This is a genomic window from Varibaculum cambriense, assembly GCF_032557235.1.
Taxonomy (GTDB): Bacteria; Actinomycetota; Actinomycetes; order Actinomycetales; family Actinomycetaceae; genus Varibaculum; species Varibaculum cambriense_C.
Window position 1 is genome coordinate 57,672 of sequence record NZ_JAWGMB010000007.1, and the last position, 57,671, is coordinate 115,342.

The 57,671-nt window shown below is 51.9% G+C and carries 47 protein-coding genes, 2 tRNA genes, 1 other RNA gene, 1 pseudogene and 1 riboswitch (1 of these 52 only partly in view); of the genes and pseudogenes, 28 read left to right on the forward strand and 23 right to left on the reverse strand.

Annotated elements, in window-relative coordinates; all coding sequences use genetic code 11:
• A protein-coding gene (gene pheA, locus E6072_RS06580) for a prephenate dehydratase (protein WP_316694591.1) crosses the window boundary here: on the reverse strand, nt 1-445 show its beginning. Its footprint begins 488 nt before the window's first position; only the first 445 of its 933 coding nucleotides appear in the window; its start codon is at nt 443-445; its stop codon lies beyond the left edge, outside the window.
• A 78-nt stretch (nt 446-523) separates the two neighbouring features.
• On the opposite strand from pheA, the gene E6072_RS06585 reads away from it, so the two are divergent.
• Nucleotides 524-5,122: a hypothetical protein gene (locus tag E6072_RS06585; protein WP_316694592.1), complete on the forward strand. Its 4,599-nt coding sequence runs from the start codon at nt 524-526 to the stop codon at nt 5,120-5,122.
• Here E6072_RS06585 and E6072_RS06590 read toward each other — a convergent pair.
• Nucleotides 5,065-5,907, reverse strand: coding sequence for a glycosyltransferase family 2 protein (locus E6072_RS06590; RefSeq protein WP_316694593.1), 843 nt, complete (start codon nt 5,905-5,907; stop codon nt 5,065-5,067). The two genes, E6072_RS06585 and E6072_RS06590, sit on opposite strands and share 58 nt — an antisense overlap.
• A 292-nt stretch (nt 5,908-6,199) precedes the next feature.
• Here E6072_RS06590 and E6072_RS06595 point away from each other — a divergent pair, with 292 nt between their 5' ends.
• Complete coding sequence (locus E6072_RS06595; protein ID WP_316694595.1) at nt 6,200-7,891, forward strand: PQQ-binding-like beta-propeller repeat protein; 1,692 nt, start codon at nt 6,200-6,202, stop codon at nt 7,889-7,891.
• On the opposite strand, the gene E6072_RS06600 is transcribed toward E6072_RS06595, so the two are convergent.
• The 6 genes from E6072_RS06600 to dcd all read right to left on the reverse strand — a co-directional run bounded on the left by E6072_RS06600 (nt 7,880) and on the right by dcd (nt 12,638).
• Nucleotides 7,880-8,185 (reverse strand): hypothetical protein, encoded by a 306-nt coding sequence (locus tag E6072_RS06600; protein WP_316694597.1) that lies wholly within the window; start codon nt 8,183-8,185, stop codon nt 7,880-7,882. The two genes, E6072_RS06595 and E6072_RS06600, sit on opposite strands and share 12 nt — an antisense overlap.
• A 30-nt stretch (nt 8,186-8,215) precedes the next feature.
• Complete coding sequence (locus E6072_RS06605) at nt 8,216-8,377, reverse strand: hypothetical protein (protein ID WP_316694598.1); 162 nt, start codon at nt 8,375-8,377, stop codon at nt 8,216-8,218.
• Nucleotides 8,378-8,529: 152 nt separating this feature from the next.
• A riboswitch (TPP riboswitch) is annotated at nt 8,530-8,631 on the reverse strand.
• A 77-nt stretch (nt 8,632-8,708) separates the two neighbouring features.
• The gene (locus E6072_RS06610; RefSeq protein ID WP_316694600.1) at nt 8,709-8,993 is read right to left on the reverse strand and encodes a DUF4235 domain-containing protein; all 285 of its coding nucleotides are present in this window, start codon (nt 8,991-8,993) and stop codon (nt 8,709-8,711) included.
• 51 nt (nt 8,994-9,044) lie between these two features.
• Entirely contained in the window at nt 9,045-10,748 is a 1,704-nt protein-coding gene (locus E6072_RS06615; protein ID WP_316694601.1) for an MDR family MFS transporter, read from the reverse strand.
• Between the two features lie 145 nt (nt 10,749-10,893).
• Nucleotides 10,894-12,045, reverse strand: coding sequence for a hypothetical protein (locus E6072_RS06620; RefSeq protein WP_316694603.1), 1,152 nt, complete (start codon nt 12,043-12,045; stop codon nt 10,894-10,896).
• Nucleotides 12,042-12,638 carry a dCTP deaminase gene (gene dcd / locus E6072_RS06625; protein ID WP_316694604.1) on the reverse strand — a complete coding sequence of 199 codons (597 nt, stop codon included), beginning with the start codon at nt 12,636-12,638 and terminating at the stop codon, nt 12,042-12,044. The genes E6072_RS06620 and dcd overlap by 4 nt, the downstream gene beginning before the upstream one ends.
• A 341-nt stretch (nt 12,639-12,979) precedes the next feature.
• Here dcd and glpA point away from each other — a divergent pair, with 341 nt between their 5' ends.
• Genes glpA through E6072_RS06640 form a run of 3 tightly spaced genes read left to right on the forward strand, consistent with a single transcriptional unit; the run spans nt 12,980 to nt 17,110 of the window.
• On the forward strand, nt 12,980-14,626 hold the full coding sequence (glpA, locus tag E6072_RS06630; protein WP_316694605.1) for an anaerobic glycerol-3-phosphate dehydrogenase subunit GlpA: 1,647 nt from the start codon (nt 12,980-12,982) through the stop codon (nt 14,624-14,626).
• Nucleotides 14,623-15,870 carry a glycerol-3-phosphate dehydrogenase subunit GlpB gene (gene glpB, locus E6072_RS06635; protein ID WP_316694607.1) on the forward strand — a complete coding sequence of 416 codons (1,248 nt, stop codon included), beginning with the start codon at nt 14,623-14,625 and terminating at the stop codon, nt 15,868-15,870. The genes glpA and glpB overlap by 4 nt, the downstream gene beginning before the upstream one ends.
• On the forward strand, nt 15,863-17,110 hold the full coding sequence (locus tag E6072_RS06640) for an anaerobic glycerol-3-phosphate dehydrogenase subunit C (protein WP_316694608.1): 1,248 nt from the start codon (nt 15,863-15,865) through the stop codon (nt 17,108-17,110). Before glpB ends, E6072_RS06640 begins: the two co-directional genes overlap by 8 nt.
• Nucleotides 17,111-17,176: 66 nt before the next feature.
• Here E6072_RS06640 and E6072_RS06645 read toward each other — a convergent pair whose 3' ends face one another.
• Nucleotides 17,177-17,587, reverse strand: a complete 411-nt coding sequence (locus tag E6072_RS06645) for an NUDIX domain-containing protein (protein ID WP_316694609.1) — start codon at nt 17,585-17,587, stop codon at nt 17,177-17,179.
• A 134-nt stretch (nt 17,588-17,721) separates the two neighbouring features.
• On the opposite strand from E6072_RS06645, the gene E6072_RS06650 reads away from it, so the two are divergent.
• Nucleotides 17,722-17,792: transfer RNA gene (locus tag E6072_RS06650), tRNA-Gly, on the forward strand.
• A gap of 242 nt (nt 17,793-18,034) precedes the next feature.
• On the opposite strand, the gene E6072_RS06655 is transcribed toward E6072_RS06650, so the two are convergent.
• Complete coding sequence (locus E6072_RS06655) at nt 18,035-19,075, reverse strand: virulence RhuM family protein (protein ID WP_316694610.1); 1,041 nt, start codon at nt 19,073-19,075, stop codon at nt 18,035-18,037.
• A 426-nt stretch (nt 19,076-19,501) separates the two neighbouring features.
• On the opposite strand from E6072_RS06655, the gene E6072_RS06660 reads away from it, so the two are divergent.
• The 3 genes from E6072_RS06660 to E6072_RS06670 are packed head-to-tail and all read left to right on the forward strand — an operon-like array spanning nt 19,502 to nt 21,030.
• On the forward strand, nt 19,502-19,756 hold the full coding sequence (locus E6072_RS06660; protein ID WP_316694611.1) for a type II toxin-antitoxin system RelB/DinJ family antitoxin: 255 nt from the start codon (nt 19,502-19,504) through the stop codon (nt 19,754-19,756).
• A complete protein-coding gene (locus tag E6072_RS06665) occupies nt 19,743-20,027 on the forward strand; it encodes a type II toxin-antitoxin system YafQ family toxin (RefSeq protein WP_316694612.1) in 285 nt (94 codons plus the stop codon). The genes E6072_RS06660 and E6072_RS06665 overlap by 14 nt, the downstream gene beginning before the upstream one ends.
• Entirely contained in the window at nt 20,014-21,030 is a 1,017-nt protein-coding gene (locus E6072_RS06670; RefSeq protein WP_316694614.1) for a GIY-YIG nuclease family protein, read from the forward strand. The genes E6072_RS06665 and E6072_RS06670 overlap by 14 nt, the downstream gene beginning before the upstream one ends.
• Before the next feature lie 195 nt (nt 21,031-21,225).
• Here the strand turns inward: E6072_RS06670 and E6072_RS06675 are convergent, their stop codons facing one another.
• Entirely contained in the window at nt 21,226-21,426 is a 201-nt protein-coding gene (locus E6072_RS06675; RefSeq protein ID WP_316098878.1) for a hypothetical protein, read from the reverse strand.
• A 330-nt stretch (nt 21,427-21,756) separates the two neighbouring features.
• Here E6072_RS06675 and E6072_RS06680 point away from each other — a divergent pair, with 330 nt between their 5' ends.
• The 16 genes and pseudogenes from E6072_RS06680 to E6072_RS06750 all read left to right on the forward strand — a co-directional run bounded on the left by E6072_RS06680 (nt 21,757) and on the right by E6072_RS06750 (nt 39,196).
• Nucleotides 21,757-22,443 carry an ABC transporter ATP-binding protein gene (locus E6072_RS06680; RefSeq protein WP_316694617.1) on the forward strand — a complete coding sequence of 229 codons (687 nt, stop codon included), beginning with the start codon at nt 21,757-21,759 and terminating at the stop codon, nt 22,441-22,443.
• Nucleotides 22,444-23,901: an FtsX-like permease family protein gene (locus E6072_RS06685; RefSeq protein WP_316694619.1), complete on the forward strand. Its 1,458-nt coding sequence runs from the start codon at nt 22,444-22,446 to the stop codon at nt 23,899-23,901.
• Nucleotides 23,902-24,283: 382 nt separating this feature from the next.
• A complete protein-coding gene (locus E6072_RS06690; protein WP_316694621.1) occupies nt 24,284-25,222 on the forward strand; it encodes a metal ABC transporter substrate-binding protein in 939 nt (312 codons plus the stop codon).
• Between the two features lie 115 nt (nt 25,223-25,337).
• Nucleotides 25,338-26,126: a metal ABC transporter ATP-binding protein gene (locus E6072_RS06695; RefSeq protein WP_316694623.1), complete on the forward strand. Its 789-nt coding sequence runs from the start codon at nt 25,338-25,340 to the stop codon at nt 26,124-26,126.
• Nucleotides 26,123-27,268, forward strand: a complete 1,146-nt coding sequence (locus E6072_RS06700; protein ID WP_316694625.1) for a metal ABC transporter permease — start codon at nt 26,123-26,125, stop codon at nt 27,266-27,268. The genes E6072_RS06695 and E6072_RS06700 overlap by 4 nt, the downstream gene beginning before the upstream one ends.
• A complete protein-coding gene (locus tag E6072_RS06705; RefSeq protein WP_316694627.1) occupies nt 27,265-28,128 on the forward strand; it encodes a metal ABC transporter permease in 864 nt (287 codons plus the stop codon). The genes E6072_RS06700 and E6072_RS06705 overlap by 4 nt, the downstream gene beginning before the upstream one ends.
• 214 nt (nt 28,129-28,342) lie before the next feature.
• On the forward strand, nt 28,343-28,729 hold the full coding sequence (locus E6072_RS06710; RefSeq protein WP_316694629.1) for a hypothetical protein: 387 nt from the start codon (nt 28,343-28,345) through the stop codon (nt 28,727-28,729).
• An 82-nt stretch (nt 28,730-28,811) separates the two neighbouring features.
• Nucleotides 28,812-30,020 carry an SPFH domain-containing protein gene (locus E6072_RS06715; protein ID WP_316694631.1) on the forward strand — a complete coding sequence of 403 codons (1,209 nt, stop codon included), beginning with the start codon at nt 28,812-28,814 and terminating at the stop codon, nt 30,018-30,020.
• A 104-nt stretch (nt 30,021-30,124) separates the two neighbouring features.
• Nucleotides 30,125-31,366 carry an ATP-binding protein gene (locus E6072_RS06720; protein ID WP_316694633.1) on the forward strand — a complete coding sequence of 414 codons (1,242 nt, stop codon included), beginning with the start codon at nt 30,125-30,127 and terminating at the stop codon, nt 31,364-31,366.
• 12 nt (nt 31,367-31,378) lie between these two features.
• On the forward strand, nt 31,379-32,353 hold the full coding sequence (locus E6072_RS06725) for a TPM domain-containing protein (RefSeq protein WP_316694635.1): 975 nt from the start codon (nt 31,379-31,381) through the stop codon (nt 32,351-32,353).
• Nucleotides 32,354-32,506: 153 nt separating this feature from the next.
• Entirely contained in the window at nt 32,507-33,145 is a 639-nt protein-coding gene (locus E6072_RS06730) for a response regulator transcription factor (RefSeq protein WP_316694637.1), read from the forward strand.
• Nucleotides 33,146-33,158: 13 nt separating this feature from the next.
• Nucleotides 33,159-35,798: a histidine kinase N-terminal 7TM domain-containing protein gene (locus tag E6072_RS06735; RefSeq protein WP_316694639.1), complete on the forward strand. Its 2,640-nt coding sequence runs from the start codon at nt 33,159-33,161 to the stop codon at nt 35,796-35,798.
• Nucleotides 35,795-37,240: an ATP-binding protein gene (locus E6072_RS06740; RefSeq protein ID WP_316694641.1), complete on the forward strand. Its 1,446-nt coding sequence runs from the start codon at nt 35,795-35,797 to the stop codon at nt 37,238-37,240. Before E6072_RS06735 ends, E6072_RS06740 begins: the two co-directional genes overlap by 4 nt.
• A gap of 115 nt (nt 37,241-37,355) precedes the next feature.
• The gene (locus E6072_RS06745; RefSeq protein ID WP_316694642.1) at nt 37,356-37,964 is read left to right on the forward strand and encodes a hypothetical protein; all 609 of its coding nucleotides are present in this window, start codon (nt 37,356-37,358) and stop codon (nt 37,962-37,964) included.
• A gap of 141 nt (nt 37,965-38,105) precedes the next feature.
• A pseudogene (locus E6072_RS08860) lies at nt 38,106-38,225 on the forward strand (hypothetical protein); the annotation flags it as partial.
• A 5-nt stretch (nt 38,226-38,230) separates the two neighbouring features.
• Nucleotides 38,231-39,196, forward strand: a complete 966-nt coding sequence (locus tag E6072_RS06750) for a carbohydrate kinase (RefSeq protein WP_316694644.1) — start codon at nt 38,231-38,233, stop codon at nt 39,194-39,196.
• Nucleotides 39,197-39,280: 84 nt separating this feature from the next.
• Here E6072_RS06750 and E6072_RS06755 read toward each other — a convergent pair whose 3' ends face one another.
• The 7 genes from E6072_RS06755 to E6072_RS06785 all read right to left on the reverse strand — a co-directional run bounded on the left by E6072_RS06755 (nt 39,281) and on the right by E6072_RS06785 (nt 48,840).
• Nucleotides 39,281-41,908 carry an iron-containing alcohol dehydrogenase gene (locus E6072_RS06755; RefSeq protein WP_316694646.1) on the reverse strand — a complete coding sequence of 876 codons (2,628 nt, stop codon included), beginning with the start codon at nt 41,906-41,908 and terminating at the stop codon, nt 39,281-39,283.
• A gap of 288 nt (nt 41,909-42,196) precedes the next feature.
• A complete protein-coding gene (locus tag E6072_RS06760; RefSeq protein ID WP_316694647.1) occupies nt 42,197-43,390 on the reverse strand; it encodes an MFS transporter in 1,194 nt (397 codons plus the stop codon).
• A gap of 293 nt (nt 43,391-43,683) precedes the next feature.
• On the reverse strand, nt 43,684-45,048 hold the full coding sequence (gene efeB, locus E6072_RS06765) for an iron uptake transporter deferrochelatase/peroxidase subunit (RefSeq protein WP_316694648.1): 1,365 nt from the start codon (nt 45,046-45,048) through the stop codon (nt 43,684-43,686).
• Nucleotides 45,049-45,060: 12 nt separating this feature from the next.
• Entirely contained in the window at nt 45,061-46,299 is a 1,239-nt protein-coding gene (gene efeO, locus E6072_RS06770; protein WP_316694650.1) for an iron uptake system protein EfeO, read from the reverse strand.
• A gap of 63 nt (nt 46,300-46,362) precedes the next feature.
• A complete protein-coding gene (gene efeU, locus E6072_RS06775; protein WP_307737923.1) occupies nt 46,363-47,349 on the reverse strand; it encodes an iron uptake transporter permease EfeU in 987 nt (328 codons plus the stop codon).
• Between the two features lie 302 nt (nt 47,350-47,651).
• Nucleotides 47,652-48,560 carry an MFS transporter gene (locus E6072_RS06780; protein ID WP_316694652.1) on the reverse strand — a complete coding sequence of 303 codons (909 nt, stop codon included), beginning with the start codon at nt 48,558-48,560 and terminating at the stop codon, nt 47,652-47,654.
• Nucleotides 48,561-48,567: 7 nt separating this feature from the next.
• Nucleotides 48,568-48,840, reverse strand: coding sequence for a hypothetical protein (locus tag E6072_RS06785; RefSeq protein WP_307737921.1), 273 nt, complete (start codon nt 48,838-48,840; stop codon nt 48,568-48,570).
• Nucleotides 48,841-49,088: 248 nt separating this feature from the next.
• On the opposite strand from E6072_RS06785, the gene E6072_RS06790 reads away from it, so the two are divergent.
• Both E6072_RS06790 and E6072_RS06795 read left to right on the forward strand, forming a co-directional pair.
• Entirely contained in the window at nt 49,089-49,808 is a 720-nt protein-coding gene (locus E6072_RS06790; protein ID WP_316694655.1) for a TetR/AcrR family transcriptional regulator, read from the forward strand.
• A gap of 160 nt (nt 49,809-49,968) precedes the next feature.
• Nucleotides 49,969-51,243, forward strand: coding sequence for a hypothetical protein (locus tag E6072_RS06795; protein ID WP_316694657.1), 1,275 nt, complete (start codon nt 49,969-49,971; stop codon nt 51,241-51,243).
• Nucleotides 51,244-51,377: 134 nt separating this feature from the next.
• Here E6072_RS06795 and E6072_RS06800 read toward each other — a convergent pair whose 3' ends face one another.
• From E6072_RS06800 to ffs, 5 genes are all read right to left on the reverse strand, one after another.
• Nucleotides 51,378-52,427 carry an aspartate-semialdehyde dehydrogenase gene (locus E6072_RS06800; protein WP_307737918.1) on the reverse strand — a complete coding sequence of 350 codons (1,050 nt, stop codon included), beginning with the start codon at nt 52,425-52,427 and terminating at the stop codon, nt 51,378-51,380.
• Entirely contained in the window at nt 52,424-53,731 is a 1,308-nt protein-coding gene (locus E6072_RS06805; protein WP_316691427.1) for an aspartate kinase, read from the reverse strand. The genes E6072_RS06800 and E6072_RS06805 overlap by 4 nt, the downstream gene beginning before the upstream one ends.
• A 186-nt stretch (nt 53,732-53,917) precedes the next feature.
• Nucleotides 53,918-54,514: a recombination mediator RecR gene (recR, locus tag E6072_RS06810; RefSeq protein WP_316691429.1), complete on the reverse strand. Its 597-nt coding sequence runs from the start codon at nt 54,512-54,514 to the stop codon at nt 53,918-53,920.
• Nucleotides 54,515-54,519: 5 nt separating this feature from the next.
• The gene (locus E6072_RS06815; protein ID WP_316694658.1) at nt 54,520-57,165 is read right to left on the reverse strand and encodes a DNA polymerase III subunit gamma and tau; all 2,646 of its coding nucleotides are present in this window, start codon (nt 57,163-57,165) and stop codon (nt 54,520-54,522) included.
• Nucleotides 57,166-57,221: 56 nt separating this feature from the next.
• An RNA gene (ffs, locus tag E6072_RS06820) (signal recognition particle sRNA small type) lies at nt 57,222-57,317 on the reverse strand.
• Nucleotides 57,318-57,505: 188 nt separating this feature from the next.
• Here ffs and E6072_RS06825 point away from each other — a divergent pair.
• A tRNA-Ser gene (locus E6072_RS06825) sits at nt 57,506-57,593 on the forward strand.
• Nucleotides 57,594-57,671 lie beyond the last annotated feature (78 nt).

The following is a 57,671-nucleotide window of genomic DNA, read 5'->3' on the forward strand; positions in this document are numbered from 1 at the left end:
AACCCGCATCTGTCTCGGAAAGCATCCTTGCTGATTCCGCCGTGGATGTGGTGGCTACATGAACCACCCCCGGCAGATGGTCTGCTACCCAGTTGCGGCACTGAGCCCAGGCGTGAGAATGGGTACCGATGCGGGTAATCTCGGAAAGCTGCGTCCCTTCCCGCACCGCTAAAGTGAACCCTACCGGGACAATCATTTCCGCCACGATTTGCAGGCGTTTGTCCCACCCCAGGGAATCCAAGGTGGCGCTCACGCCTCCTTCAATAGAGTTTTCGATAGGCACCACTGCCCGCTCGGCTTTCCCTTCCCGCACCATATCCATAGCGAGACGTTCCCCGGCACAGGGAATCAGCTGAGCATTAGCTGGTGCCACTTGCAGCAATGCCTGGTGACAAAAAGTACCTACCGGCCCTAAGAACGCATAGTTAATAACTGCTGTATTCATCTCCGCTTCCTTTATCAACTATTTTCACGATACTAGGAAAAATGCCCTTTACCCTTATTGAGACCGTAGAATATGGCTGTGGCAAAAACAGTAAGGCACCTTTCCCGTTTAGGCAGCGCCCTCCTGTTTAGTTTTTTGTTTGTATTACTAGTCTTACCGGTAGAGCCAGCGGCGGCGACCACTTGGGAACCAGAACCTGCCCCTAAGGAGCTTACTCCAGCGCAAAAGATCTACTACCCTAACCTAGATACCTATTCCAACCCGCGGGTAAGAGATCCCCTACTGTTAGTGCTAACCCGGAATCTGTCTTGGCAAAAAATCGCCCCCAATTTGAAGCAATACCCGCAGCTAGCAAAATACGCCGCGGCGGGTGCAGTCGGCACTGTTAACGCCTCAGCATGCCTTAGCGAATCTGCGTTAACCATACAAAACGGCTATCCTGCCCGCCTGGCGCCCCCCTGCCCTAGAGCCGCGGTAGCGGCCGGGAAAATAACGGGAGTTGGCGAAAACTACTGGCAAGAAACTCAGCAGGCACGCCCGGGACAACTAGCGGGCGTTTTAGAAGCCTTCGGAATTAAAACGCGCGCAATTGGCTCCCAGGCGGGCTTATTGCTGGCTAACGGTAACGGGTCCGTGAAAAACTATGCCTCGCTACCAGAATCCGTCCCGGAACTGACGGCTAAAGTGAAAGCCAGTTTGGCCGAGGGCGGGCTCACCGTAGTGGATCTAAGTACCCTGTCCCAATCCAAGCAGCAACTACAAATGTTGGAGGGAGCGCTGGCCGGGTTAAGCCCCAAATCAGGGATGATTTCCCTGTCTCTAGTGGCCGATACAAAAAACACTGCGCCCTATTTGCTGACTTTTTTCCCAGCTAGCGGTACCGGCTTAGTCACCTCCGCGAGCACCAACGCTACCGGTCTAAGCACTTTAGCAGATATTAACGCTCAGATTCTTTCTCATTTCTCCCTACCTGTTCCTACTGGAAACCAGGGATCGCCGTTAGCTGCTCACAGTATTCCAGGGCAGTTACAACCGTTAATAAACCTAGAAAATGCTGCCAGCAGTTCGACAGAAAAAGACCTGCAACAGCGTTTAGATTACTTACAAAACCAGGTGCAGCTTTCTACTGTCAGCACCAACGCTAAAATCTGGCTTTATCTGGCTATCACCTGCTGTTTCTTCTTGACTTTCGGAGGATACCTGTGGAACAGGAAGCGCGGAAAACTTAAGCTCCGTCGCATCCGAATTCCCTTAAGCGTCGCCGCAGTTTTTACTGCTTTTCTTTCTCCTGCTTCTTTTTGTCTCTACTACCTATTAGGTGCTGACTGGGCGGTATCTCCCGGCTGGGCTAGTGGCGCGATAGCTCTAATTGCTTTACTTTTTGCTGCCCTGTTAGCGCTGTTCGTTTCGGCGCTGCGACAATCTTTCGTTTTTTCTCCTGCCCCACTGGCGCGCTGGGCAGGGATAGCCGCGAGTGCTCTCACCTTGGGGATTATGCTCTGGACGCGCAAGCAGGCTGAATATGCGCAAGTGGGAACCCCTTTGGGCTATAGCGTTTTAGATGGCCCCTTCTTTTGGCGACTATCTGCCGAAGCCGCCGCCTTGACGCTTAGCTGCATACTAATAGCCGCGGTTTGCCTGCTAGCGTCCCTACCGCCTCTAGGTACTTTCTGGCGCCGAAACCGGATTACATGTCGCGCAATAACCGCGGTAACGGTGCTAGCCTTATTTACTGGCTTGTGGCTGTGGGCAGGAGTTTCCGCTCTGATCTGTGCCCTGCTTTTCCTCGCTCCTTCAGCTGTGGCATTTTTGACTTACTCCCATCCGGTTGCTGCTTCGCCCTGCGCTTCGCGTCCGAGTTCGTCTTTCCGCACCGTTTCGATAGTTGCAGTACTGGGGGCACTGTCCCTAGGGGGAGCCGGAATAATCGGGACTCTTGGAGTTAGCCCCGATGCCCCGGCCACCAAGATTGACTCCTTGCCCCAGTCCTCAGATACCAAAGTGGCGGTGGTTTTCACTTCGGGTCTTTCTTGGGAAGACCTAGTGGCAGCACAGCCGGAACTGGCAGACAGTTCCCCGGCAGTTAGAAACGGGGCTCTGTTTAACTTAGCTCCCTACCCTTTTAAGGCTATGGCTTGTCCCCAGGATGCCTGGTTAACATTTTCTGCTGGCCGCCCTCTGTCGAAATACTCGCTGGCAGGACGTAACCTTTGTCTGGAGCCAGAGCCTTTGAGTGACGGGAAACGGGTACAAATGTGGGATTACTATCAGCGCTCGGCTATCGCCAGCTCCCTAGCGGCTCGTCCGGGCGTATTTGCTCAGCAGCTGCGAGACGCCCAAATTTCTGCGGGAGCTATCGGAAATAGTGCCGCTTTGGCGCTAGCAGATGAGGAAGGATTTATCCGCGGGCAAGTAAACGATATTGATCCCGTGGATCCCGCCTACGCTCAGGCAGTACGGAGCATGGTTTCCTCTCACGGCCTGACCTTGATCGATGTGCAAGCTGGATCCCAAAACCTTAATCCGGACCGACAGACCCGCGAGGTAGGTACGCAGCAGCAAGATATCTTCTACTTCCTGGATCCTGCCTCCGGGAAATCCCAACTGAAAAAAACAGATATTTGGGATCCGATTGGGCTACTACAAAGTGGCGGTTCCCTCTCGGGAAACTCTTTGCAAGCGGGAGCGCTAGTTACTGACGCAAAAAATGCCCGTAACCAGATGCAAGATAGAAATAATCTGCGCCGCTCAGAAATGAATCCGCAGATAAATCCTACTCCCGCAGCCTCCCTGGGCTTATTCGGGGATTCTGACAGCACCTTTTCTCCCGGCGCCTTGCACTTGGTAGATCTTTCCACTGTGCTTAGTCAAGATCCGGGACTAGATGCCGACTACCTAACCCAGACTCGAAAACAAAATCATCGGTTGTTTCCTACGGTAGCTACCTATCCTGATCTGAGAGAAAAGCTACCGAACCGCATCAACCTTGCCCAGCAAGAAAAACAGATTACCGCCCTCAAGAACACCCTGGCGGCGCTGCCAGAGAATACCCGCGCCCTGGTGATATCGGCTAACCCAGATTCTGCCCAGCAACGTTTACAAGCCGCCATGGTCTACGGGAAGGGGATCTCGGAGGGGATCGCTTATTCGCCCTCTACCCATCAGGTGGGGATTGCCCAAACCGCAGATTTACCGGCCACGGTTTTGGACTGGTTGGGCGCCCGCAACGACAAGTTGAGCTCCTCAGGTTCTTCCCTAATGATTAGCAGCAATGCCTCCACTGATAGTGCTGAGCGCCTTGAGCGTCTCGTGAGTACTTCTCAACGCGCCGATGCTAGCTATGCACGCCTGGGACTCCCGCCAAACAAATTTGTAGCCTTCGCAGCTGGGGCTTTATTAGTACTTGCGTTGTGCCTGGTTTCTTTGCTAGCCATAAAACCGAATCCGAGACATCCTCATTTGCGGATCCAACTGGGCATGCTGGGACAGTTCCTCTGCCTAGCGGTGGCTTCCTTACCCGCTGCTTGCCTGGGAGCTGCGATGCTACCATGGTGGGAAGCCGAAGCACCCACCAGTTTTTTCACTACCACCAGCGTCTTAATTGCCTCCTTACTAGCTCTGGTTGCCTGCACTGGCCCCTGGCGTGATCGCCCCATTGGACCGGCCTTGGTGATTGCCGCTTTCAGTACCTTTTTCATTTGTTTAGATGTCGCTACCGGTTCTCACATTTCCATGGACTCCCCCTTCGGATCATTTTCCCTACTAGGAGCCCGCTTCTTTGGGTTTGGAAATGTCTATTACTCGGTGTGTGCCATCTGGACCTTGCTGCTATGCGGATGCGTTACCTCGCTTGGTCGACCCGCAGCTTTCGGAGGCAAAAAGAATTCTCGGCTCCAAGTCTGGTTAGCTAACTTGTTGATCACCCTCTTAGCGATAGCTTTTATGGTGATAGATGGCCTGCCGCGTTACGGGGCCGATTTTGGGGGACCGATATCCTTCTTGCCCGGGTTCTTAGTACTGGTGCTCTTACTTAACGGAAAACGGGTAGGAATAAAACGGATACTCGTGGTACTCATGGTGGCGACGGGAGCTTCCGTAGGACTGGCATTTGCCGACTGGATGCGTCCTGCTTCTCAAAGAACACATCTCGGAAACTTTGTACAGTCTGTTATTAACGGTGACCTGCAGGTGATTATTACCCGGAAAATCCTGGCTAACCTGGCTAGTTGGGGATCAATAACCTATGTTTGGTCACTACTGTGTTGCCTACTCGTTTTCGTAGTCCTAGTATTTCCCGCGCTGTCCCTAACTGCGATGCCGACGAATCTTTTCCTCCCCGATAATCTTGCTTTAGCTCCCCTTACTCCCCCGGATAGACAAGAGGAATACTCCAAGAGTTACTGGCAGCGCTGCCGCACCTATCTGCGAGATTTGGCAACCTTTGTCACCTGGATATTTGCGCACGTGCGTCCGCAACTGGGAGAAACCCCGCTAGCAAAGAAAGAAAGTACCCTTAGGATCACTCTGGTAGCTATCGGGATCAACCAGTTATTCGCCTATTTACTCAATGATTCCGGTACTCAGCTGCCCGCCACGGGACTGTTACTTACCGCTCTGGCTTACTGTTCGGCACTCTTTGCGTCTTTACCAGTAACTTCGCGGGGCTTAGCTCGATAGACTTGACCCGGTTTTTGTTTCACCGCTGCATCTAAGAACTTATGGGGTTTGACATGCACCCGGCGGGCACGCAGCCGTCCTAGGGCTTTCGCCACGTCAATAAACTGATGCAGGCGATGCATCTGGGATTTAAAATCCCGCCGGCTAACACGGTGGGTAAAGTTTACCGGCACCTCTTTAACCGAGAAACCCGCACTAAGCAGGCTAATCGTCATATCCGTTTCGACTCCCCAGCCAGCTGCCAAGGGAAGGGCGGCTTGGAAAGCGGCGGTGGTTAGACAGCGTTGCCCCGACAGGGGAGCTTGCGGATTCCAGCCGGTAGTACGTCTAATTGCCCATCTTGACAATCCCAGTACAAATCCATGTCCGCCTGCCCCAGCCGGCTTGGGTAAAACCGCAATACTACAGTCGGCCTCTCCGGTAATAACTGGCTCGATTAACGGAGCCGCTTCAGCCGCACTATCAGCTAGGTCAGCATCTAAGAATAATAGCAGTGGCGGTTTTTCCCCTTTGATAGCCCGCATTGCTACTACTTTGGCACCAGTTTCCATGGAGGAAGCTTTACCGCGATTCACGGTGTGACGGACGGTTACCGCCCCGGCTTGTCTGGCCACTTCGCGAGTATCATCTGAAGAACCATCATCTACCACTACGATTAAGTCCAGGTCGACAAATGGTAGCGCTTTTACTGCTCTAACAGTCATCCCGATACGCTCGGCCTCATCTTTTGCGGGAATAATTACTGCCACGCGCTGATCTGCCTGCCCACCGGGATCTACATGCATGTTTTGCCTCAGCTTTACCTATTCTTTTAGACCCAAACTTATAACTTTATTCTAACCATAAATAGGGAACTTGCGAACCTATTTGACGACCACAGCAGCCTGTCTCCGGCAAGCTATCAGAAACAATTCTGTTTTAAACCGGCTTTCCTTCCTAGATAATGCCCTGAATATTTGGGTTATCCCCCTCCGACTTGTTCGCTAACCGGCATATCCGCCACGCCATGACCGAGAAACAACCAGTGCGGGTTAGACTTAACTAGGTTGATTTGAAGATAGCGGAAGGAAGGATGCAGTGGCTGGCTCCAGGCGCATCAAACGCCGGCTTTTCCGGCTGGTCATAGTAATTCTCACTCTCGCGTTATTGGCGATAATTGGTGGCGGAACCTTCTTATGGTGGCGTTACACCGCCAGGCAAGCACAATCAAGTGGTTATTTTAAGGTTCAACCGGTACTGCAAGAGGATTTCCGGGCACAAGACTATGGGATTGAGTCCTTTCTTCCTCTATGGGGACAGCAATCTTCCATTCGCCCAGTAGCCTATGGAGATTACCGAATTAGTGCCGGCGTCACTGGTGATGGTAGTGGCGTCATCCTGCAACTATCCACCGATGGAACCTCCTCTTGGTCGGTAAACTTAGGAGCCCCCATAGCTGCCTGCGCAAGGCAAACACTCGGGGGCACCAATGGAGACCATCGAAACCTGCCCTGTCTTTATCATTCGGGTAATGGTTCGGGGATAGCAATAGTGGATTTGAAGATGGGGACTGCCCGTTGGATATGGGAATCTACCGATTCCTATGTCAATATCGCTACCCAGGGATCCCAGATCGTCCTAGTTGGGGAAGATCTTTCCCTCCTACGACTATCGGATCAAGGCGAACAGCTAGCGGAAGGACTAGTGTCGCAAAAAGCTTCCGAACCGCAGTTACAGCCAGATACCGGTAACTGCAACCTTGACGGTAAACCTACGGAGCAAGCACCAGAAGCTTTTGAAACTTTCTCCGACACCCTGTGGGTTATAGGGCATAAAGGAATCAACTATTTGGTGGATCCCGAAACTAACCAGATTCAGGCCGCCAGTCCCGGAAGATTGATCCGCAACGCTGACGATACTGCTTGGGCGCTCAGCCCCGCAGACGGGTGCACCCGATCCCTTTTTATTCAGCCGCAACGCTCCCATGTCACTACGCTCCCGCAGGGAACTACAGTTCCCACCGACACCTCCGGGCAGCTATTAGACCTGGTGCAAAAAGGAGGAAAGCTCTTCCGCATGGATTGGGACAAGTTACGTTCCCTTCGCACCCTATTCGACGAAACCGAAATGAAACTGGGAGCGGGAACCCAGGTGCTCTCGACGACCAATTCCCTGTATGTTTCCAGCGAGAACCAGCTCGGTTGCTATTCACGAAAGAACGGGAAAGAGATCTGGTCCTTTAGTGAGAAAGTGAAACAAATGCGTCTACACCAGGACGTTTTGCTTTATACCACTGAGGAGGGACTGCTTAAGGCAGTATCCACTGCCGACGGCATTGAGCTATGGAGCGTGAACATTGTAGACAACAGCTTTTTAGAATCCATAAAGGAAGACAAGAAACTACAAACCCTGGCTCCGGCGGGATTGCAAACTTGGGGGCGACAGGTTGGGGAAAATCAAACCGTAGGTCGCGGAGCCGCCAACCCGATGACCGCGGCGGAACCCGGTTTTTCTGTCCCGATTGATTCTTGCATTCGCGTAAGCGATACCAATGGTTCTGGCAGTTCCTACCAGGTGCAATTCAATCGGGTATCCTGCCAGCTAAAAGGAGCAGAAAAAGTTATCCGGATAATCGATACCGGGCAAATCGATCGCGGAAAACCTGCGTCAGACTATCTTAAGAAGTGTCTAGAGGATCCCCAAGCTACGAGCGCAATCACCGTCACCAGTGCGATCGCCGATCCTAAAATATCTGCTCTGTGTACCGGACAGGTGGCTTCAGGTCGCTAACGGTACTACACAGGTTTCATCCTGCTGAACCTTTAGACCCACCTTTTGCTGAGACTGCTTCTTAGATAGGTGGATCCCCAATCCCGCCTCTGCCTGTCCGCTGTATTCTTCGCTTCCATGGCGCCAAGACACTTCAGCCAAATATTTTCCGCGGCGCACCCGCAAATCCCGGGCGGTAACCGCAATCCCTTGCCCGCCCGAAAGAGTGCCAATACCGGATAGAAAAAGCAGATCCCTAAAAAGACGAGCGGGACACCGGTCGCTAGGACGAGCAACACTCGCCCTAGCGACCAAGTGCGAGCATCGGTAGGGCTCATCGAGGGGTTATCCTATTACCGCCTGCACCTGGCGAATCCACTCGCCGCGGTTTTGCTCAATCCGGGCTGGATCTAGTTGTTTGTCATTTTCGGGTCGGGGCGCAAACTTCTGAAGCTTCGGATCTAGTTTTACCTGCTCGTCAATGGGGTAGGTAATGTTTTCATTCATAATGGCGCTCTGTCCTTCTTCGCTGTAAAGCCAGTTCAACACCTTTTCTGCGCCAGCGGCGTTCTTTGCCCCCTTGAGTACCGCCCCATATTCAACCGCTGGATAGCAGGTGCCTGCGATATTGGCAGTGGGAGCCGACCTTCCATCCTCCGCAAGTAAGAGACTCGACTTCCTGCGCCAGCATTACCTGGTTCAGGTGCGAGGGTCTGTCCACCTGGACACTCTCAGCCTATTTGGCTCCCCTGTCGTTACGGTCTCCTCAAGCCTATCAACGGTGAATCCGTTGCTTCTACACCAGCGGCTCGAACCGGGAAAACGTGTCCTAGAAAAGTTAGTTACCTAGGTCAAGGACGTCTTTGTGACGCCCCCCGTACCAGCTATTAGTACGACGCATTGCGGCACGCTGGATAAGTGTGACCGCCACTCCTGAAATAGCGGCAAAAAGCACTACCTCTAGTAGCGAGGACTGCGCCGCTTCCTCCCCGTCTTGCGGAGGTTTGTGTCCGGTAACTAGTTTCCAACCGGTGTTAATAGCCAAGTTCGCGATCAATCCTGCACCCGCTAAGCTCGCGGCGCTTGCTACTTTCCAGCCAATATCCATGGTTTGCCTTTCCACTTGATAGTTACTACTAACCTACCCTAGGTGGGCATTGTCTGTTCCCAAATCCTATTTACTCTCTCCGGTATGATCCTGTTCTTCGCCCTTAGCCGGGGAAGTATCCTCGGTCTTAGCTGAATCCTTTTTCTGCTTAAGCTGTGCGAGCTCCTGGCTAACTTGATCCTTTTCGAGGGCGCGGCGCACCAATTCGCGTTCCCGTTCCGTTGCCTGATGCTTTTGGGCTTCATGCTCGGCATATTCCGAAATCAGCTCACTGCCTTTCATCAGGCAGACGCAAACCAAGCCGATCAGGGAAAGTACCAGCAGCGGTACAAAAATATCTCCGAGAGCGCCCGCATAGGCATCCCGAACCACCTGTTGTTGCGCAGCTGGCAGTTTATCCAGTTCCAAGGTAGATAGGTCTGCCATGGCGGCACCCTTATCTCCTAGTTTCGCCATCGCAGAGCTGACCGCACGCGCAATCTCCCAAGTGAACACGAAACCGCAAATTTGTATCCCAATTGCCCCTCCCATAGACCGGCAAAAGGTAACCGTAGAGGTAGCCGCCCCCATATCGCGCAGTTTCACTCCGTTTTGTACCGCTAACACCAGGTTTTGCATACTGGCACCTTGCCCAGCTCCCAACAGGAACATACCTAGGGCAATAAACCAGTAGGGGGTGTTTTTATCAATCAGAGTGATAAAGAGAATCCCCACACACATTACTACGAAACCACCGACCACAAACCGTTTCCAGCGTCCTATTCGCGAAACCAATAACCCGATTAAAGTGGAGGCGATAAAGGTGCCGACCATACCCGGAAGCAACGCCATCCCCGCGAGTGCCGGATTCATACCTTTAGCGATTTGGAAGAACTGGGTGAAGAACAGCGGCGGGGCATTAAGCGCAGTTCCTACCGAGATTGACCCTAGGATTGCCAGCAGGGTGGTGCGCTTGGTAAACATCCACATCGGTATCACCGGTTCTGGAAAATGCAGCTCCCAAAGCACGAAGGCCACCAGGAATAGTACCGCTAAAGCCAGCATTACTGCGGTTTGCCAGGAGGCGAAAGCGAAGGTTTTTCCAGCTAGGGAGAGCCAAATCAAAGATGCTGATACCGCCGCAGTTACCAGACCAGTCCCCACAAAATCGATACGTGGTTTCGAGATTTGCGCAGCCGGAACTTTCAAGAAACGCCAAAGCACCGCCATTGCAGCCAGGGAAAACGGAACCGAAACCCACAGACACCAGCGCCACCCTAACCAGGGCGTGGCCACAATAAACCCTCCAACCAACGGGCCAGAGATATTGGAGATGGCCATGACTGCCCCAATATAACCGTTATAGCGTCCGCGTTCGCGCGGGGGAATAATCAAAGCCATAACTACTTGGGTGAGTGACATGATCGCCCCCATGCCTATCCCCTGCACAATGCGGGTGAAGATCAGTTGCCAAGCCTCGGTAACCGCCCCCGAAAGCAGAGATCCTAAAGTAAACAGCCCGATTGCCCCCATCAAGAGTTTCTTCGAGTCATACATATCTGCCAGTTTTCCCGAAACCGGGGTTGCTAGCGTGGAGGCCAGCATCATGGCAGTTACTATCCAGGTGTATTGAGATTCGGTGCCATGCAGTGCCGACATCATAGTTGGTAGCGCAGTCCCGATGATAGTTACTGACATTACTGCCACAAACAACACCATCAACAGTCCGGATAAGACTTGCAAGACCTCTAAGGATCGTTCGGGCCTCGCTGCCTGGCTTGTACGATTCATCTTTCTCCTTACACCCCGCGTTTACCCTTAAATTCTAGTCACCGCTAGAAAAAACTAGCTAGCAAAATAGATAGCTGTTTTCTCAAGGTGAGTGACTGCAGCTGTTGGCTAGAAGTCCTTGAAAGTAGCTAGCGGCAAAAATATGCTAGTTCCAGGTAACTAAGAACGAGTCTTCGTCTACTACGGTTCCCTCAGCGACTTCCGCTAATAGGCGGGCAGCGTCCTCAAACGCATGAGTCACTTTCATCCGTGCGACCCGTTCTACCCGGTTAAGACGCCGATTCCCTGGGGGCTGCTCTAGCCATTGCATCTGGTAGATAGCAAACGGTTTCCCTGAATAGGGATGAAACCGTAACGCCGACGGCACCTGCAAACTTGCTTCCACCCCGAGGAAAAAATCTGCCCCCATCCCTAGCGAGCCGTAAAGGGCGTAAGCATCACTATTGGCTAGTTGACTGCCCATCTCTTTATCAAAGGCGGCCGCCTCTGCCGCTATCCAGTCCAGTTTCTCTTTTCCTAGTTGGGCACTAACTAAAGACTCGGCTTCCCGCTCCAGGCGCCGCTGAGAACGACTAGGGCGTTCGGGGGCTCCTGGATCTAGACTTAACTCTCCCAATACTGGCTTTAGAAGTTCTTGAATACTGGTTTTTTCTATCCAATAGGGCGAATACACCGCTAGATTGACCGCTGAGTCCGGGTCGGGGGAAAGGATCTGAGCCGGAGCATCTTTGGCGCTACTACCTGCACCTACCCGCAGGCTCCCCCCGAGGCGCCGGCAGATAGCCAATAAGCCGCTAAGTACTTCAAATTCCACCCCGATGGGTTCACTCGCCGCAAAAGCGTCACTAAGCAGGTCACTTCCGCGCAATTCTTCCGCTAGCTGCCCGGCGCGCATCCGCGGACAATCCAGACGGAAGGCAACTTCACTATATGCAGGTAGCTTTAGGTTTTCACGGACTGACTGGTTGACTTGAAAGGGACCGACAAGTTCTGCCTGCCCGCTTAGACGTAACCTGCCGGGAGCGAGCCAAGTCGCGTCCTCCCAAAGGGAAACGGCTAGTGCTTCTACTTCGTTCGGGGTAACTTCTGCAGGGAAAACTACCAGCTGTGGGCAACCGGCTTGGGTAAACTCGCTAGCTGGCAGCAGTCCCTGAGAGCGCATATAGGATGCTCCCGGGTTAATAGCGGCCGCTTGTTTTTGTGGCTCTAATCCTTCCGCGGTTATTCTGACTGCGCGAATTTTTCCGGTTTCTATTCGCGCGAAGGTCGAGGTATCAGTAAGCGGGCTCTCGCTCACTGCACGTCTTCCATCTCCGGCACTTCACTACAAGTAAAGCGCAGATAGGAACGGGAGGCGGTGGGGCCGCGTTGACCCTGGTAGCGGGATCCTCTCTCCATAGAACCATAGGGTTTTTCGGCTGAGGACGATAATTGGAAGAAACATAACTGACCAATTTTCATGCCCGGGTAGAGCAGGATCGGCATAGTGGCAGTATTCGATAGCTCCAAGGTGACGTGACCGTTAAAACCGGGGTCAATAAAACCGGCAGTGGAATGAGTAAGCAATCCCAGGCGGCCCAGAGAAGATTTGCCTTCTAGACGGGCAGCCAGATTCTCTGCTAGTCGCACCCGTTCCAGGGTCGATCCCAACACGAACTCTCCGGGATGCAATACGAAAGGCGCGCTCTGACCCACATCTACCAGGTGAGTTAAGTCATCTTGCGGTAAAGCCGGATCGATCACCGAATATTTATGGTTATCAAAAAGTCGGAAGTAACGATCCAGGCGCACATCGATAGAGGCCGGCTGAATCATCTGCGGGTCGTAAGGATCAATCTCAATGTCCCCGCTGGCACACAGTTTGGCAATGTCACGGTCAGATAAAAGCATGCCCCCAGTCTAGCGCAGCCGGCACGCGCCGCTCGGCACAGATCCAGTAACCAAACTTCCGCTATTACTTCCATGATTGCTCAGCACGGGGGATTCTCCGTTGCCAGCTATCGTTGCAAATCTGTGCAAACCCGTCGAGGGAACTAATTGCAGCTAAAAGCCTTTCAGCTTATGAGAGGACGTGTATTTATAAAAAAACGAAGCGCGAATATGTGCAAACTCCCCACTATCCACACGAGAATTGAGCGTGAGCGATAATCTAAAAAAGAGCCACAGGAACAGATTCTGGGGCAGTTATTGACGCGCGGCAGCGAGGCTGCGTTCGATTCTGGAGGCAAAGGGTGAGAAAACTAGAAGTCGATGTGGTGGTGATTGGTGGTGGAGCCACCGGCAGCGCCGTAGTACGCGACGTTGCCATGCGCGGATTCAAAGCCGCACTGGTAGATCGGGTGGATTTAGCCCAAGGTACCACTGCTAGGTTCCACGGATTACTACATTCGGGAGGACGCTACGTAAAATCGGATCCCGAATCCGCAACTGAATGTGCAGAAGAGAACGATATTTTACGTAAAATCGTTCCCCATGCCATTGAAGATACCGGCGGACTGTTTGTTACTACCTCAAAAGATAGCGAAGAGCACGCGGATATTTTCCTGGAGTGCGCTAATAAAACCAAAGTTCCGGCCTACGAAATTTCGGCGGCTGAAGCGCTTAAGCGCGAGTCTCGTCTAGATCCCAAGCTGAAGCGAGCTTTTGCGGTACAAGACGCCACTATTGATGGCTGGAAAATGGTTTGGGGATTTGCCCACTCTGCTAAAGAGTATGGAGCAGAAATCCTCCCCTACCACTGGGTTACCGGTATTGAAGTCACCAATGGAGCAGTCAGCGCTGTCACTTGCGAGGATCACAAGAACGGCGGGGAAGAAGTCCGTATTGACTGTAAGTTCATCATTAATTGTGGTGGTCCTTGGGCTGGTGAAATCGCCGCTTTGGCCGGTTGCCATGATGTGAACGTGGTTCCCGGTGCCGGGATTATGATCGCTATGAATCACCGCATCTGCCAGCATGTAATTAATCGTTGTATCTATCCCTCAGATGGAGACTTGATTGTTCCTGCCCATCAGGTCGCGATTATTGGCACCACCGACCAGGTGGCACCCAGCGCTGACTTCCTACAGATAAAAGACCAAGAAGTCCAGCAAATGTTAGACGCAGGGGATGCTCTCCTGCCAGGGTTCCGTCATTCTCGTCCTCTGCACGTATGGGTAGGGGCTCGCCCGCTGGTTAAAGACAACCGGGTAGCAGCTACGGATTCGCGCCATATGTCCCGCGGTATGTCAGTTATGGATCACGAGGAACGCGACGGGGTCAAGGGCATGCTTACCGTGGCGGGCGGAAAACTAACTACCTGCCGCTTGATGGCCGAACGTGCCGTAAACATTATGTGCGACATTATGAAGGATGAGCGTGCTTGTCGCACCGCCCAGGAAGCGGTTCCCGGGCAAGAGAACTCCCGGCAGCATCGGCTGACTGACCGCTTGCAGGCACGGGAAAAAGAGTGGAATAAGGATCAGATTATTTGCGAATGCGAACTGGTGTCGCGGCGAATGGTAGAAGAAACCATTCAAGAATTCCCGAACGCTTCTCTCGATGATCTGCGCCGTCAACTGCGCATTGGGATGGGGCCGTGCCAAGGCGGATTCTGCTCCATGCGTTGCGCCGGCATCGTTAATGACCAGCGAGCCGCCTCGGTTGAGCGGGCAACCAATATGATTTCCCTATTTATGAAGAATCGTTGGATTGGGATTAAACCGATTCTTTTCGGAGAATCTGCCCGCGAAGCCGCCCTCGATAACTGGATTATGCAGGGCATTTTCGACTTGGAGCATGCACCCGGCAAAGGCCAACTGAGCGAGGTTGCCCTCAATCCAGTCGAGCAAGAACGCGATAAACAGGAACGTGAAGCCGTAAAGGAGGCACTAGCGTGAGAGACGTAGTAGTAATCGGGGCTGGCCTTTCCGGTCTTAGCGCCGCGCTTCGGCTGCTTAAGGCGGGGCGGGAAGTTGATTTAATAACCAAAGGGATAGGAGGCATCCAGCTCGGTCAAGGCACGATTGACCTGTATGGATACAGTTCGGAGCGGGAAGATAATCCTCTCGAGGCGATCGAAAAGTTACCCCAGTCCCACCCTTACGGGAAACTGGGCTCTCAGGCAGTGGCCGATTCTGCTAACTGGCTGAAAGAGCAGCTAGGGGCAGAACTGCTGGCCGGCAGCCCAGAAAAGAACGTATTCCTACCAACCTGCCTGGGTGCTTGGCGTCCCACCTGCCTCCCCCAACCGTCGATGCTGGCGGGTGCTCCCGCGGACGGAAAGAAGTACGTAATCGTGGGACTGCGCCGCCTCAAGGACTTTTATCCCCAACTGGTAGCCGAGAATTTAGAGAAGGAAGAGATTCCCGGCGGAGGTAAAGTTTCGGCTCGCCATATCTGGATAGATATCCCGGTACGCCCGGGCGAAACCGACACTTCCGGTTTGAACTTCGCGCGCGCCCTCGACACTGAAGATTTCCGCGCTAAATTCTGTGACCAGGTTAAACGCTATTTGAAAGACGGGGAGGTAGTTGGTTTCCCCGCGGTGTTGGGATTGAAAGATCGGGGCGCTTGGAAGGATATCTCTCGCCGCCTGGGACATGAGGTATTTGAAATCCCGATTCTTCCGCCCTCGATTCCGGGGATGCGTATCAATGAGGCTCTCACCCAAATGGTGCGAGACCTGGGAGTACGCTACATTATCGGCAGTGAAGTGACGGGGTTAAACGTTAGTGATGGCCGGGTTGAATCCGTGACCTTTGATTCCGCCGGCTCGGAGAGCACCATTAAGGCCAAGCACTTCATCTACGCTGGTGGCGGCTTTGAATCCGGTACGTTGCATGTGGATTCTTACTGGAACGTAACCGAACGAGCCTTTAATTTACCGCTCGCAATCCCGGAGGGACCGCTGGTTCACGAAGACTATTGGGGACCAGACCAGCCCCTGTTCGAAGTAGGGGTTGAGGTCGATTCCCAGATGCGGGTACTGGATGCCTCCGGGAATCCGCTATATCAGAACCTTTATGCCGCTGGCGGATTGCTAGCGGGAGCTACTCGTTGGCGGGAAAAGTCCGGTGACGGCATTGCTTTAGCTTCCGCTTTTAGGGCTTGTGAGACGATTTTGGGGGATACCAATGACTAAGGATTTACGTAATAAACCCGAGTTTAATCCGTTAATGCGCGCCAGCTTGGATGCTTGCGTCAAATGCACGATTTGTGAAACTCAATGCCCGGTAGCAGCGGTCACTCCCCTTTTCCCGGGGCCGAAATACGTGGGGCCGCAGGCGGAGCGTTTCCGGAAGGGAATGTCGGTTGATCACACTATTGATTACTGCTCCAGCTGCGGGACTTGTACTCTAGTGTGTCCGCAGGGCGTGAAGGTTGCAGAACTCAACAACGTTGCTCGCGCCGCGATGAAGCAGCAAAATGGTCGCCCGCTGCGCGACGTGCTCATATCCAACACCATGTTTATGGGCAAGGCGATGACCCCGGTGGCACCGCTGGCGAACTGGGCGCTCCGGCAAAAACCGATTCGTCAGATTGTGGAGAAGACTTTCGGAATTCACCATGAAGCACCGATGCCGGTGGCTGACGGGTTCAGTTTTGAAAAATGGTTCAAGAAGCATACCCGTACCGCTCCGGCTCCCACTAAGGGCAAGATCGTGTTCTTCCACGGTTGCGCGGGTGAATTCTTTGAAACTACTACCTCTATTCGCTCAGTGCAGATTCTCGAGCACCTGGGATACGAGGTACTGGTACCGCCTCATGGTTGTTGTGGATTAGCGCAACAGTCTAACGGTCTCTATGACGGGTCAAAGAAACTGATTCGCAAACTGGCACATGATTTGAATGTCCCCGGGGATGACCTGACTATCGTGGGATCATCTGGTTCTTGCGTGGGCATGGTCAAACATGAGGCGCGCGAGATTCTGGGAGTCCAAGACGAGGAGCTCACGCAGGTATCGCGGCGTATCTGGGATATGTCCGAGTTCCTGCTGGATCTGTATGATCGCGGCGAACTGGATCTGGATAATCTGGAGCCGATTAACCTCACGGTTACCTATCACGCGCCTTGTCAGCTCAAATCCACGGGGATTGGCACCCCAGGTAAGCAGCTGCTGGATAAGATTCCGGGGCTTACGGTTCACGAATCGGGGGCCACCTGTTGCGGGATCGCGGGCACCTACGGTTTGAAGCGGGAAAAATATGACATTGCACAGGCAGTAGGTAAGACCGCTTTTGACAAGATTAAGAGCACCAACTCTGACCTGGTGGTTTCAGACACCGAGACTTGCCGTTGGCAATTGGAAAAGGGCGGCGGCAAGCCCGCTGTTCACCCAATCTACCTGTTGTTTGAGGCCATGGGGCTAAAAGATAGCTAACGCTAGGCTAGCTGGGGTTTTAGCTCCGCGGGCTTGTTATCTATTTTGAGGACGCAGCTAGGCTGGTTATTTTAGGACACGACTTAACGCTTCGGCGATAGGTAAGTCGGGTTCTAGCCAGTCTAGCTGCGTTACTTTTTCTGCCGGGCTCCACTGTAAGCTGAGATGGGAATCCCCTGGTTGTATCATCGGTAGTTCGCGGGGATGATAAATCATCACCCGCATTTGCGCGCCTTTTAGTAGCGGCCAATTCCCTGCCGGTAGCGGGCCGGGCAAGATTTCCCCCAGCTGCGAAGGAGAAATCACCCAATCTAGTTCCTCTTTTATTTCCCGCACTAAGGCCGCTACCGGTTCCTCGCCCTCGCGCACTTTCCCGCCGGGCAGTTCCCATTTGCCCCGTAGTTTTTTCGGGTAGGAACGCTGCGCACATAATAGCTTGTTACCGCAGATGGCCGCTAGCGCTACTACGAAAGTCATTCATTCCTCCCTAGGGTTGATAAGCCCAAGCTTGCCGCTTAACTCATCGTTTCCGGTCTTTATTCTTACTTTAACCGCTCGTTTTGAGTGGAGCGCCGCTACTGGTTATACTCTAAAGGCAGCTAGATGCCAACGCGGGTGTAGTTCATCGGTAGAACGACAGCTTCCCAAGCTGTAGAGGCGAGTTCGATTCTCGTCACCCGCTCTGAGTGAGGATCGTGAATGTGAAAGCTTGCTTTCACATTTCTGATCCGAGCGAAGAAGGGTAGGCACCGCAGGTGCTACTACCCGCTCACAGTTGACCAGCAGGGATTGTCCCTGCTGATTTGATTCGAGATAATACCCAGTGGACATTAGCCCCAAACCCTGTCCGTGATGGGTATTAACCCACATTTATCTCGACTAGGAGCCGGGCAGTCATTACATCAGGATTTAGTTCACATGCCACTAGTTAATCGCCTTCGTAGACGCTTGTTTTGCTTCACCCTCAATCCCTTTGATTGCTTTGAGATAGTCTTTCTCGACTGGAGATAGAGTATGAGTTTGGAATTTGCGGTACTCGCTGATTGCTTTATCCACAGCTTTCCGGTGACTAATCTTCCCAGCACCAGAAAGAATAGGTTTGCCGGTAGCAGTCAAGATTTTGTCCAGATGTTCGATAAAATCGACCATGCGCATAGGATTATGACTCATCGCCTGGACTTCAGCGAAATCAAAATAACCAGACACCAAGCGGTTCAAGATTTTAAGCTCATTTTCACTCAGGTAATTCTTCGCGATTTTTACCTCAGCCAATACCGGCAAGTCACCTTTGAAAGTAGTCAGTCCCATGAATGGTTGACTGGCATCAGCACGCTCATAGATTACCTCAGCAGCCGTGTGCCCATGCGTGGCGTAATGGAGTTTGTTTTGCACCATCTTAAAAAATGCAATTGACTCAGCACTACGCGGGTCATAGTCAATACTCGTGGCATATAGGTCAAGAACTTGCCGGTACATGACCTTTTCTGAAGAACGAATGTCACGAATGCGCTCCAACAGCTCACGCCAATAGGAGCCGCCACCAAAGTTTTTCAACCGCTGATCATCAAGAGCAAAACCCTTTATCAAATACTCTTTCAGCCGCTCGGTTGCCCACTTACGAAACTGCGTTGCCGTCTTCGATTTCACCCGGTAGCCCAACGAAATAATCATGTCTAGGTTGTAGTGGGTCACCAAGTAGCGTTTACCGTCAGCGGCAGTTGTTCGGAATTTCCGAACAACTGAATCTTCGTCCAGTTCACCCTCTTCGAAGATATGCTTTATGTGCTCACTGAGATTGGATTTTGAGGACTGAAACAACTCTGCCATCTGTGCTTGAGTTAGCCACACCGTTTCCCCTTCAAGATACACCTCAATATCAGCGGGGCTATCAGGGTTTTGGTAAATCAGCACCTGCCCAGTATCAGCTTGGAGATTAACCTCTTTCTCGTTTGGAACCTTATCCATCACACCCCCTACATCGCGCAAACGAGTGGCTGTAAATTAACAGACCTCTTTAGGAAGTTTATGCCATTTCTTTCCAAAGCCGACAGACCTATATCAGCGCATCTGAAACTCACCACATATACCCCTTTTTAACATTCGCTAGAGTTGCAGGGAGCACAGCGACCGAACACCCGCTCTGAACGGAGGTGCAAGCACAAGCGCCAAGCGCGCTTGAATGCTTGTAACCGGAGTGAGGAAGGGTAGGCACCGCAGATGCAACTACCCGGTTTACTTGAATGCTAATCTGGCAGCAAGTCACCCACTTTATTAGCCCTCTATCGGGAGCATTCAGGCAGTAAAGATATTTTCAAAGCCATTAATTTCATACATAATTAATGCTATTGTAGGTACATAGTAGAGGTAATTGCGTGAAAGAGGGTACTTCTGGTGGCTAATATATCGTTCCGAACTGATGACCAGACCAAGACACAGGCAGCGGAGCTGTTCCGCGACCTGGGGTTAGATATGAGCACTGCAATTAACATGTTTCTGAGGCAGTCAATTGCCAGCAACGGTATTCCGTTCACGCCGCGCCGGGAAAATTCGGCCAACCTACTTGCTCGCGCTGAAGCCGAATCCCGCACCGGAGCTTCCTTTGATAGTGTCGCTGCGTTAATGGCAGATCTTAATGAAGCTGACTAGAGTCTTTCGCACCTCCCAGTTCAAACGCGACGCGAAAGCACTGTTCAAAAAGCATTACAATCCGTCGAAGCTGGCACACGCAGTTGCAGCCCTAATGGCTCAGGATCGCGACGAGTTACGAACCCGCTATCGTGACCACGCACTGCAGGGACAGTGGAAGGGGTACCGCGAAATTCACCTCGAGGGAGATTGGTTACTGATATACCGTGTCGAACGAAGCGAGCTACTTCTGGTACTAACCCGAACCGGATCACACGATGACCTCTTCTAGTGGCACAAATCCCGCTAAAGCAAACCTCAAGTATCTGCGTTTTAATGTCTCCCAATTGGAGTCAATTTCCGCGTTGATTCCAAAACAACGCCGAGGTATCTATATCCTCCAGTTTTTCAACGGTGAGTTTTATGTCGGTCAAGCACAGAATGTAGTGACGCGTTTTGCTCAGCACCGGCATGGTCATACCAATCATCATGAAGCTTGGGATGACATAGAGAAGTTATGGTTCATGCCTGTACCCCAAGACTTGGACTTGACCAGAATAGAAAATAGCGAAATTCGCAGATTTCGGGAATCTGGTAAGCCTTTGCGGAATCGTGCTCTGAACTTAGGTCACAATCAACCGTCAACACTGGATAAAGCGATACCGGTGGAGGAACAACATTCTTGGGTACTTGGGGATGGTCCATACGATTTGTGCGGCATCAAAGAAAAATTACCTTCTTTGGGAAATGAATCCTCGAAGTTTCTAAAACAGGTTCCTGATGAATTCCGAGATCTCATACTCGCCGATTTGGTTTTTGCTTTAACAAATCTGGTTCCCGAAGCTATCAAGCTTGAAGGACGATATTGGACGATTTCAGATTATCCGAGTACTGCAGGAGGTCGTTGGGCAACACTAATTACCGGGACTCTGGAACTTCTTTTCTTCCCGAGAAGGGAGGCCTCGGGACTTTCCTGTCTCAATACTCCTGTCGGAACGTTTTCGCATAGCAGGCTGCTCTCCCTATTGACACCTTGGAAGCGTAATACCCGAGGGTTCTTTGTTGACCGAATAAACTACGACTCAACGTCCGCCGACCAAGTAGTGTTTAACAGCGGTGACTTAAAAAGAATCTGCCAAAAATATCCGAAAATATTACAAGGTGCTAGAACTTTTGCGTTGCAAGCCATGCGTCAAAGCTCCTCTGGAAGGTTTGTCCGCTGGCATTCACAAGCACTAACAAGAGATATCTACCAGTTTGCTCTCGAAAATAACCTCCACATGAATAGAGATTAAAAGCATCAGAATCTAACTGGTTTGTAGATAAAGCTAGCCACTTCCCGCCTCTAAAGGGTTTTGTACGCAGAACATAAATAACCGTCAGCACAAATTAAAAGAAACTTCTCATGCGGCGGAACCATCAAAATCACCGCCCGAGTTTAGAGAGTTTATGAGCAGTAACGCCCGACGCTTTGAGCAGCAAGCTACAAGCTACTTAAAGAGGTCGCGCCAACCGAAGGTGGTGCGCCTATAGATAGCGTTCTTGACCGCGCGCGACGGATCTTTCAAAAATCCCATACCCTTCTTGCCATATAGGGGATTAACTGCGCGCTTAGCGGCTCTTTTAGCTCTGCCTGAGGTCGCTGCCTTGTAGGAACGCTTAGGACTAGGTTTTCGCATACCGAACTTCATATTTCCACGATACCCAGAGAGAGCCCTACAAACTATTGGTTTCTTCGCTATCTTCTAAGGACGTAGACTCAGCTTCTTATTCAACTGCCCAAAATGGGTTACTTCGCCAATCTTTCGGGGCTCCCATTCTTTCAAAGGGAATCAGGTCGTTATCGGGGAAGGCATCAATCCCTGAGGGGAGCTTTCAGAGGGCGCGCCCTCCCCTTTAGGTAGTGGCAGCTCTACCTCCGGGTAGTTTTTAGCAATACCTAAAAATCAGTTTCCGCACTGTTCCCTGTGCCCGGTAGACGCACTGAAATAGAGGGTATGAATCAATATGACGAAAAATAGGTGCTGAGCACCGATAACATCACTAAAAGTTTTGGAAACGTTCGCGCTCTCTGCGGGGTTTCTCTACAAATTCACGAGGGCGAGTCGGTGGCAATCATGGGGCCGTCGGGGTCAGGAAAATCGACCCTGCTGCATTGTCTGTCCGGCGTCCTCGTTCCCGAATCCGGAAAGGTCTTATTCCGGGGCGAGGATATCGCGGCGCAAAAAGATGTGAAGCGCTCCCGGCTGCGGCTTGGCCAGTTCGGGTTTGTGTTCCAAGACGGGCAACTCATCCCCGAGCTGCCCGCCCGCGAAAACGTGGCACTCCCCCTAGTATTGACCGGAACTCTGCTGCCAAAAGCTTTAAAGCGCGCCGATCAACTGCTCTCCCAACTGGGACTTTCTGAGCTGAAAAAGCGGCGTCCCGGAAATATGTCTGGCGGACAGGCACAGCGGGTAGCTATCGCCCGCGCCCTCATCGGCAACCCGAAGGTAGTTTTTGCGGATGAACCTTCTGGCGCCCTCGATCAAGCTACCGGATATGAAATGATGGATACTTTACCCCGGGAAGTGCAGCGCTGCGGAGCAGCATTAGTACTGGTAACCCATGACATTAACGTTGCACATTGGTGTTCACGTTTAATCGAGATTCGGGACGGTCAAATCCACTCTGATCGCACGCTAGCGCCACAGTCTAGGAGGGCGTAAATGTCGAGCACTAACATAGCCAGTCCAGCTACCTCCTCACGCGCACAAAACCTAAACTGGTTAACTTTACATCTCACCAAAGCCCGTTTTAGCTCTCACCAGGGAGAATCCCTACTTTATTTAGCATCTATCCTGGCCTATACGGTGTGTGCCGCGCTGGCGTTAACGGTTGCTGGCGGCACCTACATGTTCTATAACCGATGGAAGACCCCCACGGGAATCGCTGCCCAGTTACTTGAAGCCGATGCGAGTTTCGAAATCGTTCTAAAGTTTTATTTCCTCTTAGCCATTTTGGCCTGCGCTCTAATAATCCCATCTTTAAGCTCACTCGCCACCAAGGCGGCAGTATTGGGGGCACGAGGACGCGAAAAGCGTTTATCCTCCTTGCGCCTGCTGGGTGTGTCCTCTGCGGAGGTCACCAAGATGACCCTGCTAGATGCGCTGATCCAAGCGGTTATCGGTTCCCTGATCGGTACTGCTCTTTATTTCGCAACCCTTCCTGCCTGGACTTTTCTTGAAATAGAAGCCAAATATATAACGGTTAAGGAAATGCTGCTGCCCTGGTGGCTGCTGTTGATCGTGCTAGCAGTAATTATCTTGCTGGGACAGATTTCTGCCTGGTGGGGAATGCAGCAGGTAAGAGTTTCTCCCTTGGGAGTAACCCGCCGGGCGAGTCAGCCCTCACTGCGAATTTGGCGCCTGGTAGCTGCGGTAGCTATTTTTTCCGCCGCTTTCATAGTCAGTCAGGCAACCGTAGGGCTATCAAAAACCTGGACGATAGCGATAGTCTCCGGCAGTATCCTGGTAGTTATTTTGGCCTTTAACTTACTAGGCCCCTATCTATTGCAGCTGAACGCCCGGATACTAGCCAAGGTTCCGATTCCTGCAATGGTACTGGCTTCTCGGCGGATAGTTGCCGATCCCAAAACTACTTGGCGGCGCGTCAGCGGTATGGGGTTCCTAGCTTTTATCGCGGGTTTCGTGGCTATGTCGCCAGTGCTGGTTAATGGTGAGAGTTCCGATAATCTGGTCAACGATTTTGCTGCTGCCACTCGCTGGGATTTCCAAACTGGCACCATGATTACCTTGGCGGTCAGTTTCGCGCTTTGCGCCTGCGCCATGTTGATTACTCAAGCGGCAACGGTGATTGAGAATGCTGAGCAGTCCCGGGCTTTGGCAAGAATGGGCGCCCCGCGCGGCTTCGAACTGCGCTCGATGTGGCTAGAAACCCTGGGCCCCCTAGCGGCATCCGTGCTGGGAGGAGCTATTTTGGGACTAGCAACAGCCATGCCGATGGTGCAAATGCTAAAGGAACACACCGGGCAAACTCCAGAGAATTCCGTAGCCCAAATGAGCCTGTTATTGCTGGCTGGTTTGGCGGTTACAGCCGCCTCAATTTTCGCCAGCCACCCGCTACATCGACGTTTACATCTGCTGCAGCAACGCGCCAATGACTAGCGGTTAGTCAGGCTCTAATGGGCATTCGCGCGGTTACATAACTAGCGCGGGACCTTAGAGAAGTTACCAAGAAATCTAATCACCCAGCAAAGATTTTGTCGGACTTTCCCACATAGGAAAGTCCGACAAAATTAATTATTAACTCAGGATCCCCTAAATTTACACCCTCCAACTATTCACTCCACACCCGAGATTCACCAGCAGCCCCTAGTTTATGAAAAACCTCATAGAGTAGGGATTTTATACAGGTCAACACAGCAAGCACCCCCTATAGGACAAACGTCAGTTTTCTTTTTTCCAATTGATAACTATCTTTATTATCAGGTTCACCTAACCTAAACTAATATTTCGGGTGACCGAATAATATGAAAGATGAGGATACATGAAACTGAAAGCCGTAGTCTCCGGTATCTGCGCCCTGGCACTGGCAGCTTCCCTGGGAGGTTGCGCCAAAGATGGTGCCGCCGATAATGCGGATGGAGCTAATGGAAAGCTAAAAATTGTTGCCACCACCGGTTACCTCGCCGACGCGGTGAAAAACATAGCCCCCGACGCCGAGATTACTACCCTGGTAGCCCCCGGAGGCGATCCCCACACTCAAGAACTCACCACCAAAGACACTGAAAAAATCCAAAAAGCGGACCTGGTGGTTTGGACCAGTCACGACATGGAACACAAAATGATGGGCCAGTTCGATGGTCTGGGAGATAAATCCTTGCCCGCCGCAGAAGCCATTCCGAAAAAAATGCTGCTGGACTGGGAAGAAGATGGCAAGATCGAAGGTCACGACCCCCACGTGTGGAATGACCCGATCGGATGGCAATACGCGGTAACCGCTACCGCCGAAAAAATCGCGAAACTAGATAAAGCTAACGCTGACAAATACCTCAAGAACAGCAAAGAATATAACGCCAAGATTCAGGCCATGCATGAAAAGGCCAAAGCTGCATTTGAAAAAATTCCTGCCGATCGCCGCACTCTGGTAACCGGTCACGACGCCTTCAACTACCTGGGACGCACCTACGGACTAGACATTATGGCTACCGATATGGTCTCTTCCGAATCGGAAATCTCTGCGGTACAGCTGGAAGAACTGGCAAACACTATTGCTAGCAAAAAAGTTCCGGTTATCTTCTATGACAACCTCAAGAGCCCGGAAGTAGTAAAGCACCTCCAAGAAATGGTGAAGTCCAAAGGTTGGGAAGTTAAACTCTCCGACACCGAGCTCTATGCAGACACCCTTGGCGAGAAAGCCTCCACCAACACCTATCTGGGAGCTTTCCAGCACAATGTGGAAGCTATTGTAAAGGCACTCTCATAGAGAACGCGATCTGAGTGCCAGGATGGGCGCTAGGTTTCGCCGTCTCCAAGTTTCCTAGCGCCCATCCTCTTTCTTCCCAAATCATTCAGTTATCTTCGTTAAAGGTATTAACTCCATGACTTCCAAAAACACTTCTTCCCCAGAAGACTCCCGAGAAAAGACTGCCAGCGTACCAGTGAGCACTCCCCCTTGCGTGGTGGAAAACATCAGCGCCGCCTACCGAGATCGTCTTGCCCTCTCTGGGGTGAGTTTTACCGTCCCCAGCGGAGAAATCATGGCGATTCTTGGCCCTAATGGAGCAGGAAAATCTACTTTGATCAAAGCGATGCTGGAACTGATTCCCCGGGTCAGCGGGAAAGCTGAATTCTTTGGGAAAAACTTAAGCCGGGTACGCAAGTGCATTGCCTATATGCCCCAGTCTGCCTCAATTGATTGGGATTTTCCCGCACGAGTAAAAGACGTGGTGTTAATGGGAACCTATACCCACTTAGGATGGCTGCGCCGCCCGGGGAGAAAAGAGCATCAGGCGGCGCAAGCAGCTATGGAACAACTAGATATCTCCGATCTCGCAAACCGCCAGATTTCTGAGCTTTCCGGAGGACAAAAACAACGCACCTTCGTGGCGCGCGCCCTGGCCGCCGATGCTGATCTATTAGTTATGGACGAACCCTTCGCTGGGGTTGATATGAAGTCCGAAAAGACGATTTTACAGGTACTGCGTTCTCTAGCTAGCTCAGGGAAAACCGTACTCCTGGTACACCATGATTTAGCTACTGTAAGAGAGTTTTGTTCCTCAGTATTGCTGCTTCGCGAAGGAAACTTGGTGGCTTCCGGCCCCCTAGACACTACCTTTACCGCTAAGAACATTTCCCAGGCATACGGAATCGAGGGAGCGCTGGCATGAAGCTCGCCCTCACCAACCTCTCTATCCTTTTCCCCCAGGAACTAATCTCTCTAAGTGATTTTTGGGGAACCTACAGTTTTCGGGTGATGACCGCGGGAGCAATCCTGGTGGGTTTCTTCGCCGGAACCCTCGGATCCCTACTATACGTGCGTAAACAATCCCTAGTTTCTGACGTTATTGGACATAGTTCTATTGCCGGGATTGTGGGAGCCTTCGTAATTGCTTCGCTAATGGGCGCAGATGGACAATCGATACTGGTTTTGACGATTGGAGCCACAATTTCCGGCTTGCTGGCTGTTGCCACCACCAATCTAATTGCAGAAAAATCCAAAGTGGGAGTGGAAGCCGCCATGGCGATTTCTCTGGCCATCTATTATGGCGGCGGCATGGTGGCCTTGAGGCTATTATCCTTTTCCCATTTCTCCGGACGCTCTGGTATTGCACAATACCTGTTCGGCAATGCCGCCACTATGCGTCAAATCGATGTGTTCACCGTTGCTATCCTAGGTTTTACCGCTCTATTGATCGTCGCGATTTTCTGGAAGGAGATCGCGCTCTTTGCTTTTGACCCCGTAGGCGCCCAGGCAGCTGGCTTTTCCGGTAACCTTTTGATCGCCATTGTCACCTTGTGCACCACCGTAGGTATCGTGATTGGGGTTAAATCTGTAGGGGTAGTATTGATGGTTGCTTTTGCTATTATCCCCGCAGCTGCCGCCCGGCAGTGGACCGATCATCTACCGGTGTTATTCCTACTAGCTGGAGCAATAGGCGCACTTAGCGGCGGTTTTGGTTCTTATCTGGCAGTATCCATCGGTAAGGTGCCTACTGGACCGGTAATCGTAGTCATCCTTTCGCTGGTTCTAGCTATTTCTTTAGTTTTCTCTCCGCACCGCTCTTTGCTGGCTTACCGGTATCGCCGCCGCCGGCATATCCAAAATTTAAAGCACGAACAGGAAGATAACGCCTCCCTCGCTCAGGGTAATTCCTGGAAAGAACAGCCTACTAATCCTGCGGCAATAGCTAACCATCTGTGTTTCTCACCGACAAAAGCGGAGGAAGGCGGCACTCCCTCCGCAGTTGTCCAATCAGCCGGAACATTAAGTCACAAGTCCCAGCTAGACCCCGAGGTTAATCTGAAATGAGTTTTGTACTTGCAGCCTTATTACTAGCAATTACTACCTCGGTAACTTGCGCCCTGCCCGGCACCTTCTTGGTGTTGCGCCGTCAATCCATGCTGGTGGACGCCATGAGCCACGCAGTCCTACCCGGAATCGTGCTGGGAGCGTTGCTTTCTGGATCCACTTATTCTCCGATAATGGTGGTTCTTGCCGCTGGTTTTGGGTTGATCGTAGTTTTGGGAGCTAACTATCTCCAATCCACCGGTTTACTACCTAAGGATGCCAGTCAAGGAGTTATCTTCCCCCTGCTATTTTCGGGCGGAGTAATTTTACTGTCCACTGCGCTGGCACATGTACATATCTGCGAGGATACGGTACTGACCGGCGACCTGAACCTGCTGGCTTTAGAAACCGAAAGGTTGATAATCAGCAATTATGATTTTGGTCCGCGCGCCATGTGGATGCTGCTGATAATTTTCTTAGCGAACGCACTATTTTTACTGCTCACCTATAAAGTTATGCAGCTTGTGACTTTCGATAGAGAATCAGCCCGAGTCATCGGGTTCCCCATCCGCACGGTGGAAACTATATTCATGGTTCTGGTGGCCTTAACTATTGTGGTGGCTTTTTCTACTGCGGGCGCCATTCTTGTGATTGCCCTACTGGTAACCCCAGCCGCCACTGCGATTCTACTTTCTAATTCTCTCCCGAAAATATTTGCTTTCACCCTTATCATTTCGGTAATCAGCGCAATTATCGGTTTTATTACCGCTTGGCATTTCAACCTTGCCACCTCGGCGATGATGGCATTTACCGATGGGGTCTTATTCCTAATAGTTCTACTGATCAGCCGGGCACGCGCCCGTGTCAAGAAGCACGCTTAGAACTATCCCAGCTGCTCCCCTACCAATATCTGCCCTTTATGTAGACAACCTTCTCGAGACCGGATAACCCGGGAAAGTTATTAGCATTTGCTCAAAGTTTTCACCCTTTTGGGTGTTAATTACCAAAATTCTGCTTGTTACTTTAAAAATGCAGGTTTTCAAAGAAGAAAAACTGCACCCAGAACAAGTTTCACCCCGATCGTAAGGAGCTATCATGACTGGCCAACCCCCGGTTACAAACCCAAACCTAGTAAGTCCGGATGTACCGATCGTAAAGAAGAATATGGCAATTGCGGCTTTATGCCTGACCATTGTGGCCTCCTTGCTCATCATCTTGGGATTTTTCCTGGCTGGGAAAGCAGGGGCCACTGCCCTCAGTAACCTTGATGTCGCCGCAGCTCAAGCTGCCGACACCAAGCGACTTATTCTCTTGGGATTGGCTTCAATCTTGAACTTGGTGGCATTCATCCTGGGATTAATCGCCCTGATTAAGTCCCGTCCCAAGACCATGCCACTAATTGTTTTCCTGGTGGTGATTTTCCTACCGTCAATCGCCACCGGAATTGGAACAGCAATCCAAAACAGCATGGTGCACCTATAGGTAAGCAGTCCCGCTGTTAGGCAATATTGCCAGCAGCGGGAACAGCCAACAATAAGCTAATACTAGAGAAAAGAAGATTGAAATGGGTTTGATTCAGGCAGTTAGCGGCGCGATCGGTGGCGCCCTCCAAGATCAGTGGCTAGATGCGATTAGCGCTCAAGACATGGGCGAAGGCATAGTATTTGTACGCGGCCAACAAATCCGAGGTAGAAATACCGGCACCGGCGCTATTATCTCCGACGGTTCCAAAATCTTGGTCTACGACAAGCAGGCCATGCTGATTACTGACTCCGGCAAAATCGTGGACTTTTCTACCGAACCCGGTGCCTATACTTTTAGCTCTACCACTGCGCCCTCGTTATTTAACGGGAATTTTAAAGGCGCCCTTAAAGATACTTGGGAACGTTTTAAATTTGGCGGAGCGCCCTCGGGGCAACAAAAAGCCTTCTTTGTAAACCTGCAGGAAATCAAAGGGATAAAGTTTGGTACCCCCAATGCCATTCAATATTTCGATAATTTCTATAATGCGGAACTTTTCTTGAGGTCGCACGGGACTTACTCGCTGCGAATAGTTGACCCCATAAAGTTCTACATGGAAGCTATCCCCCGGGATGCGGAGCGAGTACATATCGATGACATCAAAGAACAGTACCAATCCGAATTTCTCGAAGCCTTCTCGGTAGCATTAAACAAGATGAGTCTGGATGGGATTCGTATTTCGCAAGTCCAGTCTCATATGAGCGAATTGTCTCGCTATATGCGTGATGCTCTGGATGAAGAATGGTCAGAGCAGCGCGGGATTGAGGTGCAAGCCGTAGGTATCGCCTCTATCTCCTACGATGAGCAGTCGCGCAAGATGATCGATATGCGCAACCAGGGCGCCATGCTACAAGACCCCTCTATCCGTGAAGGTTTCGTACAAGGAGCAGTCGGTACCGGTATTCAAAATGCTGGCTCCAACCCGGCGGGAGCCGGAGTCGCCATGATGGGCGTGGGTATGGGAATGAACGCAGCCGGAGGCTTCATGCAATCTGCCTCCGCTTCCAACCAAGCCCAAATGGCCGCTCAAGAAAAGGCAAAACAGCAGGCAGGGGCAGCCGGAAACGCTGGTTCCACCGCTGACGCCTGGAGATGCCAATGCGGCGTCCAGAACACCGGCAAGTTTTGCGGAAATTGCGGTCAGCCACGGCCAGCTACCCCCACCCCCGGAGGCTTTTGTTCCAACTGCGGAAAACCCCTACCTGATCCCAAACCAAAATTCTGTCCCGAATGCGGAACTCCAGTCGCTTAAACCAGCGTTACCCGGGTTCTTAGCAGCCTCAAATCTGGCGCGCGAGGCTCGCCGCTAAGAACCCGGCACTGGTGAACCGTAATTATTAAGGAAGGGAACTAATCGTGAGTGATGTGCAACTAAAATGCCCAGCCTGTGGCGCACCCATCAATTTTGATGTGCCCAGCGGAAAAATGAAGTGCAACTTTTGCGGCGCCATGTTTTCCGTGGAAGAAGTTAATCAATTTAACGGGATTTCTGCTGCCAACCAGGAGCTTAATGCCGCCTACCAAGCGCAAAAGTCAGGCTCGCCACCCCCGCCACCGCCGGGAGCGCAATCCACACAGCAGACAGATTTATCGCTACCTGCACAAACAGGTAGCGAGGGCGCACCCACTCTTTCCGCTGACGCTGCTACCCCGGTACCTCAAACCGGCTGGGCGGAGCCTCCTGCTACCTATATGGATGAGGCAACCGGGCAACAAATGGCACAATTTGAATGCGATTCTTGTGGCGGAGAAATCATCGGTTCCCCCGATATGGTCAGCGCCAAGTGTCCCTGGTGTAATAACAACTTTGTTGCGACCGGGCAGTTGGTAAGCACCCGGGTTCCTGACCGGATGATTCCTTTCGGGATGACCAAAGAACAGGCACTATCCGCTTTCAAAAAAGAAGCATCACGTTTGAAGCTGACTCCCCATGCGTTCCAGCACGCCAGCGTAGATGACATTCAAGGTGTCTATATCCCTTATTGGCTCTATGATGCCAGCGTTTATGGGACGGCCGAGTTCGAGTGTGAACACACTCGAAGCTGGTCAGATTCGGACTATACCTATACCGAACATCATGTTTACCAGGTTTCGCGTAGTGGCAATATCTCCTATCTAGATGTTCCGGTCTCCGGCACTTCCAAAGTAACTGAGGATCTTACCGAGTCGATAGAGCCATTCGACTACTCCACTTCCGTAGGGTTTTCCCCGGCATATTTAACCGGGTTTATGACCAATAAATATGATGTAGAAGCCGAGGAAGCAAACCCGCGCGCCCTCGATAGGATGCGCAATTCTGCGGAGGACGTTCTAAGAGATTCGGTTACCGGCTATGACAGCGTAAAATTGACCAGTTCAGATTTCGAGCCGGCCTTTGGTGAGCTGGAATATGTGTTCTTGCCAGTCTGGCTGTTAAACGTGAATTTCGCCGGAAAGAACTATAACTACGCCATGAACGGTCAAACCGGAAAATTCGTGGGTACCTTCCCGGTTTCTAAAGCAAAATACTGGGGCGGACTAATAGGTATCGCTGCCGCTTTGGCAACAGTCCTGGGATCGGTATTTATTCCATTTATCATGCCTTGGTTTCTCGATTAAGGGGATTGAATCATGAGTATTTTCAAGAAACTTGCCTCTCTCTTGGTTGCAGCAACCGTGACCGCATTCCCGCTGATTGGTTTAAACCTGACCAATGCACAGGCAGCCGCTCCTAGTCCGGCAGCGGCGGTAGCATTTTCCCACCCGGCTGCACATAGCGTTCTCGCTTCCGCCAGCGATAACCTGTCTGACGTTACCAAGTTTCCCGACGACCAAGAGGTAAAGTACCAGGGTGGTCAAGAGAACGTATCCGCGGCAGCTCCCTTGATTCGCGACCACTCCCAAATTTTTAGTGCCTCCAAACTTCCTGCCTGGGAAAAACAGTTGCAGGCACTAGCTAATAAATATGGGATAGCCCCCTATGTGGTAACGGTTGACGATTTCGATTATTTGTCCCCCGAACAATGGGCTGCGAACTACTACAACGCGAACAAACTCGGCCTGGATCCCCAGTCCGCCAATGGGGTAATCATGATTATTAACCCCTCGACCAGGGATCTGTGGTTCCTAGGACATGGCGAGGGCGAGAAAGCGCTCACCCCTTACGGGATTGACAGATTGTATGAGCACGTAAAAAAGCCCCTCGGTGACGATGATTGGGATGGGGGCATGCAGGTTTACCTGCAGCAAATCGCTGATTACTTAGAGCAGTGGAAGGCCGGCACTCCCTACAGTGAAAATCATCCGGTACCCTATCGGATGACCCTCGAGTCTACCCTTTGGGGGCTGGCAGTTGCGCTAGGCTTAGGCGGCTTAGGCGGGTATGGGGTGATGCGGCGGATTGAACGCAAACATCACACCGCCCAGAAACAAGCAGGAGCCTCTAGCTATATTGTTCCCGGATCAAACCAGATAACCGGAGGTAACGAAGTCTTTGTGAACTCCTATGTCACCCAGGTGGCGCGCCCGAAGGAAAGCAAGAGCTCTAGTAGCCATACTTTCAGTTCTGGGGGCACCTCTTTTAGTTCCGGAGGTGGCAAATTCTAGGAAACACCCGGGGATCCAGCAGTAAGCGGCCGGGGCTGGTCACCAGGAGAAGCCTTTCTACCCGCCTCAATAAACAATCACGTTTTGGTAAAATAGTTCTAACGAAGGCAGCGAAACCTCCAATGGCGGGGGGAGGCACGGGAGGGCGAGCCGTTGACGCGGATAACTATTGTTGAGGATCAAACCATTCTGCTGGATTCTTTAGCTGCTGCTATCGATACGGAAGCAGATCTTATGGTGGTCGATAAGCTCACCAATGCCGCCGACATTCATTCCTCCCAGCGTTTACACCCGGCAGACCTGGTACTAATGGACGTAGTAACCGAGAACTCTTCGGGATTAAAAGAATCTGCCAAGTTCAAAGCCGAACATCCCAGCGTGAAAGTCGTGGTGTTTACGGCGATGCCCGATGCCTCATTCGTTGAGGAAGCACGCGCCGCCGGGGTTGACGCTTTCACCTACAAGAATATCTCTACTTCTGATCTGCTATCTTTACTGCGTGCCACGGTGAAGGGGGAAAACAGTTTCCCCGACTCCCCCGCGCGGCCTAGTTTTGGGGCTAACCAGTTTAATGACCGCGAAATGCAGGTGCTGAGACTGGTGTGCGCTGGGTACCCCCGTAAAGAAATCGCGAAGAAAATGTTCTTAAGCGAAAACACTATTAAGTCTTATATCTCGCAACTGCTAGCCAAAAGTGGTTTTTCCTCGGTGGCGCGCCTAGCTTTGTGGGCAGTTTCTAACGGCTACGTCGCGATCCAAGAAAACCGCTCCGACCCGGACTTACCCGCCTAAAATCGGAGTTTTTATGGCTACCGAAACTGTCTCTAAGCGTCCTCCGAATCGCTTCCCCAGTTCTCCCGCGGTAGAATCTGAAAGGCCAACCTGGATCCAAGACTGGCTTGCTCATCTAGTGTTTTCATTGCTTTTGGGAATAGCGGTGCTTACCTTGATTTTTGTTCCCTTACGTGCAGTTTCTTTCCAAGCCAGCAATGCCCTGGCGGTACCCAACGATTTTGATCCGCGTCTGACTCAGTTTTTTCAGTCCCAGGGTTTAGCGGTGGAATCCCACAGTGAATGGTCGCTACTGCGGCAACTTCGTTCCGGGGCAAACTTTGTAATCACCACCGAAACCACTGCAAACGCCGCTAAAGTTGCCGAACCGGATGCCTCTTTCCTGCCTCTCTACCCAAAATCGGTGGTACTGGTGTCCAAGAATCCCCAGGTGAGCTCAGTTGACAATCTTCAAAAACTGCTTGGAGGTAAAGAAAAAGTATATTTGGATCAAGGAGTGGCACGACTGGAGCTGATGAGCGCTCTGGCACTCAAAACTTCCCCGGGTAGCAAGGGCGCGCAGACTTTCTCCTCCCAGCAAGCCTCGGGCCTATTACAGAAGCTTAGATCGCGGGGACGATTAGAAACTGGATCTTCTTTTCAAGAACTAAAGGACGCCCTGACTCACGGCTACTTTTGTCTAACCACCGATAATCGCAGCGCTCAAGCAAGTTCCCCCTCCCAGCAGCTACACTATGCCAAGTTCCCTACGTTAATGTTTGTGGAAGGAATCTGGTCACGCCACCCGAGGAATGCTGACCGGGAATCCTGCATGTCAGCTTTCCCGGATAGTCTCCTTACCTCCACTTCCTACCCATCACTATCAGAGTCTTTTCAAAAAAGCATTCACGCCACCCCGATTAACAGCCTTGGGCAGTTCATCCAGTTCACCTGGGATCAAAGCCTGTCCAACGATACTTTTGGTGCTTCGTGGGAGTGGAAGAACACCAATGAATCCTACGAAATAGCCACCTTCATTGCGCTCCTGTGCCTAATTAGTTTTTGGGCCGGCTGGCGATTTTGGACAACTATCTCCCCCTATGTGCGTCGAGCTGTCCTAATTCAGGCGGGAGTACTGAGCCTATGGATCCTAGCCCGCATCATTAAACATTCCCTGCCGGGAGTTTACGAGCGTTACGCCTGGTATTACTACTATGTTCCGGTTTATTCGACCCTGACCATCCTGTTTTTCGTGATCGCGCACTCTTCGCGCAGCTTCCCACCCTCCTACCGCATATTGCGCACTTGTATAGTGACGCTGGGAACCACGCTGATGTTGCTGGTATTTACCAACGATTTGCACCACCTGGTGTTGCGTTTTGGCCGGGGCGAATCTGGGGTGGACTATGAATACGGCCCAGGTTACTACTTTTACTACCTTTCAGTATTAGTGCTATTCGTCGCCATATTGTATGTGGCATTATGGAGTTTCAAAGGTAACCGGACCCGCCTATTAGCGGCCTTAGGGGTACTTTTTGCGTTTGCACTGACCTACTCTCTGGCCTACACCTGGCGCATCCCCCTGATCCGAGCTACCGAAAATGTGCAAATTTATTGTTTCTTTTTCTTATTGACCTGGGAGCTACTGTTCTTTATCGGATTGATTCCCCAGAATCGGGGTTACACGCGTTTCTTTAAGAAATCTACCCTCCCCATGGAAATTGTCGATCGTGACTGGGAACCTCGCTATGCCACCTCCACTCCTCTCTACCTGGACGAGTCGATTAAACGTCACCTGCGAGAAACTAGCTCCCCGGTGCTGATAACCGATAATTCTTTCGAGCCGCCCCGCACTCTCTACTGTCAAGCACAGCCCATCAACGCCGGACACGTAATCTGGGAAACCGACATTAGCGCCGTTCAAGAGCTAGAGAAAACCTTGTCTGCCCTGCGAGAGCGGGAGGCACACCAAACTAAGATTCTTTCCTCCGAATATGAAGCCTTACAGCAAATGAAGCAACCGTCCCAGGCACCGTTACTTTACGACCGTCTAGATGAACTTATGAATAATGCCCTTGAACGGGTACAGGCCAATAGTGTGCGGCTAGGCAGCCATCTAGAAGGCAATCAACTCGCTGAACTTCTGCGCAGCATAAAAATGGATCTCGGTTACGCTAAACGCGCAGGTCTGCTCACTTTATCTTATTTTGAGAATGGAGAGGTTTCGGTCAATGTCTTAACCACTTTGTTAAGTCAGTCCTGTACCGATTTTTCTTATGCGAATGCCCTAGCCGGCTTACACGGCCCTACCAGCGGAAATCTCCGGCTAAAGGAGGCACTTTGGTGTCTGGAGGGTCTCCATCGCGGCCTGGGTTGCGTGGTGAGCCTATCCGATTTAGCGGTGTTTATAAATCTAGAGGCCGGCGCGAGCGGGCAGCCGGCGAAAATGAACTGGATTTTAGATATTCCGGCTGGTCAAATCGGTCTTTTACAACCCCTCCTTGATTGGCCGCAAGCAAAAATTAAGCTAATCATGGAGGAGGGAGTGGTTAATCTGCAGATGCGAATTAACCACCCTGACGAGGAGGTAAATAGCTTTACCACACTGAGCGAGGTAACTAAGGCGTTCACCGAGGGCGTGCCCACTAGCAGCCATGAGGAGCGAAACCAATGAGCGCGTTATTTTACAGCCTGTCTCCTGCGCTACTAGCGGCAGGAACTGCCTTGATGATTATTGGTACCCTGGCGGCGTGCATATTGACGATGAGTCAATGGTTTATCCATCGCCGCCTTCTAGCCACTGGATTCCTATGGAGTGTAACGGTATTGTTTGCCTTTTACACCTGGGGTTTTGCGGTTACTATTATCAATTCGCAAGCGGGAATATTCATTCTCAATGACCATCATTTTGGATGGTTCGTACTGATCTGCCTGATCTTGGGATTGGCGCTGTTAAAAACCACTTATCGGTTCGCAGCGGCACCTTTACTGGTTTTCTTAACCGTGCTACTTCCCCCCATTGCGAACTTCGGAGGGAAATGGCTGCTTTTAGCTGCCGGAACCTTTGCCACAACCTGGCTATGCGTACAGGGGTGGCGAGAATTTCAGTTGCTGTTACACGACTTGAGTCCTTTTAGCATCAAAGAAGCCTTGGACTGTCCTCAGCATGGGGCGCTGTTCGCTGATTCCCGGGGACACAATAAGCTAGTTAATTCCAGTATGGAAGGGTTGCTTGACAGCTTAAACCTGACTTCGCTTACTCGTTATGAAACTTTAGCAAAACAACTCCGACACCTCGCTACTGACAAAATAGTTCCAGCGGGAATCGCTGTCCATGATGCTAACAAAAGTGGAATTGGCAACCACACCAGCGTTAACTTTCGAATAAATGATCCTGGGGGACGCACCTGGATACTTAATCGTACTAAACTAGCTGATAGAGGACACTTTTTAACGCAAATGATAGCCCTGGACGTCAGTAGATATATGTCTTTAAGCCAGGAACTATCAGATGAAATTGACAGTTTCCAAGAGCGTCAAAAACAACTCGCCCAGGAAACTGCTCGCCTTGAGGAAGCGCTCACCAAGCGCCTAGTTTTACGGACTCGTTCCTCCATTCACGACACCATTTCCCAGCGGATTTCTTTCGTGCACCGCTTCTTAGAGGACGGGGTGAGCGATGAGGAGCGACTGACGCAATTGCAGGAGTTACTGGCGGAACTCCCTACTGATTTAAGTCATGACCGAAAGATAATTCCCGCGGAGGTTTGGCTGGCCACCTTGCAGGATTTAGCGAGTTCCGCCCAATTGGAGTTAAACATTTCTGGGGATTTACCGACTGAGGAAGACCGCGCGCTCCTGTTTATGCAGGTTCTACGGGAGGGAATTACTAACGTATTGATCCACACTACCTCCACCGAAATGTCAGTAAAAATGTGGGAGGATACCCGTAGTTACTGGTTAGAAGTATCCAACCCAGGCAGGGTTACTACCACCCCGTCCTATGGAACCGGATTGAGTAACTTAGAGGCTCGTTTGGAAGCTGCCGGCGGCTCCTTGGCAATTCTTACCACCCCCAATTTCACGTTACGCGCGCATCTACCACGTTCCTGCTAGCTACCGAGCTCAAAAACCGTACTTCTGGGTGATTACATTTCCTACCCCACTTCCTAGGGTGGAGGTAAGTGGGGCGAGGGCGCTCCACCAGTCTTAATAACGGGAGGGAACCACCATGAAAAAACTATTTGCGTTAGCGGGTGCATTCGCCCTAGCTATTACCCTGTCCGCCTGCGGAGGCAGCGGAAGCAGCGGAGAAAAGAAGGCGGCTCCGGAAAGCAAAGCCCCCGAAACGAAAGTGGGGCTCATATCCACCACTGAGAATGTGCTACTGCCGGAGCAAGAAGAGCAGGAGGTAAAGGTGGATGATGCGGATGCCCTGGAGAAAAAGTGGAAGGAAAAAGGCAAAGCATTCGCCGAGAAAAAGGGAGTTACCTCCGAACGGATTGATGCAACTTTTGCTAACTTTAGCAAAGATAAAATCAAGAATTACAGCCTGTATCTGAACCATAATGGCGACTGGAAAGCCGGGAGTAAATTTAAAATTGGTTTCTACTGCCAGACGGTAAAACCAACCACTATGGAAGTATGGATCGCTCCGGACAGCGATGAGAGTAGTTTTGACCGAAAAGGACAGTTAACCAAAGTGGCCTGCGGGACGGATAAACCGGCGGAGGCAACTAGGGAATACACCCTTCCCACGGACACCAACAACCTATTGATTGTCCGCAACCAGGTACCTGTGGAAGGCTTTATGGTTACCAATGACGAGCTACAAAAGTAACCACCCGATATTAACCACTGCTACCTACTCCAAATAGTTGCTAAAGGCTGTCCCGGTAACCAATGGCGGTTATCGGGACAGCCCTTACTGACCTAATACCTCCATCCAGGCATTAACTGCATTTGCTAGGATACCTCTGAATGGTCATTCTTAATCTTCTTCCTGTGCATGTGCGGCCAGCTACTGTGGGTATTGAAAGTCATGCCGGAAACCAAAGGGATTCCCCTTGAAGAAATGTCAAAGAAACTAGGTGTGGAGTAATTATCATGACCGAAATGAAATCAACTGAGCGCCCCGTACTCTGCCTGGGAGAAGCCCTGATCGACGTGATTAAACGCGCAGGTAATGTGGAAGAAAAAGTTGGGGGCAGCGTCTTTAACGTGGCTTGCGGAGTCGCTAGTTTAGGCCACCCCACCTCCTTAGCTTCTTGGTGGGGCGAGGACGAGCGCGGTAAGAGCCTAGAAGAAAAGCTAGCCTCCGCCGGGGTTAGCGTAGTCCCTGGCAGTTCTAAAGCCGCGAAAACTCCGATAGCTAATGCCCAAATCGACGACAATGGGCAAGCAACCTACAATTTTGAGCTGGAATGGCAAGTTCCTCCACTACCGAAGATTGGTAGCCTTAGCCACCTACATACCGGAAGTTTCGCTGCAACTTTGGCACCCGGAGCCTCCGCAGTGGTTAAGGCAGTAAAGACCATGGCAGCTCAAGGAACCGTAAGCTATGACCCCAATGTGCGCCCCTCGTTAATGGGTACCCCCGAGGAAGTACGTCCGCGGATCGAAGAGCTAATCAGCCTCGCCGATCTGGTTAAAGCCAGTGATGAAGACATCGCTTGGCTCTACGGCAAAGACACTCCGATTGAGACCGTGTTACACAAGTGGAAAGACATGGGACCAGGCCTAATTGTAGCTACCCGCGGCCCGTGGGCATCCTATGCACTTTGCGCCAACGACCGGGATATGCTGGCGGTAGATCCTCTAAATATCAAGGTTGAAGATACAGTCGGAGCCGGAGATTCCTTTATGGCAGGCCTGATTTCGGGACTGCTAGATGCGGGGATGCTAGGCTCGGTCGAAGCCAAGCAGCGGTTACGGCAAGCTCGCCTCAGCGATATCCAAGGTGCTCTCCACCGGGCAACTATTACCTCCGGGCTTACGGTAAGTAAGGTGGGGGCTTATGCGCCTACCCAAGCTGAGGTCGCAGAGGTACTCGCCGCTGATCCTACCCTCTAGAGGGGAAAACGCGTTAGAGACAATAGCGAATTTAGGTGGGTGGGGGGAGCTATGACACCTCCCCCCACCCACTTATAACAGGCGTTACGAAATAAACTTTTTCCCGTAGTAACAGGCTTTAAGCATACTTTCTATTTCTGCCATCGTAGCTTTACGTGGCGTACCAGTATAGGACTCGCGATCGAAAGTACGCTGAGCTAACTCGGACAGCTGCGTCAGGAAATCGGCTTCCAAAATCGCGAAGTCTTGCACCTTTGACGGCACTCCAAAGGTAGAAACTAAGTTCTCCAAAGCCTGTGCTAGATCCTCACCTGCGTCCTCTTCGCGAGTTTTAATCCCCAGGCGGCGACAGATCTCAGTCAATTGCTGGGGTGCTCGGAAGCGCAGATAGTTCGGGGAAGCCACATACTTTCGTGGCCGCCCCCCTAAGAAACGCACCACATTAGGCAGCACTGCGGGGAAATATTCCTGATTGCTACCCCCAAAGGCGGCGGCAAAAGTCTTGGTCAATGAATCTGCCAACCCCATTGCGGTGTTACCTTGGGCAGTAGAAATCAAGAACGCCCCCTCAATCACCTTTTCCCGCTGGTCAGCCAATTCTTGACTACCTTCTACGGCGCTAGCTACCTGCGGCAAAGTTTTATAGACATTCTCTAAGCCATGCAGTGCCAAGGAATCGGTATATTCACTGGCTTGAGTAGAAGTATAGGCCTCGATCGCGCAGGCAACTCCTTGAAAGCCACGCCGTAACGCATCTTCCCGACTATAGGGTGCCCAGGTGGTATCCATAATCACGATCTGAGGCAGGAATGCGGTCGAGTTAACCGGCCGAGCAAAACCCGTATCCGCATCGGTAATAGCTGCTGACGGCGCAACTGAAGCACGCCCTCCGGTAATAGTAGGAACGCAGATAAGCTGCGGAGAATTAATATGGGCTGGCAAAGCAACATGTCCGGCGCAGACTTCCTTAACCGATAACTCGGGGCAGGCCGCGAATAAACGCAGGAACTTAGCCGCATTGATCACGCTTCGCTCTCCCACGGCAATAACCGTTTGAGGTGCGTATCCAGCGATTTCTTGTACTTTCTTCTCCAGATATTGGGTAGTGAAATGCTTTTCTACGTCATCTATAACCTGTACAGATATTTTGTTGCTGCGGGCATATAGCAGTTGCATCACCACATCCAGTTGCCCGCTACTGGCGGCATCTTGATTGGTAATCACCGTAATTTTGGTGCCCAACTCCAAATTAGCTAGCTGCCGAATATAGCCAGATCCGAGATAAATTTGATTAGGTACTTGGAAAGGCATCATTACCGGGTTCCTCCTGGCTAGCCGTTTTATATTAAGTAGGTTAACTGCACTGATATTGCTCGATATCGAGTTATGTCCATAAGAGCCGCAACCAAGAGTCAAGGAGGGCACCATCGCGTTATAAAGCCCCCCGATAGCTCCGAAAGCGCTAGGAGAATTTTCAATAATCCGCACTGCATTAACTTCTTTGGCAAACTGGTCGATAATACCCCATTCGCGGCAATGAATGGCCGCGCTGTGCCCCAACCCGTCTTGTTCTACCATCTGGCGGGACAATTCAATACCTTCCGCTGCATTTTCAGCGCGCAATACCGCCAAGATTGGGGAAAGCTTTTCTCTGGTTAATGGTTCCTCGTAACTTACCTTAGAGCACGGCACCAAAATAGCTGGGGTATCTTCAGGAACGCTAAAACCCGCCATTTCTGCTATCTTCGAGGCTTTCTGTCCCACGATCGTTGCATTCAATCTGGCATTCGCACAGTCTTCACTTCCGGCACGCGCCCCGAAAAGCAGCTCTTCTAGCTTCGTTTTCTCTTCCGCGTTTGCCAGGTAACATCCGAGAGTTTCAAACTCTGCCAGCGCCTGATCTGCAATGGCCTCGTCGAGGATCACCGCCTGCTCGGCAGCACAAATCATGCCGTTATCAAACGACTTTGAAATAGTGACATCATTGACTGCGTTTTTAATTACTGCACTTTCGTGGATATAGGCAGGACAGTTTCCGGCTCCCACCCCTAGCGCCGGTTTTCCACAGGAATACGCACTCTTGACCATGGCGTTGCCGCCGGTAGCGAGAATGACTGCTACTCCCGGATGGTTGATTAGCTCCGTAGTGGCCGGCATTGAAGGAGTGGTAATCCACTGGACACATCCCTTAGGTGCTCCGGCTTCAACCGCAGCCTCGTAAACTATTTTGGCGGCATGAGCCGAACAGTTCTGCGCGAATGGATGGAACGCAAAAATAATGGGGTTGCGAGTTTTTAGGCAGATCAGCGCCTTGAAAATAGTGGTTGAGGTGGGATTAGTGACCGGGGTTAGCCCCGCTACCACCCCGACTGGCTCTGCAACTTCCACGATCCCCGAGAACTCGTCACGGGAAATCACCCCTACGGTTTTTTGTCCCTCTAAGTCTTGGGCAATAACTTCGGAGGCAAAAATATTTTTTACAGTTTTGTCTTCAAAGTTACCGCGTTTGGTTTCGGTTACCGCCTCGGCGGCGAGCACCGCATGGGCTTCTCGCGCCTTGTGGGCTGCGGTTTCTACAATAATATCTACGGTGCGCTGATCCAGAGTCTCGAATTCAGCAAGCGCCTGCTGGGCGCGTGCTACTAGTGTATCGATGGCTGTTTTTTCCCCAGCCTGTTGAGTCAGGGCGGGAGTTGGTTCTTTTATGGGCATGACTAGCTCTTTTCTGTACACCGATCTAGAGGATTTGAATGTGCTTTACTACGATCAACAACTCTGTTTAAAAGTTTTACCTAGTAAAAATATAATCTTGAATAAAGCAGGCTACGGCTTATAGCATAGGTTTTCAACAACTAAAATTTGAATGCACGTTTATGCATCACTAGACTTCAAACGTTCATCCTATGGGGGCTATAGTAGCTAGAAACCGTGCAGGGGTTATTCTCATTTCCCAAAGCCAGCGGGCGGTAACTACACCAGCATGGCGGGATCCTTAGCATGCTAGCGGGCAACTTGGTGAGACATACGATACTGCATGAGGATGAACACGCCCAGAGCCAACGAGAGATAGATCGGCAATAACCCAACAGATAAATGTTGTGCTATCAGACCAAACAATGGCGGCATCACGAAGACCCCCAGGTTAAAGCTAGCCATCTGCACTCCGATTACCGCGCGCGAGTGTTCTCTCCCAAAGATTTGGGGAGTTGCGTGAATCATGGCGGGATACATCGGCGAGCAACCCAGACCAATCGCCATAAGTCCACAGACCGTGATAGCTGCGGTTCCCGGTATCACTAACAGCACTACGCCCCCCGCGACCAGGATTATCCCCAAACGGATTAATTGCTGGTCAGAATAACGGATCGACAAAAATCCGCTCGCTGCTCGCCCCAAAGTTACACCCAGGAATAGCATTCCCGCAAAGGCGGCCGCATTCGCGGCATCCATACCTTTAAATAACTTCAGGTAGGTTCCACCCCAGACCCCAGTTGCTTGTTCCAACACGGCATAGCAGAAGAAACAAGTCATTACCTCTTTGACACCTTTAATCCGCACTGTCTGCGAAAGCTTGAGAGCACGTTGCTTATCTGACGAGGAATCCGATTCGTCCAACTTCTCACTACTGGCAGGAGAGCTTTGCTGTTCGTGGTGTTTCCAGAGCGGCAAACTTAAAAATAGAATCGCGGTTATTATCAGCTGTATCAAGGCTATATACCAGTATCCGTTCTGCCAGGTACCTCCCCCAGAAAGCGCTACCCCCATCACGTAAGGACCAATAGTGGCGCCAATCCCCCAGGAGCAGTGTAGCCAGTTCATGTGGGTGCTCTTGAAATGTAGAGCTACGTAGTTATTGAGAGCCACATCTACGCTGCCCGCCCCCAGTCCGTAGGGAATCGAACAGATGCACAGCACCCAAAAGTTAGGGGCAAAGGCGAAGCCTAGAATAGCAAGAGCAGTCAATAACCCCGAAATCACGGTCACTTTCCCGGTACCAAGCCGGGAGATTATCCGATCCGACAGCAGGCTAGAAGTAACAGTTCCCAAGGAGATAATCATAGAAATAAATCCCGCATAGGAAACCGGCACCGCAAAATCTGGATAAATCTCTGGCCAGGCAGAACCTAGCAGGGAATCAGGTAGCCCTAAACTGATGAATGCCAGGTAGATCAGTGCTAATAGTAAGTTAGTCAACGACGCCTCCTGGCTTAAACCTATCAGTTTTAGACACCGAGTTACTACGCCCAAAATAGGCATTTCAGTAACCATGAAACTTGAGGAAACATCAATTTAGCAGGCTGTAGCGTAATCTTTACGGGAAACCGGGAGCAGTGGAAAATACTATTTTGCCAGCTAGTGGTGAAACAGCCGCTAAGTTTTAGCTTTATTAAGTGGCAGAAAAAGTTGCGGGTCTTGCTGAAAGCAATCAGCAAGACCCGCTCCCGGTTTTAGGTTTCCCCAAAACCTATTTTTCTGGAGGTTACAGTTTAGGCTTCAAAAAGTTTTTGCCCCACGTAGTCTTCTCCCTGCCCTACACCGGGCGGCATTACCCACATGCTGGTGGCTATATGCTGCAGGTATTCGGTCATGGCGTCCCCAGACATCTTTTTCAAGATGGGAATGAAGTTGGTTTGCGGGTTACGAACATAAGCGATAAACATCAGCCCACCTTCTAGCCGCCCCAAACTGTCAGTCCCCTCCATATAGTTGTATCCGCGCCGCAACATTCGGTGTCCCCCGTTGTTATCGGGGTGCACCATCGCCACGTGCGAATCCACCGGGATCAGCGGTTCCCCGTCTTCGCCCTTCTTCTTAAAGTCGGGATCGGTGAACTCAGTTCCTCCGGACTGGGGGGCTCCCTCTAGTTTGTCGCGCCCAATGGTGTCTTCTTGCTCTTGCAAGACCAGTTCGTCCCAGACTTCCATCATCTGCTTGATTTTGCGAGTACAAAGATAGCTGCCACCTGCAAAATACTTTCCGCCCGAATCACCGGGCTGAATCCACAGATGCTTATTTAGCTCCGCATCGGAATCTTCCTTTTTGATATTGGAAGTTCCATCCTTGAACCCGAAGAGGTTACGGGGAGTTTTTTGCCCGGTCGAGGTAGAGGAGGTGCGTCCATAACCCAGTTGCGTCCAGCGAACGGTTGCGGTGCCGAACGCCAAACGACTTAGGTTGTGGATTGCGTGCATAGAGATCATGGGATCTTCCGAACACGCTTGCACCACGATATCCCCGTAGCACTGATCGGGATCCAGTTTCTCTGCTGCCATCCTCGGGATCCCGCCTTTTAGCGGCTCCGGCATCCTATCGGCAATCCCCAGGCGGTCTTTCCCGTCTTTCAGGAAGAAACTTTCCCCAAAACCAATAGTGATCGTGAGGGCGCCTGGCCCGAGATCATAGGCTTCGCCCGTATCATCCGGGGGTGCCAGTTTGGACACTTTGGGATCGTTTACCGGATTACCAGCCATCATCCGTTCAGCCGCCAAAGACCAGTCTTTCAGCAGCTGAATAACCAGTTCCCGGCTCTCAGTGGTCAGGTCATAGGCAGCCATCATCATCTGCTGTTGCTGGGGGGTGAGAATTCCCGGTTGGTGTTTACCTCTAAAAGGATAGGAAATCTTCATCACGTCGGAAGCTGCTTCTCCGGCGGCTTCGCCTTTGGATTTACCATAGGCGAAGCCTCCCATTCCCCCGATGCCGATACCGGCTAGCGCAGCGATACCCCCGCCGATCAGGACATTACGCCGGGAAATCCCCGGAACCTTATTAGTATCTTGCGGGGTTTCCCCCGAGGAAGTAGCCTCTTCAGCTACTTCCTCTAGGTGATGGTTAACAGAGTTTTTACTCAATGACTATTCACCTTATTTCAGAATAGATTCCGTCAACTTTGCGAGCGGTGCCCGCAGCGCATTTACCTTATCGGAAAGCTCTTTTTGCTTCTTGGTGTACTTCTCGGGAGTTTTCTCCAAACCAATCGCCACCGTTGCGATATCGGTGTAGGGCGGGAAATCCCACTGGTTATCGCCACTGGCACGGTTGTAGGAAGCAATAGTGTCTTCCAGATCTTTCATCTTGGCATCAATTTTCTTCGCCAGTTCCGGATCTTTCTTCTCGGCTAAGGCCTGGACGTTGCCATAAGCTACCCGAGCGCCCTCCAAGTTGGCCTGGAAATCATAGAGGTCAGTGTGCGAGAAAATCTCTTCCTCTCCCGTAATCTTGGTGGTAGCTACCTCTTCTAGCAAACCAATAGCCCCATTGGAAATATCGTCTAGTTTCAGTTTGAAATCAGCAGCATAAACCGCTTTATGCAGATCCTGGGTGTCTTTCATCAACAGATCGGCAAACTTGGTGCGATCGGCCGCCGATAGCTTCTGATCGGTCCACAGGTCTTTTTCTAAGCGGTGCCAACCAGTCCATTCCCGCCCGTCAGCGTCATCTGCCTGCTGATAGTCGGTTTCCCGCTCGTCCAGCTTCGGATCCAAATCACCGAAGGACTCCGCAGTGGGCTCGATCCGCTCGTAATGCATACGAGCCAAGGGATAGAGCTTCTTAGCTTTTTCGTTGTCGCCCGCCTTGTAAGCATCTACAAATTCTTGGGTGGCTGATACCAGCTGGCCAGCCTGATCCTTTACATAGGCAGTGTATTTAGCCACCGCATCCTCATGCAGCTTCTTGTCATCGGCGCTGACCTTAATACCCTCACCCTTGGTTACTTTGAATTCTTTCAACCCCACGAGCGATCCCACCATATTCTTCTTGCAGGCGGTGTAGTAGGTTCCTTCCTCTAGCTGCACCGTGAAGTCGCGTTTATCTCCAGCAGCCAGGTTTTCCATTTCCCCCATAATCTGCAGTTTGTCTTTGGCAAGTACTTCAAACTCGTTGCGAGCCGGTCCCTCGTTGTTTAGGGAGAACTTAATGGTGCCGGAAGGAGCGGTGTTAGTAGAAAGTTCGCACTTGTCGTCAGCGATTTTCACCTCGATTGGTTTAGTGCTGCCCGCCGCGCCATCCCCCGCGGCGCTGTTGTCGTTCTTTACACAACCAGTCATAGTGACTGCCAGCGCCGCGCCCACGAAAGCAACGGCAATCTTACGCATATGCATTTATTTGTCTCCTTAGGTGTGCATTTTTGCGTCGAGGACGCGAGCGCGCCCTCGGGAAAACGGTCAGTCAACTGCAACTGACGTTTTGGTCTTGTGAATTGTTCCTGCTGGCGCGTCCTCAGCGGACACAATCGCCGCTGTATCCTTGTCTCCCGCGTCAGTTCCTCTCTTTTCCGGCGTAGCAGCTTCTTCTTTTTGCGCCCTTTTCACTGCTAAAAACAACTTCTTATTGCGGTTGTAAAAGTAGAACAGCGCCCCCACTACCACCAGGTAGATCAGCCAGCTAAAGAACTGCAGGGCGGTGGGGCTGGGCGAGAACTGGAAAATGGCTACCAGCACGTCATAGAGACCGCCGTTATAAACCAGGGTGGGAATATAAGTGGTGAAATCGAAGAGCGGGGCGGTCATGGGGATAACCCCGGCTTCTTGTAAATCGTGGAAGCCATAGGAGCATACCCCGGCGGCCACAAAAATCAGTAAATACCCGGTTACCTCAAAAAATACCCGCAAGTCGATACGGGCTACTCCCCGATAGATCAGGTATCCCAGCGCGATGGCGATTGCTATCCCCACCAACATTCCGACAACCAGGCTGGTGCCATTTTCGTTGTCGCTGGCATTCTTGAACATCGGCCAGATAAAAATCGCGGTTTCTAGTCCTTCTCGCCCCACGGTGATCAGGGCGATTACAAACAGCGACCAACCGGCTCCGCTACCTTTCGACAGCGCTTCCTTGACTTGGGATTGCATCCGGGCAGCCATCCCGGCGGAATGCTCGGCCATCCAAAAAATCATCCAGGTGATGAGGGCGACCGCGAATAGGGAAAGAAAGCCTCCGAGCGCCTCTTGGGCTTGGGTGGTAAGGGTGTAGGTTCCCCAAACCAAGTAAGCACCCACGCTCATGGGGACTACCGCCCCTACGACTATCCCTAGCCATAGTTTTGGCAGCAGATCTTCACGCTCAACTTTCTTTACATAGGCATAAAGAATGGAAACTATTAAAACAGCTTCCAAACCTTCACGTAACGCAATTAGTAAAGCGCCGAGCATCTTCTCTCCAGTCCGCGAATTAGTTAGCTAAAACCTATAATTCCTTAGCTAAGGCAAACCTAATTTATTCAATTCGTCTCACCCTGTCAAGGAGCTTTATTCTCACAAAATTTCACTATAAATACTGGCCAAAGCATCATACAGTCAATTAGTGCAGCTTATGCGAATTTATGTTCTCGTTCCTAAAGTAGGTTCACCTATCTATTTACCTCTTATCTCGATCGGTAGGCTCGCAGGCGGTCACGGCTATTTCGGAAGTGAGGATATGCGCTATCAGCTATCTTCCAGCAGGGAAGATACTTTTAGTAACGTATAGAAGCCAAGCGGCGCTGCATCAAGGCGAATACTCCCAAAGGCAAGGTCAGGTAGACAGGCAAAAGGCCTACTGATAAATACTGCGCTATCAGCCCAAAAAGTGGGGGCATAATAAAAATCGCCAAATAGGAACTGGCCATTTGCGCTCCGGTGGCCGCCCGCGAGCGGTCTTTCCCGAAGATCTGGGGAGTGGCGTGCAGCATTGCGGGATAGATCGGCGAACACCCTAGGCCAATCGCCATAAGCCCACATACTGCCAGTCCCGTCGATCCCGGGATTATCGAAATCGCTACCCCCGCTGCGGCCAGTAGCATTCCCAAGCGGATTAACTGTTGATCGCTGAGGCGAATTGCCAAGATTCCGCTGACAGCTCTGCCTAGAGTCACTCCCAGAAACAACATTCCCGCAAACGCGGCAGCAGCGGCCGCATCCATCCCTTTAAATAGCCTCAGGTAAGTTCCTGCCCAAAGCGCAGCGGTTTGCTCCAAGACGGAATAGCAAAAGAAACAGGTCATCATCTCTTTTACTCCTCTAATCCGCACTACCTGCGAAAGCTTTAGGGATTGAGGGCGTGCGGGGGCATTCGAGCCAGGCGACCCCTCGGAGTTAGTAGTTACCTCTATCCCTTCATGGTGTTTCCAAAGCGGCAAACTCAAGAACAATACTGCGGTGATTGCCAGCTGTACCCAAGCAACATACCAATATCCGCCCTGCCAGTTTCCCCCTCCAGATAATGCCATCCCCATGATGTAGGGGCCGATAGTGGCACCTATTCCCCAGGAGCAGTGCAGCCAGTTCATGTGGGTGCTTTTAAAATGCAGCGCCACATAGTTATTGAGCGCCACGTCCACGCTGCCCGCTCCTAATCCGTAAGGAATTGACCAGGCACAAAGCACCCAAAAGTTAGGGGCGAGGGCGAAACCCAGGATAGCCAGGGCAGTTAAAACCCCCGGAAATCACGGTCACTTTACCGGTACCTAACCGAGCAATGATCCGATCCGATAACAGACTGGAGGTAACGGTACCCAGGGCAATAATCATAGACACAATCCCCGCATAGGAAACTGTTACCTGAAAATCTGAGTAGACCGCTGGCCAGGCTGAACCCAACAGGGCATCGGGCAATCCCAAGCTAATAAAAGCCAGATAAATCAGTGCCAGCAATAGGTTGGTCAAATATTCTCCCTCAAAGCCACTAACAGTACCGCGTTTTAAGCTACCACTATCGCCAATATGTTAGTGCGTCAAATACGATTATTTATCGCTGAGGTTCAGTCGCCACCTCACCCATAAAATGCGTTTCCCAACAAATATTTTGCTAGTTACCAGCTAGGAGATCCTTTTCTTTGTCCGCCTCAAAACTTCCCACTATAATCTTTCGAGACGATTAGATTAAAAGTGTCATTAAATGAAAGAATGCCTACATGCCAAGGATCATCGGGGAAACTCTGGAAGAACATCGCGAGAAAACTCGCCAACAGCTATTTGATGCCCTCTCCCGTCTCCTCCAAACCAGTACTTTTGAATCGCTAACCATGGCGAAGATTGCTCAAGAGGCGGGAGTGGGGCGCACTGCGGTCTACAACCATTTCCAAGATAAAGAAGCACTGCTCCTGGCATTCATTGCCTATGAAACGGGACAGTATTCGGTGCGTTTGAACCGCGCTCTGGCGGGGGTGTCCTCCCCTATAAAAATGCTACGAATTTACATCCGGGAACAGCTCACTCTGGGATCTTCTTACCACCTAGCGCCCGGGCTGGATCTGCGCCGCCAAGTATCAAATGAAACTGGCAGCGAACTACACCGTCACGCGCAGATTGTAGAAAATATATTGAGTCAAATCTTAAGAAAAGCCATTAATGAAGGCACTCTCCCTCCCCAAAACCTACCCATTGCAATCTCGATGGTGAACGCGTCTCTAGCAGGCAGATCTCTCCCCAAAGACCCGATTCATCGGGAATATCTGATCCACTGTGTACAAGCGTATGTATTGCGTTCTCTGGGAGCTAGCCATACCTTGGCTCCGTTACCGAACGCAAAACGGTTCTTGGGACGACGGTTAGATCTGGAAGAGAATCCTTTTTCTTCTCGGGGGGAAGAAGCAATGGTTACCTCGGCCTGTCCGATTCATCGTGCCAGTTAGATGCAGCTTCCTGCCTTTTCAGGCTGAACCTTTAACTTTTCTGGGCAGCAAGGCAGGATATTGCGGGTATTTATTTGCTGAGCAGGCCGCTATGGACACGAGGGGATCATTGTGGAGTCTCGGTAATCTATAATCGCTTAAGAGACTCAAAGGAGGAGACATGAGCACTGACCCGGTTCAGCGGGCTAGCGACCCGGCGACGCCACTGGAAGAATTGCAGTATTTGGCTCAAAATCATCCCTCTTTGCGTCCCCTCATTGCCGAAAATCCCTCCACTTATCCCGAACTTCTAGAGTGGTTAGGCGAGTTTTCTGATCCGGAGATTGCCGCCGCCTTACAGCGCCGCCAAAACCGACTAGACCGGGCTGCCCGAGCACAGACCCGTTCCCCTATCCCGGCCGCTTCCCCAGCCCCCCAGGAGATACCGGTAGTCGAGCCCCGGAGCGCTTCCCCGCTGACTCCCACCAATGCCCCCGCAGCTATAAACACGGTTCGAGATGAAACCCCCCAAGATTTCCCTACCGCGTCCCTCGAAACAGCCGAGGATAACACCGTCGCACAACCAGCGAAAACGACAACCGCAAAACCAGCGAATGAACCGGAAACCGCAGTTACCGCTGAAACTGAGGTAGCGAAAAAAACTAAGGCTGACAAACTTAAACTTGCTGACGAGGAAGATTTAGAAGACTTTTCACCGGTCGAGGAAAAAACTGCTTCCCGAAAAAGCAAGATTTTCGTGATCGTGATTGCAATCTTGATCGGTTTAGTGCTCTCGATCGGGGGTAACTTAACAGATCGTCTCACCGGAGGCGACGGTTCGAAGAGCTGGTACGGGAAGGACGGAGTAATCGCACGCATCTTCGGAGATTCCGACCTAAATCGCGACCACAATAATAACGGAATTCCCGATGAGCAAGAACAATCGGAAGACCGCGGCAATAAAAAAGATACTTCCGGCCAGGATGCTAAGAAAAAAACAAGTAGCGCCGGGGCCCAACTAGATGTTAAAACCGAGGGACGCCAGATAGCCCCCGCTCCCACTAACCAGATTGGGCAAGCAAAAGGACTACCAAACGGAGCCTACCAGGTAGCTGAATTCTCACTGCCTGATGCCCCCATCAAGTGCACGATCGGTAACGAAGTGGTGTGTAACGTCTTTAGCTTTACCGGAAATATCGGCCAGAACCCGGGAGCCACCGTCAAGTTCACCCTGGGAGCTGATGGCGCCAGGCCTCCGGAAGATTTAGGGGTTAAAGATAACGAAGTTTCACAGACCGTACTCTCTAGCGGTGCTGCCGCCGCCTCGGGAGCCTACGCTTGTGAGTCCTCCGGATCTGGGGTCGACTGTTGGAACCTGCAGACCGGATTCGGGCTGAAACTGACAGTGAATAGCGCTGAAGCCTATCAGCCTAAAGTTAAAGCCCCCGGCAACTAACCTTTTCCATTATCCCCGGAGGTAGGGTACCTGGCGCCACCGCGTCCTCGAGCGTGGTAAGCCCAGCGAAATCTATTAGCCTCCTCGTCCTAGCGCTCAAGCAGCTAACCTGAGTACCCGCAGAGCGGCAGTAACTAGGCTTCCAAAAGTTCTTGGGCAACCAGCTCTGCGATCTGGATGGCGTTAAGTGCCGCCCCTTTACGCAGGTTATCTGCGCAACAGATAAAGGCTAGACCTTTACCATCCGGAACCGACTGATCAATGCGCAACCGTCCAGTGAAAGTCCCATCTCGGCCGGCAGCATCCAAGGGATTGGGCACCTCTACTAGTTGCACTCCCTCAGCCTGCTCTAATGCCGCCTGTGCCTGTTCTAAATCAACCGGGCGGGTAAAACGCGCGTTTAGGGACAACAGGTGCGCGGTCATCACCGGGATCCTCACGCAAGTACAGGAGGCCGCGAGCTCCGGCAAGTGCAGGATCCGCCGCGACTCATTACGCAGCTTTTGCTCCTCATCGGTCTCTTGAGAGCCGTCATCAACGAAGTTTCCGGCCACCGGAACCGCGTTAAAGGCAATCGGACGCACATAGGTTTTAGGCTCGGGGAATTCAATAGCTTGTCCATCTAAAGCCAGTTCTTCGCAGCGCTCTACGCTCGCTTCCAGCTGGGAAGAAAGCTCTTGTACCCCGGCTCTACCCGAACCTGACACCGCCTGATAGGAGGACGCCGCTAAGGTTTCCAGTCCAAAGAGATCATGCAGTACTTTCACCGTGGGCATCGCGGCCATCGTGGTGCAATTAGGGTTGGCAATAATCCCCTTAGGGCGATCCTTGATATCTTCCGGGTTAACCTCCGAAACCACCAGAGGCACCTCGGGGTCTTTGCGCCACGCCGAGGAGTTATCGACTACCACTGCCCCAGCAGCGGCAAAACGGGGAGCATAGGTACGCGACGCTGACCCGCCAGCGGAAAAGATCGCAATATCAATCCCCTCCAGATCGGCACCCTCCACGTCCTCTACTGTTATTTTCTGACCGCGGAAAGAAAGCTGGGTTCCCGCGCTACGCGAGGTCGCGAACAGGCGAATGTTAGCAGCGGGAAAATTTCTTTCTTCCAGCAGGGCACGCATTACCCGTCCGACTTGCCCGGTTGCTCCGACTAAGGCTACGGTTAGTTCTTTCATCATCGTCCGGTACCTCCATAGACCACGGCTTCAGTTTCTTCGGAATCTAAATCGAAAGCTTTATGGATAGCCAAAACCGCATCATCTAGGCGATCTAAATTGATCAGCACGGAGATGCGCACTTCCGAAGTAGAAATGATATCGACGTTGATCCCGGCATCCGATAGTGCCTGGAAAAAACGCGCCGAAATGCCTGGATTGTTGCGCATACCTGCCCCAACTAGGGACACCTTCCCCACGTTGGTGTCATGGTCAATACGAATAAAGTCCAAAACCTTCTTTTCGTGCTGTAGTTCTTCCATCACCGCCGGGATATCTTCCGCCGGCATAGTGATCGAAATATTAGCCCTGCCAGGGCGCGCCTCGGAAATGTTTTGTACGATCATGTCGATATTGGCACCGACTTTTGCCACCGCTGCGAACAGGTCAGCGGCCACGCCTGGCCGGTCAGGTAAACCCACCACGGTCAGCTTTTCCTGGGAACGATCATGGGCAATACCAGAGATAATGGGAGCTTCCACGTTTTCCTCCTCAAGGGCTTTCGCAGGGACAATCCCCCGCAGTGATTTCGGTGCCGGTCCTTGGGCAATCCAAGTGCCATCTTTATCGGAAAAACTAGAGCGCACATGCAACGGAACCCGATACCGCCGAGCAAACTCTACTGCTCGCAGATGCAAAATCTTGGCGCCATTTGCTGCCAGTTCTAAAGTTTCCTCATAGTCGAGGGAGTGCAATGCCCGGGCGGTCGGCACCAGGCGCGGATCGGCAGTGAACAATCCGTCAACATCGGTATAGATTTCACACACGTCAGCATGAAGGGCGGCCGCTAGCGCCACGGCGGTAGTATCAGAGCCACCACGTCCCAAAGTAGTGACGTCTTCGGCATCGTTAACTCCCTGGAACCCGGCTACAATCGCCACATTATTATCCCGGATTACGCGGGCGATTCTTTCCGGAACCATTCCTACAATCTGGGCTTTACCGTATTTAGCGTCGGTACGGATACCAGCTTGCGCGCCGGTAAAAGCCATCGCCGGCACTCCTTGCGCAGAAATGGCCATAGAAAGTAAAGACATGGAGATACGTTCACCGGCAGACAGTAAAATATCCATTTCCCGGGCGGGAGCATGAGCATTAAGTTCTGCCGCCATATCAATTAGATCGTCGGTAGTATCCCCCATAGCGGAGACCACAACCACCACCTGATGCCCGGCTTGACGAGTTTGCACAATCCTACGCGCAACCCGTTGCAACGACTGGGTGTCGGCAACCGAGGATCCGCCATACTTTTGCACAATGAGCGCCATATATTCCCCTTGTATGCCTGTTGATTAGCTACCTTCTGCAATTATTGTAAGAAGCTGGCGTAATCTCGGCTCTAGCGTCTCAGATTTCCTGGTAGGTAAGCAAACGCACAATTTCATGCGCGCCGCTCAGGTTCTTCCTGGGACTTTTGCCACTATTTAGCGGTATGCGTTTCCTCGCGCAAAACCCTATTCGGCCGAACGCCTACCCTCCAAGGCACGCCCCAGAGTAACTTCGTCAGCGTATTCCAGATCCCCGCCTACCGGTAGTCCCGAGGCCAGACGCGTAACTTTTAACCCCAAGGGAGAGATGGTGCGAGTCAGATAGGTGGCCGTAGCCTCGCCCTCAATATTGGGATTTGTGGCAATAATTATCTCTTGTACAGTGTCGCCCGATAGACGCGATAGCAGCTCCCGTAAGCGCAGCTGTTCGGGGCCGATTCCGTTTATCGGATCGATTGCCCCTCCGAGTACATGGTATAGACCGCGATAGCTGCGGGTGCGTTCAATCGCCCCCACATCTTTGGCTTCTTCAACCACGCAAATAACGCTCTGGTCTCGTTTGGGATTGCTACAGATAGAACAAAGTTCCTCTTGGGCAATATTGCCACATTTGGCGCAAAAACGGATCTTTTCTTTGGTATCGATTAAGGCCTGCGCCAATAGTTCCGCTTCTGATTTAGGGCGCGAGAGCACATAGAACGCGATGCGCTGTGCTGATTTTGGTCCAATCCCCGGCAGTCGCCCCAAAGCATCGATTAGATCTTGCAAAGCGCCGTCATACATAGAGGTTAACTACCCACTTTCCCACTGCCGCCAGAGTTATCTACCGTCTCAATTATCTTGCCACCAAGCACAGATTTTGCGACCTCGACCCCCCAACGTCCGCCGCTTTCCTCTAGCGAAACATCGGGATCGGACAGATCGGGAATATCTTCGTCCTCATAAGATGCAGGTACGTCCGATGCTGGAGAAGTGTTGTCGCCGCTCTCGGCCGTTGCCACCTGTTGGCGGGGAGCAGCCGGGATATCCGGCTCGGTAGTTTGCTCGCGGGGCGCAGCTAGTGGCGTAGACGCAACAGGTTCTAAGGGAGCCACAGATTGGTCTGCCCTCGGAGCCGCCGGTTCGTCACCCAAGTCTCGGGGAGCCGCCATGACCGAGTTGTCAATTCCCGGTGCCTTCGAGGAAGAAGTGTCCGGCCGGGGCGCTGCCATTTCTGCCGCGTCTGCCCCGAGCGCTGACGGCGCTGCAGCAAGTGGTGGCGCAGGCTCCGATGCTACCGGATGGCTCCTGTCCTCTATTCCCTGATCGTTTTCCTTAGAAACGGAGTCTGACGCTTTTGGGTTAGCAATGATCCAGTCGGCATTGGGGGATGCCGACTCACTTTCTTGCCCGGGTTTATCCGTTGATTCTCCCACTGCATCTGCGGTTTTAGCATTTGCGTTTGCAGTGTCCGCGGAGATGCTCGGGACGGGGGAAAGATTTGCTTCACCGTCAACTGGTTCTGGATAGGAATTCTCTTCGCTATCGTCTGCCAGATCCGCTGGTTCGGGAGGATAGTCCTCTTCTTCCGGAACCTCCTGCTGAGAAAGTATTTTCTCTACTCCCGAGGAAGCATCTAGCTTGAACCGGGATAGTACCTCGCTCATAGCAGGTGCGCGGCGATCGTCGCTTCCCGGAAGTACCTGCACTGTCCAGGCTGCTGACAGTTCTTCCTGCAAGCATTTTTCTATAGCCCCCAGTTGGTCTTCTAAATATTGAACGGTCTGCGGAGTATCCGCTAATAAGGTAACTTGTTGGTTTTGGGCACCGCCAATCTGCAGGTGGCGATTGCAAGTTGACCACAGTCGCTGATCGGTTTCCCGCAACCGGGCTGATACTTTCCCCCACGCTTGCAGCAGTTGCCAATATTGTTCCCCTTTTTCTACCGCCGGCAATTCATGCGGGGAGCTACTAGCCGCCGCCTCCTTTGGGGAGGATTCCTTCTCCGCGACTTCGGCGCGAGAAGCCTGTTCTTGCTGGGAAATCTGTTTTCCAATAATTGGAGCGAACTGTTTATTATCTATATTCTCTGGGCGCGGAGCAGCCAGTTCTGACGTCCCGCCACCCCCGCGCGGAGCCTGCGAAACCGGGTTAGCGCCAGGAGCCGCTGGGGCTGGTTCAGTAGGAGCTTTAGCGGTTCTAGGAGCCGCAGGAGCCACGGCATCCGGTCGGGCATTTTCGGTATTTCGAGGGCGCTTACGTCCAGGACGATGCAGCGCCGCCATAGCGGCCTCTGCCCCGCTCAATGACTCAGACGGGGCGGAACCATGTCCACCTGCAGCTACCTGGCTCTGATCTGGCAATAATAGCCGCGCAGCCAACAGCTCAACTTGTAGGCGCGGAGCGGTAGCCCCCGTAAGCTCGGTTAAAGCGGTATTGGTGAGGTCACTGGCATGGGAAATCCCGGCGGTTCCCCAACGTTGCGCTTGGGCTTGCATCGCCGCTAATTGATCTGCGGGAGTTCCCGCTAGTACCGTCTGGGTATCCTCACCGGATGAAACCGAGAGTACTAGCAGATCCCTAAGGTGTAGCAGCAAGTCTTCCAGATAACGCCGAGGCTCATGCCCGCCCTCCACCATTTTGGCGATTACCTCGAACAGGGCAGCCCCATCCCGGTCAATAATGGCATCTACGGAACGCTCCAAAATGGAACTATCGGTATACCCCAGCAGCGCCGCGGCAGTCCCATACGCCAGTTTGCCGTCCTCGGCACCTGCCATCAGCTGGTCAAGCACCGAAAGTGAGTCGCGGACTGAACCCGCGCCCGCCCTCATCACTAGCTGCAGAACTCCCGAGTCCGGTTCAACATCTTCGGCCTGACAGAGTTTCGCCATATATTGTTCCATTGTTTCCGGTGGCACCAGCCTAAACGGATAATGGTGAGTACGCGAACGAATGGTACCGATAACTTTGTCAGGTTCGGTGGTAGCAAAAATGAACTTTACGTGTTCGGGGGGTTCTTCCACTATCTTCAACAGGGCGTTAAATCCCTGCTGGGTCACCATATGAGCTTCATCCAGGATAAAAATCTTAAAACGATCCCGCACCGGCGCAAAGCCTGCCCGCTCCCGCAGTTCTCGCGCATCATCTACCCCGTTATGGCTGGCAGCATCAATTTCTACCACGTCCAGAGACCCTGAGCCCCCAGTGGCCAGGTCTTTACAGGATTCGCATTTGCCACAAGGAGTGTCGGTCGGGCCTTCCACGCAGTTCAGGCAGCGCGCCATGATCCGCGCCGAAGTGGTTTTGCCACACCCGCGTGGACCAGAGAATAGATAAGCATGGCTAATCCGCCCAGAGCGCAGCGCCGCCATTAACGGTTTGACCACATGATCTTGCCCAATCACGTCTTGGAAAGTGTCTGGCCGGTAACGGCGATACAGTGCGATGCTCACGGCTCTACTGTACTAAAGCCCAGCGGTAAGCGGGGTGCCGGGAGAAGATTGTGATAGAAAAAGACCCTTCACGCACCCGATAGCGCACCCTTATCCTTGCTGCCTTCCGGCCCTGGGGAGGTTCGAATGATATCGCCGCGTGAAGGATCTCTCCCAGTTTAGCTTAGGAGGGCGCTAACTGGAAACGGAGCGGTCAGCGCGGAGGCGAGAAGAAAACTGACGAGGACGCGGGCGCGGTTTCCCGGGAAGCAACACCAGCCCTTATTGCCGGCTGTGTTCGACTCCTCATTTCCAGAATCGACATTAGCTAGGGCATTTCGGTAGACTCAAACCTGTGCCTGGAGGTATCGCCTAGTGGCCTATGGCGCTCGCTTGGAAAGCGGGTTGGGTGCAAGCCCTCGGGGGTTCGAATCCCCCTACCTCCGCCATTAGATAATGCTCTGACCAGTAAGAATAAGATTAGAGAAAAACTCTAAAGCCTTTTGAAGCATATCCGAAGCATATCG

Excerpts from the sequence above, each read along its gene's own strand:
- E6072_RS06790 (WP_316694655.1), top strand. The coding sequence starts at position 49,089 with ATGCCAAGGATCATCGGGGAAACTCTGGAAGAACATCGCGAGAAAACT.
- E6072_RS06665 (WP_316694612.1), top strand. The coding sequence starts at position 19,743 with ATGAAGCTGACTAGAGTCTTTCGCACCTCCCAGTTCAAACGCGACGCG.
- E6072_RS06745 (WP_316694642.1), top strand. The coding sequence starts at position 37,356 with ATGAAAAAACTATTTGCGTTAGCGGGTGCATTCGCCCTAGCTATTACC.
- E6072_RS06695 (WP_316694623.1), top strand. The coding sequence starts at position 25,338 with ATGACTTCCAAAAACACTTCTTCCCCAGAAGACTCCCGAGAAAAGACT.
- E6072_RS06710 (WP_316694629.1), top strand. The coding sequence starts at position 28,343 with ATGACTGGCCAACCCCCGGTTACAAACCCAAACCTAGTAAGTCCGGAT.
- E6072_RS06605 (WP_316694598.1), bottom strand. The coding sequence starts at position 8,377 with ATGAATGAAAACATTACCTACCCCATTGACGAGCAGGTAAAACTAGAT.
- E6072_RS06735 (WP_316694639.1), top strand. The coding sequence starts at position 33,159 with ATGGCTACCGAAACTGTCTCTAAGCGTCCTCCGAATCGCTTCCCCAGT.
- E6072_RS06655 (WP_316694610.1), bottom strand. The coding sequence starts at position 19,075 with ATGGATAAGGTTCCAAACGAGAAAGAGGTTAATCTCCAAGCTGATACT.
- E6072_RS06795 (WP_316694657.1), top strand. The coding sequence starts at position 49,969 with ATGAGCACTGACCCGGTTCAGCGGGCTAGCGACCCGGCGACGCCACTG.
- E6072_RS06800 (WP_307737918.1), bottom strand. The coding sequence starts at position 52,427 with ATGATGAAAGAACTAACCGTAGCCTTAGTCGGAGCAACCGGGCAAGTC.
- E6072_RS06690 (WP_316694621.1), top strand. The coding sequence starts at position 24,284 with ATGAAACTGAAAGCCGTAGTCTCCGGTATCTGCGCCCTGGCACTGGCA.
- E6072_RS06615 (WP_316694601.1), bottom strand. The coding sequence starts at position 10,748 with ATGAATCGTACAAGCCAGGCAGCGAGGCCCGAACGATCCTTAGAGGTC.
- E6072_RS06705 (WP_316694627.1), top strand. The coding sequence starts at position 27,265 with ATGAGTTTTGTACTTGCAGCCTTATTACTAGCAATTACTACCTCGGTA.
- E6072_RS06685 (WP_316694619.1), top strand. The coding sequence starts at position 22,444 with ATGTCGAGCACTAACATAGCCAGTCCAGCTACCTCCTCACGCGCACAA.
- efeO (WP_316694650.1), bottom strand. The coding sequence starts at position 46,299 with ATGCATATGCGTAAGATTGCCGTTGCTTTCGTGGGCGCGGCGCTGGCA.
- E6072_RS06740 (WP_316694641.1), top strand. The coding sequence starts at position 35,795 with ATGAGCGCGTTATTTTACAGCCTGTCTCCTGCGCTACTAGCGGCAGGA.
- E6072_RS06755 (WP_316694646.1), bottom strand. The coding sequence starts at position 41,908 with ATGCCCATAAAAGAACCAACTCCCGCCCTGACTCAACAGGCTGGGGAA.
- E6072_RS06715 (WP_316694631.1), top strand. The coding sequence starts at position 28,812 with ATGGGTTTGATTCAGGCAGTTAGCGGCGCGATCGGTGGCGCCCTCCAA.
- E6072_RS06645 (WP_316694609.1), bottom strand. The coding sequence starts at position 17,587 with ATGACTTTCGTAGTAGCGCTAGCGGCCATCTGCGGTAACAAGCTATTA.
- E6072_RS06640 (WP_316694608.1), top strand. The coding sequence starts at position 15,863 with ATGACTAAGGATTTACGTAATAAACCCGAGTTTAATCCGTTAATGCGC.
- E6072_RS06670 (WP_316694614.1), top strand. The coding sequence starts at position 20,014 with ATGACCTCTTCTAGTGGCACAAATCCCGCTAAAGCAAACCTCAAGTAT.
- E6072_RS06725 (WP_316694635.1), top strand. The coding sequence starts at position 31,379 with ATGAGTATTTTCAAGAAACTTGCCTCTCTCTTGGTTGCAGCAACCGTG.
- E6072_RS06590 (WP_316694593.1), bottom strand. The coding sequence starts at position 5,907 with ATGCATGTAGATCCCGGTGGGCAGGCAGATCAGCGCGTGGCAGTAATT.
- E6072_RS06805 (WP_316691427.1), bottom strand. The coding sequence starts at position 53,731 with ATGGCGCTCATTGTGCAAAAGTATGGCGGATCCTCGGTTGCCGACACC.
- E6072_RS06675 (WP_316098878.1), bottom strand. The coding sequence starts at position 21,426 with ATGAAGTTCGGTATGCGAAAACCTAGTCCTAAGCGTTCCTACAAGGCA.
- E6072_RS06750 (WP_316694644.1), top strand. The coding sequence starts at position 38,231 with ATGACCGAAATGAAATCAACTGAGCGCCCCGTACTCTGCCTGGGAGAA.
- recR (WP_316691429.1), bottom strand. The coding sequence starts at position 54,514 with ATGTATGACGGCGCTTTGCAAGATCTAATCGATGCTTTGGGGCGACTG.
- dcd (WP_316694604.1), bottom strand. The coding sequence starts at position 12,638 with ATGCTTTTATCTGACCGTGACATTGCCAAACTGTGTGCCAGCGGGGAC.
- efeU (WP_307737923.1), bottom strand. The coding sequence starts at position 47,349 with ATGCTCGGCGCTTTACTAATTGCGTTACGTGAAGGTTTGGAAGCTGTT.
- E6072_RS06700 (WP_316694625.1), top strand. The coding sequence starts at position 26,123 with ATGAAGCTCGCCCTCACCAACCTCTCTATCCTTTTCCCCCAGGAACTA.